The sequence below is a fragment of the Helcococcus sp. KG196 genome, assembly GCF_046035495.1.
In the GTDB taxonomy this organism is placed as follows: Bacteria; Bacillota; Clostridia; order Tissierellales; family Peptoniphilaceae; genus Helcococcus; species Helcococcus ovis.
In genome coordinates this window covers 55,647-113,317 of sequence record NZ_JBFNFI010000003.1, presented here as the reverse complement: position 1 = coordinate 113,317, position 57,671 = coordinate 55,647, and the positions used below count along the sequence as shown (strand labels likewise).

Below are 57,671 nucleotides of genomic sequence, written 5' to 3'. Positions count from 1 at the left end.
CACTAAAAACAATATCTACAATGCCAATTTGGCAGTATCTAACAAAGACATTTATAGTGATGATAATGCAAGGATTTTTAATATCATCAATAGCAACATTATTTTCAATATATACAAAGAGTAAAAATCTACTAATCGCAATGACTTCGGGATTTATATTAACAGGTGTGATTTTAACAAATTTATTAAATGTAAATATCGTAAAATTATATAGTCCATTTAGCTATTTATTTGCAAATAAAGTGGCAGATAATTCGGTCATGATAAGAAATGTAATAATCGGTGGGAATTTTGTGACAAGTATTATGGTATTAACTGTATGGAGCATAATATTTATGATAATTGGAAGCATGATAGTTAATAAAAGGAAACAAAAAATTTAATAAAATTAATTTATTAAAATAGTATATATTAAAGCTAAAAAGAAAAATTTTTAAAAATGACATCGATGTCATTGAAAAGTTAAAATAATTATATTAATATATAGTTGTAAGTTATAATTTACAAAAATATATATTTAGGAGAGAAAAATGAAAAAAATAGTAGCTTTTGTATTTGCATGTGGTTTAGTGTTTTCAAGCTTTAATGGAGCATATGCGGATGATTTTAAAAATAGTGAAATTATGCCGACAGGCATGGTAAAAACTTTTATAGTTTATGAAGATATTTTACCAGCTAAAACAAATCCAATGTATGTTTTTAAAAGAATTCAAGAAAATGGTTTTTATTATGAAGGATATATAAAAAGAGGCAAAAAAGTAGATAAAACAGAGAGTACTTTACATTATTATTCCGGAGTACTATATTTAGTTTCAAATCCTTATGACATAGGAGCATATTCTATTTACATGAATGAATAATAATAAAATGCTAGTCTTTTTGACTAGCTTTTTATTAATAAGAGGTTGATATGATAAAATTGGAAATTAAAAAATTACATAAATCAAAGTTAATATTATTTACTATTTTATTCGCTATTATTATGTCATTTTATGTAAATTATAGATCTAATAATATTTTAGAATTAAGTCATGAATATAAAGTATCAAAAGTTCCAGGAGATACTATTTTAATTGCTAATGCAAGAAAAAATGATTTTCATTTTCTAAAAAATTTAGAATATATAACTAGACTAAATGAAATTATAGATAATAATCATTACTCTAAATATTCAGAGCTTAATCATTTTATGTCAAATATAGATAAAAAGACATTTAAGGAAAAATATGATATAAGTAAAAAATTTTATGAATTAGATTACAATTTATTAACAGAGGTATTAAAATTTTATAAGGATTATAAATTAGAGTTAAAAGATAAACTAGAAAAAAAAGATGTTAATTATGCTGTTTTGGAAATGGAATATCTAAAAAAAAATGATATTCCTAGAAATAATAGTTTTTTAGAACATTTATCAACAAATTATGCAAGAAGAATCATATATAATAGTAAGATAATATTTGGTATACCATTTTTAGTATTTGCGATACTAATATTTTATGGGATTTTAAGCAAGGAAATGGAAGATGGTACGATTAATCTATTGAAAACTCAACCTATAGATTATAGAAAATTAGTTATTTCAAAATTAATTTCAATGAATTTAATTTCCATAATATATTTGTCATCCTTTTTTATATTTTTTGCATTAATATGTTTTGTTCAAGGAATTAATTTAGGTGGATTTAGAGAAATATATAGAGTATTTCATGAAGGGTTAAATCCAAAATATATTTTAGCTTATAATCTTATGCCATTAATTTTATTATTATTTTTTACAATTATGAATTTGATGTATTCAATAATATTATTTGCAAATTCAATATTTAGAAGTAAGCAAGTATCATTGGCTCTGTTAGTTACTTTATTTGGATTGAGTTTCACGTTTACAGAAAATATTGAAGGTTTAAAAACGGTATTTAATCCTATATATGTAATGGATTATATTAGAACAATTAATGGAAAAATTTTTTCGACGATATCAATATCGGGACAATATGAATATAAAGAATTGTATAGTAGTAACTTTTATTTTTTAGGTATATTTATTTTATTCACAACAATATTAATTTTAGCAACAATTTATATACTTAGATATAATTTTAAGTTTAATAAGGTTCAAGATAAAATTTATATTAATAAATATAGTGTATTTAGATTTGAAGTAAGGAAAATAACTAATAATCAAAGTTTTTTAATTTATTTATTAGCAACATTAATTTTAATATTTTCTTTACACTTTTTTGAGAAAAACAAAGCTATAAATATTAAAAATTATAAAATAGGAGAAAATGGAGAGATAAAAGAAATAATAGAAGAAGTTAAATTAGAAAAGAATAGAATAGAGGCTAGAGGTGAAAGTATAAAAAATATTAATTTGAGTGATATAAACTCTTCATTTTATGCTTTAGCAAAAACGCAAGAAAATCATATAAATAATATGATAGCAGGATATAAAAAAGGAGATTCTAGCTTATTTTATAATTCTCAAAAGTGGCTTGATATATTTAACTCAACTCACTATAATACTATGTTTATTTCTAAACAAGATTCACTACCATTTAATACTTTTGAAAATGAAGTATTAAGTGATGTGTCTATAAAAGATAAAGTAATACCTATAACAAAAAGAGATTTTAAATTTTCAGAATATCAAATTTTTAATTCTAATTTGATAGAAAAACAAGTTAGAAATCAAGAAAGATATGGAACAAATTCAGGTGTATATACCATATACAGAATGTTAAAATATCAAGATTTAGATATAATATTTTTAGGGATTGTAATGTTTATGATACTTCATGGGTATGTATCGGAAAAAGAAAATGGAAGTCAGCTAAATATGATATATACACAACCCTTAAATAGATTTAAATATAATATTACAAAAGTTTTTTCACAAACATATGTATTAGCGATTTTCTGTTTTGTAGTATTTGCATTTGCAATATTAAATGGTGTAATTACAGAAAGCTTTGGAGAAATAAAACAACCTGTAATTCACTATTTAACATATTTTAAGAAATTTAATATCCCTGAAGAAAGATTAAATGCAATAAAAACATTTACGACTATGCCAATTTGGCAGTATCTAACAAAGACATTTATAGTGATGATAATGCAAGGATTTTTAATATCATCAATAGCAACATTATTTTCAATATACACAAAGAGTAAAAATTTACTAATTGCGATGACATCGGGATTTATATTAACAGGTGTGATTTTAACAAATTTATTAAATGTAAATATCGTAAAGTTATATAGTCCATTTAGCTATTTATTTGCAAATAAAGTGGCAGATAATTCGGTCATGATAAGAAATGTAATAATCGGTGGGAATTTTGTGACAAGTATGATGGTATTAACTGTATGGAGCATAATATTTATGATAATTGGAAGCATGATAGTCAATAAAAGGAAACAAAAAGTATAAAGTATGGTTGCTACAACTTATAAGTTTACAACTATTTATAAGTTGAAATCGAATTTAGACACTAGCTGTATACTTTACGGATAAAAACCTTATTTTTAACAATTTTGTTTGCTGTGCTTGTAAAATTTTACGGATAAAAATAGATGTTTGGTGGATTCTGTCTGCTTTTAGCTATTTATTTTTCATTATTACTTAAAATTTACGGACAAAAAGGTCTAACTTTAGATTTTTGTATGCTTATTTTAGCAAAATAGTAAAAATTTTACGGACAAAAAATAGAAAATTAAAAAATGAGTCTGCTTTTAATTATTAAGAAAATGTAACAATATTTGAACTGAAACTTTAATTTATTTCTTAGCTTGATTTTATCAAGATGTAACAACTAATAAGTAGAGAGAGTTTCGATTAGAAATTATACAACTAATATCTTGTACCATATTTAGAGAATATTGTTAGTTCGACATCTTTTGATTAGAAATTATACAACTAATATATTACAAATAGTTTGAGATGAAAATAAAACATGTGGTTTTAATTATAAAATTATTATGCGAGGAGGAATTATGTCAATCTTAAAATTAGAAAATGTAACAAAAAAATTTGGAAAGCAGGAAGTGCTTAAAGGAATTAACATGCATATTGAAAAACCCGGTATTTATGCTGTTATAGGACCGAATGGGGCAGGAAAATCTACTTTATTTAATGTTATTTCAAATTTATTAAAAGCAAATAGTGGTGAAATCGAAGTTGTTGGAAAGAAAAATACGAATTCAGATATATTTTTTGAAGTATCTTTTTTAAAAGATAATAGAGTTTTATATGACTATTTGACAGGATATGACCATTTAGCCTTTATTAAAACAGCACAAAAATTACCGAAAGAAAGAATAGATGAGGTTGTTGAGAAATTACAAATAGCCCATTATATGAATAAAAAAACCGGAGATTATTCATTAGGAATGAAACAACATTTACTAATTGCGATGGCAATGATGAATAAACCGAAACTTATGATACTTGATGAACCTTTGAATGGGCTGGATCCTACATCGGTAATTAAAGTAAGACATCTATTAAAAGAATTAGTAGAATCGGGAACAGCTATATTAATTTCATCACATACATTAAGTGAAATAGACTTATTGACAGATCAAATAATGTTCTTGAAAGATGGTCGAATAGTAGAAGAACAAATGGATTTAATAAAAGACAATATTTATGAGTTATCATTAACAAAAGAATCAGTAGAAAAACTTAAAGATTATCAAATTAAGGGATTAAATTATGAACTAAATCAAGATAAAATGATTGCGAATATTGGAATAAATAAAGTTTCATATCTAATAGAAAAATTAGAAGATGAGAATATAGAATTTACAGATATAACAAAGAAAAAAGTTGGTTCAGAAGAAAGATATATGAAGATGTTTCCTGAAGAAATGGAGAAAATTAGAAAATAGAAAATACCACTTAAGCATTTAGTTGGAGTATATATCCAATGAATAAGTGTCTTAAGTGGTTTTTATATTTTATTAATCCTTAAATTTCGTGAACTTTATCTCCAACATTTGAAATAATAAATTCTGCTTCTAAACCAGTATCTTCTTTATATCTTGGAGCAACATAAGCCTTAAATTCTTCAATTTTATCGGATTTAACAATGGCTATACCACAACCTCCAAATCCAGCTCCTGTCATTCTTGCACCAAGACAACCATCAAAATCATTTGAATGTTTAGTAATAGAATCCAAATGTGTTCCAGTAACTTCGTATAGTTCTCTTAATGAATCATTTGATGCTACTAATAGTTCTCCTAAAGTTTCTATATCTCCATTTTGTAATGCTTGCACAGCTTCAGCTACTCTTAAATTTTCCATGATAACATGTTCTGCTCTTTTTCTTACATCTTCATTTTCGATATTTTCAAGTAATTCTAAATTTTCTTCTGTAAGTTGGCATAAGTTATCTATTTCAGCATAATCTTGTAAAATTTCTAAAGCTTCCTCGCATTCTGCACGTCTTTCATTATACTTAGAATCTTTTAATTCTCTTCTTTTATTTGTATTTAATATTACAATTTTATTGTCTTTTAGTTTGAATGGAATATACTCAAAATCCAAAGTTTCGGTATCCAGTAAAACAGCATTATCTTTTTTTCCGTTTGCGATTATAAATTGATCCATTATTCCGGAGTTTACCCCTATAAATTTATTTTCCGTTTCTTGGCCGATTAATGCTAGCTCTACATTTGAGATTTTTCCTTTGTTGTAGAAAGTATTGAAGATTTCTCCAAAAAGAACTTCAAGTGAAGCTGATGATGAAAGACCGGAGCCATTAGGAATATTCCCGTAAACTAAAACATCCAGTCCTCCAATATCAAATCCTCTTTCCTTTATAAACTTTGCAACACCAAGAGGGAAATTCATCCATTCATTTTCTTCTTTATTTTCAATAGGAGAAAGTGAAACATGTCCTTCTTTAGAAAGATTTAAGCTTTTTAATCTTAAAATATTATCAGAATTTTTTCTGGCAATACCATATGTCCCTATTTCTATAGCGCAAGGGAAAACTTGTCCCCCGTTATAATCAATATGTTCTCCTATTATGTTGATTCTACTTGGGGAAAAGAATGTTTTAATTTCATTATCATTTTCACCAAATGCTTTTATAAATTTTGATTTTAATTCTTGTAAGTCCATTTTTATCCTCTTTTCTTAAATTTTTCAAAAGCTTCTCTTAGCTCGATAGCTGTATCTTCAACTCTTCTTGGATTTGTTTTTGCCCATACACAAGTTTCTGAGGATGCATTCCATTTAATTGAATTTGCTCCTCTTAATGGAGGGAAGAATTTTACATGGAAGTTGTAGAAGTTTTTGCATTCTTCTTCTAATTCACTATTTACAGGATTTTGATATATGCCCATCATGTAAGGAAATTCTCTGTTAAATAGTGTATCAAATGTTCCTAATAGATTTTTTAATATTTTAGCAAATTCTTCAGCTATTTCATCATTAAAATTTTCAAATGTATATATGTTATTTTTTTTAGGAACTATGTACACACCGTATGGATAATCTGTGAAGAATGGAAGAAATGCAACAAAATTATCATTTTCCATAATTATTCTTTCTTTTATTTTTAATTCTTCATCACGTATTTTTAATATTAATGATTCACCAGTTTTTTCAAAATATTTTCTTGAATTTTCAATTTCTTGTTTAATTCTTAATGGCATAAATCCATATCCGTAAATTTGTCCATGAGGATGACTTTGAGTAGTACCAACTTCTTTTCCTCTATTCTCAAATGTGAGTATATATTTTATATGCTCATCTTTTTTTATTTCTATAAATCTCTCTTTCCATAAATCAATCAATTCAATAATATGGCTAACTGGTAGTTGCCATAAAGATGCCTTGTGATCTGGTGAATATAGTATTACTTCAGCTTTTCCATAAGATTTAGCTGTTTTATAAAAATCCGTAGATATATCATCAGGAACTGGAGGCTCTTGCATCATTGAAGGCCAGTCGTTATCATATTTCATTACAGTATAATTTTCTTTTATTTGTTCAGAACCCGGACAAAATGCACAATAATCTTTTGGCATGTCAGGTCTATTTTGTCTATTTCCGTTTACAATTGTCCAATCGTTTAGTAAGGGATTGAATCTAAATTCCGCCATTTTTTACCTCGTTATTTTTTTATTTCATTTATATAATATCGAAAAATCTTTTTTCGTTCAACAATTTATGTGATATATATTAAAATACCGTTTTCATTTTTTACAAAACCGGAATATTTTATATAAAGTTTTTTCGAAAATTTTTAAATGAAATTTACAAATTAAAAACTTAGGGATATATTAAAAATGTAGATAAAAGAAAACATTTTCAATAGGAGGGGTTGAAATGAAGAAAATATATAAAAAGATATTGGCGACTGCATTATCAGTGGTATTTTTAGCATCGTTTGTGCCTCAAAAAGCATATGCTGCAGATTCTATACCTATGACAGGAGAGGCGAAAAGAAAAGCAAATCAACCAAAATTTTCAGGTTACAGAGTTTGGGATATAAGAGATTGGACGCCGAAAAATGATCCGGGGGCTCAACTTCTTAAAGCTAAAGTTCCTCTACAAAAAAGGAATGAACCGTTTAAGGCTACTCAAGCAAATCCAAAACTTGAATCAAAAGCTCAAATTATGTTGATGCAAGGAGATTATGGTAATACTTTTACTGATGGTATGATGTACAATAATACTTTTGGATATTATCCGCTAAGTTTTTGGCAATATACTGATTACTTTTCACCATGGCATGGAGCAACTACGGCTACAACTCCCGAAGATTTATATGATAGAAAATATGAATCAACAGCAGATAGAGGATGGGAGAAAAGATATTTTGAATTTGGTGTATTAAATATACCTAATCCGGCATATACAAATGCAGCTCATAAAAATGGTGTTAAATCTATAGCGGTTATTTATTTCGACCAATATTATAGACAGGGTCAAACAATCAATGAATTATTTGTTCAAGATAAAGATGGAAAATTTCCTGTTGCTGAAAAATTAATAGAAATGGCAAATTTTTTCGGATATGATGGATATTTCTTTAATGCTGAAGAAAATGTTGAAGAAAGATTTGCAGATAGAAAAAAATTATTTCTAAAGAGATTACATGATGCAGGATTGTATACACAGTATTATGACACTAATAGTAGCATGAATGATTCTAAATATAGTTGGTTATTTTTTGATACAAATAATGACGGTAAACAAGAAAGAATCCAAGATTCAGTATTTGTAAATTATGATTGGACTGGAAATGTTGATAATCAAATTGAATATATAAAAAATAAGGGAATAGACCCGTTTAAAGACGTATTCTATGGGGTCGAAGCAAATAAAAACGGATTTAATGGAAAACATAATTCAGCAAAACAAATTGAAAAATTATATGAAAAAAATACAAAAAACCCTAAAGCAAGCATAGCCTTATTTACTCCATCTGATTTTTATCAAAGAGGATTACCTGATGATATGATTCAAGATACAGGTTATCAATGGATGATTGAAGAAAGAGCAAGAATGTATTTTTCAGGTGCCAAAGTAAATCCTAGAGAAACAGGAATGTTTGAAGGATATAAAAGAGAAGATGTAATGCTTGATGATGCAAGTGGATGGGTTGGAGTAGCAGATTTTACAAGTGAAAAATCTGTAATAAAAGGTTCTAATTTTTATTCTTCCTTCAATATCGGTAAAGGTGTACAATACTTTGAAAATGGAAAAGTAAGTTTAGATGAAGAATGGTCAAATATAAATATTCAAGATATTCCACTAACTTGGCAATGGTGGGTTGATAGTGAAAAGGATAAAGCGAAATTAGGCGTAGATTTTGACTTTGGACAAAAAGAAGTTAGAAAAAATATATCTAAGGAAATAATAAAGTTACCATTTAAGCAAATAGGAGCTTATGAAGGTGGATCATCTTTAGTTACTTATGGAAAATTAGATGGTGAAAACACAATTAGATTATATAAAACGGATTTAGATATTAAAAGCACGTCAAAAATAGATATAACATTTAGAAAAACTTCAAATGATAATGTTAAAATGCAATTAGCATTGATATTCAAAGATAATCCTAATAAAATCGAGAAATTAGATGTGAAAAATTCTCAAAAATTGGCTGAATGGATTACTTCTAGTGTAGAATTGTCAAATTATTCTGGAAAACAGTTAGCTATGATTGGATTGATATTTAAGGGGCAATCTGAAAATTATCAAATGAATATTGGGAAAATTTCAGTAAGTGATGGGTTAACAGCTTCAAGTAAACCTGAAGGATTTAAAATTCAAAAATTATTTTCAGATGATGAGATGATTGTTGAATGGAAAAAAGAAGATTTTAGTAATGTAGATAAATATGAAATAAGAGGAGTTTTACCCAATGGAGAAAAAGTATTTTTAGGTGGAATTTATGATGATGTATTTTATATTAAATCATTAAAAAATGCTAATAAATTTGAATTAGTTGCTGTTGGTAAAAATGGAGAAAAGAGTGAACCTTCAATAGTTGAATTTAATCCGGATTCAATCGCAAATAGATTAAATTATGAAACTGAGACTGTTGAAGTAACGACCAAAAAAGACCATCCGGTAAAGGGTAGTATTGTACAATCTAAACATGATGGAAAATTAGTATTAAATTGGGAAAATCCAAAAGCTGATTACAAAGAATTAGAATTAAAAGTTACTTTACCGGAAAATGATTCTAAAGCATTATTTACAAAGATTATTAAAAAAGGGGAAAGTAATACAGAGATAAAAATTCCATATAATAATGGAGAAAAATTTGAAGCTACAATCTATACTGTATTAAATGACGGAAGTAAAGCAGAATCCGTTACACTAACGGGTAAACTGAAAGATACTTATGTTCAAAGATATAATAAAGAATTATTTAATGAAAAAAATAAAACATTTTGGAGTCCTGAGCCAAATGATTGGTCTAAATTACATGTTAAATTAAATGGTGAAATTGTTAAGTTTAATAATAGATTTGGCTGGGAATCAGATTACGCTATTAGAGGTGCGACACTAATGAATGTTACATTTTCTGATGATAAAAATACTTCAGAAGATGAATTAGAAGATGAAATGCAAGATGAATCAGAAGAAGATATTTATGATGATTTTGTAGATTCTAATGAAACGTATGGGCTTGTTGAAGTAGTTTTAGAAGACTATGTTGGAAATAAATCATTACCAACTTATATAAGATTAGGAAAAAATAAAGCTGAAGATTTGATATCTAAGATTGAAAAATCAGAAGATATGATTAATAGTGATAAATATAAAGAAGATGGTAAAGATAAAGTTAAAGAAGCGGTTGAAAAAGCAAAAGCTTTATTAAAGAAAAAAGATGTTTCTAATGCTGAAATTAAAGATATGGAAAAAATGTTGGATGAAATTCAAAATACTCTAGTATTGAAGGAAGCAGAAAAAGAAACACCAAAGGAAACGCCTAAAGAAACGCCTAAAGAAACGCTTAAAGAAACGCAAAAAGAAACATCTAAAGAAAAATATGAAGATAAAAATAAATTTGTTCCTAAAGTAGTATATGGTAGTGGACAAATTATTCAAAAAGGTAAAGTCGATAAAATAGAATTTAAATCGGATGGACTGTTAAAAACTTTAGAAAAAGTTGAGGTTGACGGAAAAGAATTAAGTAAATCGGATTATATTTCTTTAGAGGGAAGTACTATTGTAGTTTTACCTGAAAGATATTTTGGTAAATTACAGGAAGGAAATCATATATTAACTATGAAATTTGGAGAAGGTGAAAAAAATAAAGCGGGAAATGTTAATTTTGATTTTACCATAAAAGATAATAAATTAAATCCTTTAACTGCAGATTATGGAGTAGGAATTTATATTTCATTACTAGGTATTTCAATTTTAGGAATATATTTATCGAAAAAGAAAATAATTAAATAAATTATAATATTCTCTTAAAAAATAGATAATAGATTTAGTTTAATAAATCATAAAAAACTATAATTAAATAAGCTGATTCCAAAAATTTAGAAATTACATCAGAGACAACTAGAAATATTTGTCTCTGTTTCTTTTTTCTTAAAATTTCCTCTACTGCTACTATCATCATATTCATTGAACGTGAAGTTTTTATCAGTTTTTTACACACGAAAAATAGAAAACCATTTCATTTTCCTGTTGAAATATTTTTTTTTATGTTGTATAACTATCATAAAGAAAAAATATTATAGAGGTAGCAATGAAAAAGAAAATGTTGATGGCTATTACTGGTTCAATATCAGCAAGTAGTGCCCATGATTATTTGATATACTTGAAACAATTTTTTGAAGTAACAGTAATAATGACAGAAAACGCAAAAAAAATGATAAACAAAAACGTTTTAAGCTATTATGCTGATAATATATATGATACTTTATTTTATGAAAAAGAAATCCCTCATATTTTATTATCTTCAAAAGCAGATTTTTTTATTGTTTTGCCAGCGTCTGCGAATATAATAAGTAAAGTTTGTTGTGGAATCGCAGATGATTTAGTTACCTCAACAATTTTAGCATATAAAAAAGAAATTATGTTTTTTCCAAATATGAATAAAAATATGTGGTTAAATCCAATTTTACAAGAAAATGTAACTAAATTAGAAAAATTTGGTCATATATTTCTATTGTTTTTATATGTTTATATCGATATTAGAAGAAATGAAAGATATTACTATTGATGAGATAGTTAGAGGAGATATATATGAAAAAAATTTATAGATTACTATTATTAGTTTTAATTTTAAATATTGCAGATAGTATTTTCTATATGAGTATGTTGTGGTATATTAATAACAATTTTAAGGATAGTTATTTTCTTGGCTTGTTTTTTTCAATAACATTAATTCCAGATATTTTTATATTTTTTCTAGGACCAATAATAGATAAATTCAGTACAAAGAAATTACTATATATATCTATTTTTACACAAATTTCTTGTTTATTATTTTTTATTTTATTTAATCAATATTTGTCAATAGGTATATTATTATTCATAATTTTTATTTCTACAACAGCTAGCACTTTTAGTTATGTAATTCAAGGGACTTTAATCCCTAAAATTGTTGATAAAAATGAAATATTGTTTGCAAATTCTATATTTGAATTTTCTAGTAAAGTTCTAGATTCTTTTTTGAATTCTATAATATCAATAATTATTGCTAGTTTTGGCATTTTTATTTTATTTAGATATGATGTATTGATATTTATATTATCGTTACTGGTATTATCAGGTGTTAAACTTAAATTTCAAACAAAAGTTGATAATACTGAAGATAAATATAATTTTAAGAAATATAAATTAGAATTAAAGGAAGGTTTAACTTTTGTTAATAATAATAGTTTATTAAGAGATGTTACATTAATTTTCTTAATTATAAATTTTTTTAATGCTATACAGGCTGTTGCATATCCTATATATTCAAAAATATATTTTAATGGTGAAGTTTACTATGGTTTACTTCTAAGTGTTAAAGGTATTAGTGGGATAATTGGTAGTATAGTATCAAGTTATGTTATAAGAAAAATTAGTAAATCAAATTTATTGGGATTTCTTTTATTATTAAATGGAGTAGTATGGTTTGTAGCGATTTTTACAAGAAATATATATCTAAATCTTGCACTATTTTTTATTGGATATTTCGCAATGTCCATTTACAATATAGGGTTTAGTAGTATATTTCGTATTGTTCCACCGGAAGAATTGTTAGGAAGAGTTAATTCAACCGTAGATTCCTTAATAGCTGTAGCTATGCCTTTAGGAAGTTATATTGCTGGAATTATTATTACTGATAATATTGTGTATGTAATGACGATATTACCGTTATCTATGTTTGTTGGTGGAATTTATTTTATTAAGCATCAAAAATTAAATGAATTTTATTTATAGAGTAAATTATGAAATATTCTTAAAAAATAAGGTAATATTACATTTTCTTATCTCATATTTTTTTAATCGCATGGTGGTTGAATTCAAAATCGACAATCAATAATTTTTAGACTATATTTATGGGATGAAAAAAATGTAAATATAATTAAAGAAAATTTTACAACTCTAGATTATATTCATTCTACCCATTTTGTACATATTTATTAATTATGATAATATGTGATATAATATTTTAAAAAAGTTAAATGGAGAATTTAATGAAAAGAGCTAAAAAAATTATTTTAACATTAGTGCAAATTATATTAGTTGCGGTTATTATATATAGTGTATATGAAATAGGAATATATTATTATCAAAATTATAGATCTACAAAAAAATTAAATGAAGTATCTGAACAAGTTACAAAAATTGAAAAAGATATAGAGGTTAATAACAAAGGAAAAGAACTTTCAAAAAAAGAAAAAGATAAACTTGCGAAAAAAATTATTGCTGATTTAAAAAAAAGAAATAAGGATATCAAAGCATTTATAAAAGCTAAGGACTTTAAGGTTAATTTTCCTGCTACTTATTTATTTGAAAATAATGAGACATATCTTTTTAGTGATTTAGATGGTAATTGGTCAAGACCCGGAACGTTGATGGTCAACGGATACAATAATCCTGATTTTTCTGATATGAATACAACTATTTTTGGACATAATTTGAGAACTAATCCTGAAATGTATGCTCCGATGTTTAAGCTTTTATTAACATTAGAAAATAAAGATATTGTTAATTCTAAAGATGAATTTATAATAGAAGTATATACAGAGCAAGGTTATCATGAATATAAGATATTTACAGCTTATTACTCAGATGTAAATGATTATTATATTCAAGCGAATAGAAATAAAGATGAATGGGTAGAATACTTAAATAAAGTAAAAAATAAATCAATTAACAAGTTTAAATATGAACCGAAATTTACGGAAAATTCTAAGATTTTAACATTATCAACATGTGATAATGAAACATTAGAAGGTAGATTTGTGGTACATGCTGTGGAAGTGGAGTAAGATGAAATATATTATAGAAAAAAAAGAAGATTATTTATTAATTAAAGGGCTTAAGGACTTCAATTTAACTCATATTTTTGAATGTGGACAAGCATTTAGATGGGAAAAAACGCAAGATCAATCCTATATTGTTATAGCATTTGGAAAAGTTATAGAATTAAAACATGATGTAAATGGAGATTTAATTGTTTTTAATTCTTCGGAAAATGATTTTATAAATATTTGGCATAATTATTTTGATTTGAATAGAGATTATTCTAAATTGAAAAATGATTTAAAACTCACAAGAGCATATTCTAAAAATGATAGTCTTAAAGATGCCATGAATTTTGGATATGGTATTAGAATTTTAAATCAGGAAAAATTTGAAACGATAATTTCGTTTATAATTTCAGCTAACAATCAAATTCCTAGGATAAAAAATTCAATAAGATTATTATCGGAAAATTACGGAGAATTTATCGAAGAATATAAAGGTAATAAATATTATTCATTTCCAAAAGCTGAAGTTTTAGCAAAAGCTGACCCTGAAGAAGTTAAAGAAATATGCAGGGTTGGATTTAGAAATACAAGGATAGTTGATTGCTCTGAAATGTATATAGGTACTCCGGAAATTTTTGATGAAAATTTAGATGACCTCACATTGGGCAATAATCTATTGACAGTTCCGGGTATAGGACCGAAAGTTAGAGATTGTATATTATTATTTGGATATGCAAGAGGTGAAACATTTCCTGTCGACGTTTGGGTAAAAAGATTAATGGAAACTTTGTATATTGGAAATACTCTACCTAATAGTAAAATTTTAGAAGAAGGTACAAATTATTTTGGAAAACTTAGAGGATATGCTCAGCAATATTTGTTTTATTACGCAAGAGAAAATAAAATTGGAAAGTAGTATTATTTTCCTTTTTTTGTGATATAATTTTATTAGCAAATAAAATGATTGAGTGATAAGGAGGAAATATGAAAATTAAACCTATAGGAAACAGATTGGTATTAAAATCATTAAAAAAACAAGAGAAAACTATATCAGGCATAATTATTCCTGAAAGCTCTAAAGAAACACCAGTTTTTGCAGAGGTTATAGAGATATCAAAAGATTTAGAAAATTTAAATGATATTAAATTAGGGGACAGGGTTTTATACACAAAATATAAAGCAACTATTGTAAAAGAAAAAGAAGAAGAATACATAGTAATTGATAAAGAAGATATATTAGCTATTATTGAAGAATAGGAGATTTTTATGAGTAGAGAAATTAAATATGGCCTTGATTCAAGAAAGGCTTTGGAGGCCGGAATAAACAAATTAGCAGATGCTGTAAAAGTAACTGTAGGACCTAAGGGGAGAAATGTAGTTATAGATAGGGGATATGGAGCACCACTTATTACAAATGATGGAGTTACTATAGCGAAAGAAATAGATTTAAAAGATAAATTTGAAAATATGGGAGCTCAGTTGTTAAAAGAGGTTTCTATAAAAACTAATGATGTTGCAGGAGACGGTACAACAACAGCTACTATACTTGCTCAAGCTATAGTTAGAGAAGGGCTTAAAAATATTGCAGCTGGGGCAAATCCTATAATATTACAAAAAGGTATAAAGAAAGCAACACAATTAGTGGTTGAAAAAATAAAGTCATTTTCTATACCTGTTGATTCGACAAATTCTATAGCACAAGTAGGCTCTATATCTTCAGCTGATAAGAAGATTGGTGAATTAATTGCAGAGGCAATGGAAAAAATTGGAAAAAATGGAGTAATTACTGTAGAAGAGTCTAAAACAATGGAAACTAATTTACAAATAGTAGAAGGAATGCAATTTGATAAGGGATTTTTATCGTCATATATGGTATCAAATGCTGATAAAAAAATTGCTGAGTTAGATAATCCTTATATCTTAATTACTGATAAAAAAATAGGAAATATACAAGAAATTTTACCTATACTTGAACAAATTGTTGAAGTTTCAAAACCATTATTAATTATTGCGGAAGATATTGAAGGAGAGGCTTTGACAACATTAATTTTAAATAAAATTAGGGGAACATTTAATGTTGTAGCTGTAAAAGCACCAAGCTTTGGAGAAAACAGAATAAAAATATTAGAAGATATCGCAATATTAACCGGAACTAAGGTATTTAAATCAGAGTTAGATGATGATTTGAAATTAGTAAAACTAGACGAGCTTGGAAGTGCTAAAAAAGTTAATGTTGATAAGGACTCAACTACAATTGTAGATGGATTAGGCTCAAAAGAAGAATTAGAAAATAGAATAAATTCTATAAAAAATGACATTTTAAATTCTGACTCTGATTTTGATATAGAAAGATATAAATCCAGACTTGCAAAATTGTCGGGAGGGGTAGCATTGATTCAAGTTGGTGCTATTACTGAAGTTGAAATGAAAGAGAAAAAACTTAGAATTGAAGATGCCCTTGCAGCTACAAAAGCAGCAGTTGAAGAAGGTATTGTTCCTGGAGGAGGTACTGTACTTTTAGATTCTATAAAATATTTAGATGAATATATTTCTACAATAGAAGGTGATGAAAAAACAGGAGCAATTATTATTTCTAAAGCTTTAGAATATCCGGCAAAACAGATTGCTGAAAATGCAGGAGTTGAAGGATCGGTTATAGTTGATAAAGTAAAAAATTTAGATGCGGGAATAGGATATGATGCCTTAAATAATAAATATGTAAATATGATTGAAGAGGGTATAGTTGATCCTACTAAGGTAACAAGATCTGCATTGGAAAATGCATCATCTATTGGGTCTATGATATTAACAACTGAAGCCGCAATTACTGAAAGTTTTGATGAAAAGGAATTAAATCAAACATCACCAAATATGAATGGATTAAATTTTTAATCTCATAAAATAAGAAGTTAATCTTTTCGTTTTTTGAAAAGGTTAACTTTTTATTTGTGTAAAATGTTACATTTATGTTATAATTCATTTAACATATAAAAAGGGGTGGTATTACAGTGAAATTACTTTTAGTTTACTCAGATCAGGAATTTATAGATAATTTTATTTACAGTTTTAAATCTGAAGAATATGAAATTTTTTCAGCAAATACAATTAAGGAGGCATTATTTTCTATACAAAAGAATGAATATGATCTTGTAATCATGGATATGGTTTTTAAAGATGGAACCGGATTGGATTTGAAGAGAAAAATGAATGAAATTATTAATATACCAACTATAGTTGTGTCTAATAATAAAGAGCCTAATGAAATAGTTTTAGCTTTAGAATATGGATGTGATGACTATATTATCAAGCCGTTTTACTTACTTGAATTGAAAGCAAGGATTAGATCTGTACTTAGAAGAAGTAGGGCTAATAAAACTGAAACAATAAAAATTGTGAAAGAGGCTGACAACTCTATGGCTAAAGATAAGTTTAAGTTTAATATATTAGGTAGAAAAGTTACAGTGGATGATTTAGAGTTGGATTTGACAGGAAAAGAATTTGATTTACTATTTATTCTTGTTTCAAATAAAGGAAAAGTATTTTCTAGAAAAGAATTAGCTGCTTCTTTATGGAAAGATATAGAAGAATCAAATATTAGAACAGTTGATGTTCATATTAGAAGACTTAGAGAAAAATTAGAATCAACACAAACTGATAGATATATTCAAACTAAATGGGGAGAAGGATATTTTTACAGTGATGAAATGGATTCATAGGAGGAATTATGGAAAAATTAAGATGGGATTTGGAATCAATTTATTCAAACGATGATTTAGCAAGAGATGAAATAAAAAATATTGAAAAATTATTGGAAGAAGTTAAATCATTGAAAGAAGAACCTAAAAAAAATTTAGTAAAATTATTACAAAAGGATGTTGAAATTTCAAGATTATTATATAAACTGGCAGCATATTCACATATGAAAAAAGATGAGGATTCAAATGTATCTAATTTTCAAAAATTAGATAAGGAAGTTTCTAATTTAAACTCAAAAATTTCAACAGTATTCGCATTTTTAACCCCTCTTTTATTGTCTTTAGATAAACAAGAAATAGAAGAATTGAAGAATAAAGAAGAGTTAAAAGCCTATGATGTATATTTAAATAAAATTTTTAGATATAAAGCTCATACATTATCAGATAAAGAAGAATTGATAATGAGCTCATTAAGTTCAACATTAAGAACATCAGCAAATTTGTATTATTTTTTAACTAATACTGATATGAAATTTCCATATTTAGAAAAATTTGATAAGCAACTTACAAATATAAATTTTGTAAATACTCAAATGGATGAAAATAGAGAATTGAGAAAAGAATCATTTAAGAAGTTTTATGATACATATAATCAATACGGAAACACAATAGCTCAATCCTATTATTCACATATTGATGGATTGGGTAAAATTTCAAAATTAAGAAAATATAACTCCATAAGAGAAATGTTTTTGTATAGAGATGATGTAAGTACTCAAGTTTATGATGCTTTGGTTGAATCAATACATACTAATTTACCATATTTACACAAATATTATGAAATTAAGAAAAGAGCATTAGGGTTGGATGAACAACATATGTATGATGTATATATGCCGATGACAAGTAAATTTGAAAAGAAATATACTTTTGAGGAAGCTAAAGAATTAGTTATAGAATCAGTTAAACCAATGGGGGAAGAATACGTAAATAACTATAAAAAAGCTTTTGAAGAAAATTGGATTGATGTTGAACCAAGACCTGGAAAGAGAAATGGAGCGTATTCATCAGGTTCCTATGATACAAAACCATTTATACTATTGAATTTTGATGGCACATTAAGTAGTGTATTTACATTAGCACATGAAATGGGACATTCATTACACAGTTATTATGATAGATCCACAAATGACTTCTTACATTCAGGGTATACAATTTTCGTTGCAGAAGTAGCATCAACATTTAATGAAGCATTATTATTAGATTTATTAATGAAAAAAGCTGAAAGTGAAGAAGAATTATTATACTTAACAGATTTTTATGTAAATAACTATAAGTCAACAGTATTTAGACAAACTATGTTTGCTGAATTTGAAAGAGATGTTCATCATAAGATTGAAAATGGCGAAGTATTGACAAAAGATGATTTTTCAAATATTTACTTTGAATTAAATAAGAAATATTTTGGAGATTCAATGGTATCAGATGAAGAAATAGCTTATGAATGGATGAGAATACCTCACTTTTATTCAAATTTTTATGTATATAAATATGCTATCGGATTTACAGCATCTTCAATTTTAGTAAGAAGAGTATTAGAAGGTGTTGAAAATGCCAGAGAAAATTATATTAAATTCTTAAAAGATGGGGATAATCATTTCCCAATTGAACAATTAAAGATTGCAGGAGTTGATATGTCAAATCCTGAAACAGTTAATAAATCTCTAGAAACATTTAGAGAATTAGTTGATAAATTAGATAAATTGATAAAGTAAAAAATTAAAGAATTACTAAAAATAATTAAAATTTAGTAATTAGACTTTTGGGGAAATATGAAAAATAAACTAAAAGTAACTCTATTGTGTACTAGTGATGTTCATGGATATTATATGCCCTGGGATTATTCTAAAGATGAATATTCTAAAAAGGGAGGATTATCAAGAGTTTCAACATACGTTAAATCTTTGAAAAAAGAAAATGAATATGTTGTATTGATGGACAATGGAGACTTAATTCAAGGTAATAGTGCTGAATATTTTATTAATCGAGAAAAATATCCGGGTATTGAAGTTATAAATAAAATGAAATATGAAATTTATAATATGGGAAATCATGAATTTAACTTTGGAATGGATCATTTAATTGATGTAGTTAGACAATTTAATGGAGTTTCAATGATGGGAAATCTCTATAGAAAGAAAAATACTATGAGATTTATGAATGGTGTATATTATAAAAATATTAAAGGTATCAGAATTGGATTTGTCAGTTTAAATACACCTTTAGTTAGAAAATTTGAAGCTAAACGTGGTAATTTAAAAAATTTTGACGTAATAGATGCAGATTTTGAGCTTGAAAGACTTCTGAAAGAAGTGGGAGAATGTGACGCTTTGATAGGGTTGTTCCATATGGGTGATTTTAATGAAAATGACATTGAAAATACCGGTATTATTGACTTATTAAATAATGTAAAAGGTGCGGAAAAAATTGATGCGATTTTTGGTGGGCATATGCATCAAATTATTAACAAAAAGATAAATAATACAATTTTTCTTGAACCAGGGTATCATGCTGAAGGTTTAAGCAGGTTGGATTTAACTTTTGATATAGATAGTAAAAAATTAGAAGATATAAGACCATCAATTATAAAAATTGATGATGAAATAGAATCTGATGAGGAAATTGAAGATATCTTAGCTCAATATCATAAAGAATTGAGAGAAAGAGCAAATGAGTTTATAGGGTATACTTCAGAGGATTTATCTGAAAATGATGATGTCAAAGGGATAGCTCAAACAAGAGTTGCTCAAACGAAAGTTACAGATTTCTTTTTGGACGTAATGCTTGATTATAGTGGTGCTGACGTAGTATCAATTCATTTAGATAACCCGTATCCAGTGATTCTAAAAGGAGAGATTAAGCGAAAAAATATAAATAATTCATATAGTTATTCCGGAGGGGAAATTTCTATATATAACATTTTGGGATCTGATTTAAAGAAATATATTGAATGGTCAGCAGGAGTATTCAATAAGTTTTACCCTGATGATATTAACATTTCTTTTAATCCTGAAAGAATTAAATTTAAGTATTCTACATTTGATATTTTTGGAAATATAAAATACGATATTGACTTAAATGAAGATGAAGGAAATAGGATAAAAAATCTAAGGAAAATGGATGATACAGAAATCTCAGATGATGAAATATTGAAGCTTGGTATAAATAAATACAGAATGGATTATTTAATATCATTAAATGGGCCTTTAAGCGGATTAAAGATGTCACCTATAAGAAGTTCAATTACAGATAAAAGCTTAAATGTAAGAGGGACAATAAGAAATCTTTCAGTTAGATATATTGGATTACTCCCAAATAAATTATATGTTCCTAAAAATATAAAAAGATGGAATGTTTTGTTAAATAATTCCAATGATGAATTAAGAAAGTTTGCTATAAATCTTATCAATGAGGGAAGTTTATTATTATATAAGCTAGAAAATGGAAAAACAGATTTTGCAAGGCCATTAAATTTAAATGAAAAATTAGAAAAATATCAAATAGAAAAATTGAAAGAAAAATACGATTTTAATGAAGATTTAATACTAAGAGAAATATTAAACGAAATAAAAAGAGGTAGTTATGAAGTTTAAGGATATAAAATATACAAGACCTGATTTTGAAAAAGTATTATCAGATTTAGATAAATACATGGAGGAAGCTAAGAATTCAAAAACAAGTGAAGAATATTTTGATGCATTAAAAAATATTGAAGATATTTCCTGTCAATTTTCGCAAGATTATACAATTGCGTATGTTAGAAATTCAATCGATACAAGAGACGAATTTTATGAAAAAGAAGTAGAGGCTTTTAATGAAGTTTTACCTAGATTTTCACAACTGGATAATAAATTAAAAAATATTAGATTAGATTCTCCATTTAGAAATGAATATGAAGAAAGATTTGGCAAAAATATTACAAAAAAAGATCAACTACAAAAGGATATATTTAAACCTGAAATTATGGAAGATAAAGTTAAAGAGTCAAAATTATCTGTTGAATACCAAAAATTAATGGGTACTGCAGAAATTGAATTTGATGGAAAAAAATTAAATTTATCAAAAATGGTTCCATACAAGCAATCAGAAGATAGAGAAGTTAGAAAGGCAGCATCAGAAGCTACATCAAAATGGTTTGATGAAAGGAAAGATCAGTTTGACAATATTTATGATCAACTAGTAAAAATCAGACATGAAATTGCTACAAAGTTAGGATTTAAATCATATCTTGACGTTGCATATAGAGAATTTGGTAGAACTGATTGGAATAGAGAAGACGCTAAAAATTACAGAGAACAAATTTTAAAATATATAGTTCCATTAACAAGAAAATTTTATGAAGAACAAAAAGAAAGAATCGGTGTAGATCAATTAAAATACTATGATTTGGGATTAGAATTCTTATCAGGAAATCCAACTCCAAAAGGAGATGAAGAAAAACTTGTAAAAGAAGCTCAAAAAATGTATAAAGAATTATCTTCAGAAACTGATGAATTTTTCAGTGCAATGATTGATAATGAAATGATGCATTTATCTTCTACTGATGGTAAAGCACCAGGTGGCTATATGACTTCATTAGATGTAATCGGATTACCATTTATATTTGCAAACTTTAATGGTACAGCACATGATGTTGATGTTTTAACTCATGAAGCAGGACATGCATTCCAAGGTTATGTAACAAGAAATGTACATCCTGTTGAAAACAGAGGTGCTTGCATGGAAATCATGGAAACACACTCAATGAGTATGGAATTCTTTACACATCCATGGATGGAAGCGTTTTTCGGTGAAGATACAGAAAAATATTACTACAACCACGTTGTTGGGGCGTTAAAATTCTTACCATACGGAGCATCAATTGATGAATTCCAAGAATGGGTATATGACAATCCTACAGTAACGCCGGAAGAAAGAAATGCCAAATTTAGAGAAATTGAAAAGAAATATTCTCCACATATTGATTATGCAGACAATCACTATATGGAATCTGGTAGAAGATGGCAAGCCCAAATGCATGTTTATCAATCACCATTCTACTATTTAGATTACACAATTGCTCAAATCAATGCGTTCCAATTTTTTGTTTTAGATATGGAAAACCACGAAGAAGCATGGAGTAAATATTTGGAATTGTGTAAGTTAGGAGGAAGTTTAGGTACAAAAGAAATTATTAAACATGTTGGACTAAAAAATCCATTTAAAGCAGAAACATTTGAATATATTGTTCCAAAGTTAGAAGCTTACTTAGAAAGCTTAGATAACAATAAAATTAAATAATATAATTTTTTAGATAAACTATTACTGTAAGATAATAATATTTTTGTAAAAGCATATAGCGATACATCAATAATTTGGAAAAGTTTAGCTGGCACATATTGGATTCCAGGTATTGGAAAAGTAGTAATAACAGTTGCGGGGGTTATTATAATAGGAGACGCTGCAATAAAAACAGGAACTTGGTTGTATAATCAAGTGGTTAATTATTTCAAAAATAATAATGTTGAGGAAGAAAGTATTTCGATGACCGCTGATGAAATAATTTCTAAATTTAGAAAAGATAGAATTAGAAGAGAATTCCCATCTGAGTTTTTATATAAAACAATTTAAGAAATAATGAATGCTGCATCTAGAGGAATGCAAACGCAAGAAAAGCTTTGAAGCTTCTAAGGGATGGCAGATTTAGGAAATGAGAATAAGTTATGAATATAACAGTTAAAGTATTGGTCGCTAATTATATAAATGAACAAATTTTATCATATATGGAAAAAATATATTATTGTAAAATTAATTTTGAAATTGGTATATTTGATGAGGTTAATAATGAATATATAAAGAAAATTACAGAAGGTAGTATAAAAGAATTAGAATATACGAATGAATTTGGAGAGATAGTAAAAGAAAAAATACTGTTTGTATTGGGTTATGATATATTATATAATGATTTAAATTTAGAAAATGGAACAGAATTATATCAACAATTTATACATTTTAATTTCGATATAGTGTTAAATCCAAATGAAATAGTAGAAAAATATTATGATTATTAATAGTTCTTTGAAAGGGGTTGTTGCAAAATAGCCTCTTTAAATTAAAATAATTTAATAAATGTATCAAAAAAGCCCTGAATTCTAACCGTTCAGGGCTTTTTGTGATAAAATAGTTTTATGACATACAATACTTTATCTGTGTTTAATTCTAACCTAAAGCATGGAGAAATTCAATTAAAAATGGATTTTAATCTAGATATTGTTGTTGAAAGTGATTTAAAGCTTTTGGTTTTGCGAAAATTAGTTGAGTAGATAGATTTAAGTTTCATAGTAGATGCATACTCCGTTAAAGGGAGAAAAACATTAGTTGATCCTATTACAATGTTTAAGATTCTAATCTACTGCTACTCAGAAGGAGTTAGAACTTCTAGAGAAATAGAGAAAATGTGTAAATATGACTTAAGAATTTTGTACCTTCTTGAAGGAAAAAAATCACCTGATCATTCGACAATAAATAGATTTAGAAATAAATTAGCACCTTTCGTTGAGAAAATACTTTATTTAAATAATCAGTATTTGTTAGAAAATGACTTTTTAGATGCTTCAAGCATATACATTGATGGTACTAAAATTGAAGCTAATTCCAATAAATATATTTTTGTTTGGAAAAAATCAGTCATAAAATTTAAGAGCCTTCATAAAGCCTTCAAACTATGAGATATAAAAAACTAGAAAATATAAATAAGATTTGAAATTTAGAGAAAGTTTAATCGATAACAAAGAGACAGACAGTTATGAAAGTAAAGATGGTGATTTGTTTGTAAGAATAAAAGATAAAAAAAGAGTAAAGAAAAGCGGCTATATTTCAACATCTAAAGTATATAAATGTTTTGATTGGAACAAAGATGGATTTAAGACAAAATCGCTATATTTTACAGAAATATTTGAGAAATACAGGTTAAATTATTTAGAAAACATAACTTCATTAGAAGGTATAAATGAGAGAATAAACAGGTCTATACAAGCTGAAGGTGAGTTTTCGAAATTAAAAGAAGCCTTGGGCTACAAAAGGTTTAATCATAAAGGATTAAAAAATGTAGTAACCGAGATAAGTATCATGGCAATAGCTATGAATCTAAACACCTTAACAAATAAAATATATGATAAAGATTATGGTCCAACAAGATATCAAATATCGGAAGAAAAAATAGCGTAAATTTAGAAAAAAAAATTAAGGATCATACCTTTATTTCTTGCGCTCATTTTTAGGGTGCAGTCTAAAAAATCAAAAATTTTTAATAATCTAAAATCTAAATCCAATCAAGTAATATCAATATCTACAGAAAAAAAAGAAAAAAGACCATTACATAATGATTTTTATATCATTATGAAACAGTCCCTTTCTATGTGTATGATGGGGATGGGTAGATACCCCGCGGGGTATCTACAATAATTTTATGAAATTTGTGGGCTTTTCAGGATTTTGGAGGTTTTCGGGGTATTGTAAGCTTTATGGGTAGGGAGAGGTTACTGTGGGCTATGTAGATTTTATAGATTCTATATTGGGGTTGGCACCATTTTGGCACCAAATTTTGAAATTTTAATTTTAGTACCATTTTTGCCAGTCGATTTTGGCACCAAATCTTATATTTTTAATTTTAGTACCAATTATTTTTGGCGATTTTGGCACCAAATCTTATATTTTTAATTTTAGTACCAATTATTTTTGGCGATTTTGGTACCAAATTGGGAAAAATCGAATTTAGTACCATTTTCACTCAAAAATTTTGGCACAAAATTGGAAAATATTTAATTTAGTACCATTTCAGGCCAGGATTTTGGAGTCTATGATTATGCCCCTTCAAATATAATAAAATCAACAAAGCATTCCTCCAAACTTGAAGGATTCTATAACTATACTCCTCTCAAAAAAAGGAGAAGATAACTGCTCCTCCTAATTTCATTAATCAATCTTAACCAAGTATTTAACTTTTGTCTTCACTTCACCATCATAACCAGTGAAGCTATCTTCAAATGTTTGATCGAATTTAATTAACTCATCTTTAATTTTAACTATTTTGTCTATTTTATCTAATCCTTCACTTGCTTTTTTATCAAGTTCGTTGATTCCCTTATCCATGTATTCATTCATGCCTTCAGAAAGTTCTTGATTTGCTTTGTTTAATTCTGAGCTTGCATTTGTAAGTTCAGGCATTTTGCTATTGATTTGGTTTAATCCTTCATCTAATTGACCTGTAGCTTGGACTAATTTTTGACTTCCTTGATTGTATAATTGATTTACACCTTGTTCAAACATATCAAGTCCTGTGTTTAGTTCAAATGAACCATTTTGTAATTTTTCAATACCACCATTTAGTTTTTCGTAATTATCTCTAAGCATTATTGAGCCTTGATTTAATTGATTTGTAGCATTTGATAATTGCTTAACTTTAGGCAAATATTGATTTACTTTATTTGTTATTTCTTTAGATTTATCATTTAATTGTTTATTGCCTTGATTTAACTTATTCGCAACATTTGCGATGTTCTTGTATGCTTTAAGTAATTCGGATTGACCATTATTTATTTGGCTAAGTCCGGCATCTATTTTATCAGAAGAAGTTTTTATGCCAGTCACTCCTGAAGTGTATGCATTTAGTGAAGTGTTGAATTTATCATGTGAAATGGCAAACTCATCTGTCTTTGTATTTAATGCATTTATGCCTTCTGTTGCTCTTGTCACACCTTGATTTAATTCTGTAGCTCCGTTATTAATCGCTTCAGCACTTTGTTTCAATGTGTCAACTGTTTCGGATAATTTAGTAGCAGAATTATTTAATACATTCGCGCTATTACTTTCTTGTTGGAATGTTTTATTTAGAAGAGCTAGTGCTTTTGCCATTTCTGGATTATTTTTTATCTCTTCATTTGCATTTAGACTTTGTAGCAATGATGCAACTTCACCTAAATTATTTTTAATTTCTCCGCTATTGTCTTCAAATTGAGGAGAAAGACAATTTGCAAGTTTTTGTGTAGCTTGATTTAAATTATTTGCTCCTTCTTTTATATTTTTTATTGAGTTACTTAATTGACCTATATTGTCTGAAATTTTGTGACTTGCTTCATTTAGTGCATTGGAAGATTCACTTAATTTTTGACCATTTTCATTTAATTGAGCAATGCCTTCATTAAATTTATGGTAATTTCCAGTCAATTCAGTAGTCTTAGTGTTTAATGTATTAAACTTATCGTTGGCTAAATTTAACCCATTATTTAAGTCGCTTGAACCATTGCTTAATGCATCGGTTGCATCAGTTAATTGATTAATATTTTTAAGATCATCAACCTTTGAAGTCATGCCATTTATTTGTTTTGTGTATTCATTGAAATTTGAGTTATATTTTTCAAAACCTTGTCTATATGCAGATGAACCATTCTTAAGTTCTTTTGCACCATTTAGCATGGAGTTTGAACCTTGATGTAGTTTTTTGCTTGCATCAAGTGTTTTTAAGATGTTGTTGTTTACTTCATTCATACCAGCGTTGATTTTACTTGAACCTGAAGTTAATTGAGATACGCCATCTGATAATTGTTTTACGCCAGAATGGAATTTCTCTTGTCCTTCAGATATCTTTTTACTTACATCTAATAATTTGTCTCCATTAGTTTTTAACTCTTTTAAGGAATCTTTTAAACTATCTAAATCATCAGCTTTTTTCAACTTTTCACTATTTAAATCTAAATTTGTAAAACCAATCATAATTGCTTGAGGTTTGAAATTTTTAACATCCATTTCGATTGTTAACTCATCAACCAATTTGTCTTTAATATCATTGATTTCTTCGATATCTAATTTATCTAAATCATTTTGAAATGTTTCTTTCATACCAGGTGCCATTACTGTATTTAGCACAATCCTTGAACCATCTTTGGTTACTTCGCCAATATTGTGTTCAAAATTATTTACAGAAGAATTATCAGCAATAAATGCGATATCTGCTAAATATGGTCTAAAGATTTTTCTATTTTCTCCATCGATTTTTACATCTTTATATTCTTTATTTTTAAGTTGAATGGTTAATGTCAAATGTCCATTCACATTATCCAAACTAGTATAATCTACAGTCTTTCCATCTAATTTTGCATTCAAATTTATATCGATTGGAAGTTCTCTTTTAGATTTTCCTTGATAATATAAATCTTTATTATCAGTCTTCCAATTAATTTTATTTGACACTCTATCGATTATATCAGAACTTTTCAAATTTTTTACATTTTCCAGATTTGTCTTTTCTGAAAAATTAATCTCTTTATCACTAGTTTGCCATACACTCACAGTCTTTTCTTCTTTGATTTGTCCATTTTCAAAAACTGAAAATACAAATTCATTTCTTTTATCTTCATCACCCTTGGCAAAAAGCACATGTGATGACATTAGAGAAAACGCCAAAATCAAAGCAACAACTCTTTTTAATTTATTATTTTTCATTCTTTACTCCTTTATTGATTTACACTTTCTGGTTTCTTATTTAGCCCTCTTGTAGTTTTTATGATTAATGGTGTTGCGAAATAGATGATTGAAGGTAGGATGAATAGTATTACTAACATACTGAAGAATGCTCCTCTCGCCATCATATGTCCGAACACGCTCACAATTTCCATTTTTGAATAAAGTCCAACACCAGCGGTCGCCACGATAAATGATAGGGCACTAGTGATGATTGAGCTAGATGTTTCCCTTATTGTGGTTTCAATAGCTGTCAATCTATCAGCACCATTCCTAATTTCTTCCATCCATCTAGTTGTCATCAAGATTGAATAGTCGATGGTTGAGCCCAACTGTATTGTTCCAATTATGATTGAAGCCACAAATGGAATGGTTTGATTAACATAAAATGGAACTGCCATATTCATTTGAATGGCTAACTCAATAGCTAAAATTAAAAGTATTGGCAATGAAATAGACTTTAATGTGATCGCTATAATCACAAACACCACAGATATGGATAATATATTTACATTCTTAAAATCTTTATCCGCAATTGTTGTTAGATCATCTGTTAATTCAGCCTCTCCAGTGATATACGCGTTTTTATCATAATTGACAACAATATTTTTCAATTGGTTAATTTGATCGTGTACCTCATCAGAAGCCACTTTATATTTTGACTGAATCATTACCAATTGATAACCATTCCTCTCAAAATTATCTATCAATTTATCCGGCAATATTTCATCCGGAATCATCGCACCCTTTATTTGAGACTTGGACAGAACACTATTGATGCCGTCAACATCCTTTATCTTTTCACTCATTTCCTTTACTTCTTGATCACTCACTTTATCACTCATTACAATGAAATGTGTAGATTGCATATCATAATCATCTTTCAACTTATTTAATGCAACCACTGATTGTAGATCTCTAGGTAGTGATCTATCCAGATTGTAGTAAACATCATAATTCAATGAGCCATACACAGATGGAATCAACAAAACTATTGCCAATATCAAAAATGCCACATGATGTTTAGCTATAAATTTGGCTGTTTTATTAAATTGAGGTAACAACACCTTGTGTTGGTATTTATGAATCAATTTATCAAATGTCAAAATAAATGAAGGAAGTACCGTAATACAAGTCAATAGCCCAAATATTACACCTTTAACCATTACAAGCCCGATATCCTTACCAAGTGTAAGCCTCATAACTATAAGGGCCAAAAATCCTGCAATTGTAGTCAATGAGCTACCGCCCAAAGCATTTATTGTCTTTTCAATAGCTATAGCCATAGCCTCTCTATGATCGGAATATCTCCTTCTTTCTTCTTCATATCTGTGATATAAGAAAATTGAATAGTCCATTGTCACCGCCAACTGTAACACTGCCGCAATGGATTTTGTCAAATATGAAATATTTCCAAATACAAAATTTGTTCCCATATTATACAGCACCGCATAACCTATATTCACAAGGAAAAATATCGGTATGAATGTAGATTTTGTTAAAAATGACAAAACAATCAAACTTAGCACTACCGCTATTCCCGTATATACCGGAGTTTCTTTATCTGTCAAATCCTTGGTATCTTTTACAGTAGGGGATATCCCACTCAAATACCCATCATCTCCAACAATCTCCCTAATACTTTGAACCGCTTCCTGCGTTTCAATAGATGCCGCTGAATAATCAAACTTCACAAACACTAATGTAGAATTTTCGCTATAAAAAGCATTTTCCAAATCTTTAGGCAAAAATTCATTTGGCACCATATTAGGCACTAAACTTGATCTAGAAATTACATCATTTACACCCTTCACCTCTGCAATCTTTTCTTTAATCTCGCCCACTTCAAACTCAGTCTTATCCTCCAAAATCAACATCGAAGTAGCCGCACTATTAAACTTCTTATCTAAAATATCTTGTCCCTTAGTAGATCCAATATCCTGTGGCAAATAACTCAAAATATCATAATTAATATCACTTGCCATAAATCCCAATACCGCCGGCACCAGCAATATAGTGGAAATGATAAGGATCATTTTACTATGTTTAGACACAAACTTTCCTATTTTCATCCTCTAACTCCTTTCTTATTATAAAATACTGACTATTAGTCATTTATTTTATATATTAATATTATATACATTTATGACTAAAAGTCAATAGTTTAAATCATTGGAAAAATTAGGTGAGATAATAAGTTTGTTTATAATGGGAAATTTGGAATGGTTATATGTCGAAATTTTTTAAATATACTACAACAGCACTTGTATAAATTTCTCAAAGTGTTATATTAAATATAAAGCAATAACATTCAATATGTGAGGATAACGTGGAAAATAAAGAAAATAGTAGACGAGAAAAAAATAAATACCTTAAAATTAAAAAACTTTTATCATCAGCATTTCAGCTATTCATTGAGAATGGATTTGACAACACATCAATAGACGAAATTACAAAAAACTCAAAAGTTGCAAAAGGTACATTCTACCTATATTTCAAGGACAAAATCGACATTAGAAATAAATTAATCATAGAAAAATCCAGCGAAGTCGTTGAAATGGCATACAAACACATTCAAGCTCAAAACTACGAAAATCGAGAAGACAAAATCATCGCCTTCTGCGACTACATTATCAACTACCTATCAAATGATAAAGCATTACTAAGCTTAATTCATAAAAACATTTCAACCTCATTATATAAAGAAGTGTTAGAAAAAAACGACTCCGACAACATCATCGTCAAAGTCCTAAATGAATTACAAAAAGAATTCGAAGAAACATTCACAAGTGAAGAATTTCTAATCAATCTATTCATCATACTCGAAATGCTCGGCGCGGTGCTATATTCAAGCATCATCCATGAAGAACCCGTCGAAATTGAAATAATCAAGCCATACCTGTATAGAAATATCAGGAAAATAATTAGAAAAGAATAGTGGAGGATACTTTTTAAGATAGAAGAGGAAGATACCCCGCAAGGGTATCTACTGTAGAGGTTGTGGATGCTGTGTGTTTTGTGGGGCTTTGGGATTCTTCGTGCTTTGTGGGTTTTGCAGATCTGTGCGGATTATAGTCTCTGTAATAGTTTTGTGCCTGTATAATGGCTTAGTGTCTGTTTCGGCACCGTTTTGGTACCAAATCCGGAATTTTCAATTTTAGTACCATTTTTGCCAGTCGATTTTGGCACCAAATTTAGAAAAATCGAATTTAGTACCATTTTGGAGAAAACTCCTTGAAAGTACTACTATGACTATAGATGTTAGAATAGAATTTAATGCCTAAGCAGAATAATGTTACGAAATTACAGTGAATCATTCAAAATAATTTTAGAATTACTAGGCAAATTCATATTTTAAAAATAACCAAGTAAAACATTCCGCCTACACTTCCATTCCTAAAAAATTTTCTAACAATATATCCAAATTCCGAATAACTCCACATATTCACATTTCCATTTCCCTGCTAAGTGATATAATATTATCAAACAGTATTAAAGTATGTCACGAAACATTTATTCGAGGAGGAATTTATGGATAAACAGTTGATTGTGTATTTTAGTGCGAGTGGGACAACAAGGGATGTTGAGAAGAGAATTGAATTCATTTGTAGAGGATAAGAAGGTTACAGAGGAAATGCTTTTAAATGAATCTACAGAAGAGATGATAAGTCGTTTTCTTGAAAGTGTGTAAGGATAAGGTGGAATAGTGTTTTGTCCTTATATACAATCCGAGATTTTAATTGATTCTGAGGTAGAAATGAATATTGAAAGAACAAGAAAATTTTATAAAGAATTAGACACTAAAGAATTATGCCATTGCAACTATTGTCTTAATTAGTTTGAAGAAATAGAAATAAAATATCCCTATCAGGGTTATATAACTAGAAAAATATAGTTATATATTATTGTAATATCCCCTTAAGGGTGATATAAATTCTCTTAATTTAGATAAGAAGATAGATATTGTTATTACTGGTTCAAACGCTAAATTGCTTTCATCTGAGCTTGCTACATATCTAGCTGGAAGGTATGTTTCTATAGTGGTTTACCCGTTTTCATTAAAGGAATCCATCTTGAAGGATGTTGATTTAACATTACAAAACTATATGACTTATGGCGGTTTTCCAGGAGTAGTAGGCATCGAAAACAATCATTCAAAAAGTACGATTCTAAACGACCTATTAGATTCCGTTTTATTAAAAGATGTAATGCTAAGAAACAAAATAAATAACAGTCATCTTTTGAGAGCTTTAGCAAGTTTTATATTTCAAAATTCAGGGTTGATGTTTTCAATTAGAAAAATTTCTAATACAATAAAATCTGAGTTAGGGATTAATTCGAAAGAGGAAACTATATCAATTTACTTAGAATACTTAAAAGAAGTATATTTAATTTATGAATTAGAAAGATATGATTTAAAGGGTAGAAAAGTTTTTTCAAGAAATAATAAATTTTATGGAGTTGACCCAGGATTAAGAACATCATTGGCATCTGGAAAAAATAAAGACTATGGACATATTTTAGAAAATCTCGTATTTTTAGAATTACTACGTAGAGATTATAGAATTTATACAGGTGAAATAGATGATTACGAAATTGACTTTATCTGTGAAAAAAATGAGGAAATAATTTATATACAAGTAAGTATGAGTTTGATAGATGAAAAAACAAGAGAAAGAGAATTTAGGCCTCTTCAGATGATTGAAGATAATTATCCTAAGATTATTTTAAGTTTAGATACTCTTGATTTTTCAGAATCAGGTATAAAAAATATTAATGTAGAACAATTTTTAAAAGGTGAAATAGAGCTATAAAATGTATGAATGTATTTATTATATAAAGTTTCTGATTCAACAGTAAAAATACATCCTAAATGTTAGAAGACAATTCGCTCTTCTAACATTTTTTATGCTATAATTTATACATGTAAACAATTTTTTATAAATATTTAGCTGAAACATAATTGGATTTATGAGCTAGTTAAAATGTTATGAAAGAAAAATGTTCCACAAAGTAAAGTTAATAAAGATAATTGAGAAATTTTTGAGGTTAGTATTATGAAATATATTTATTCTGTGACAAATACAGAGGAGCTAAAGGTTTATAATAATTTTATTAAGATAAATTCTGATAAAATAGAAAAATTTTTAGATTACATTAGTAAAAACTTTTTGGTCTATGAGTATCCAAAATATTTGGTCTTATGCAATTTAGAGGTTGCCACACGTGTACATAGCGGTCTTCCTATACCGGCTTATACAAATGAAAGAAGAGTAATCTTTACGCCTGAAATAGAAGTTTGGAAAAAAATCTATATAAATCAACTTGATATCTATAACTCTACAGAACAGACAAAAATAATTGAATCTTATTACGATAGAATGAGTGATAACAACCTACTTCAAATAATTGGTCATGAGCTAGTACATCATAGTGAACTCTTTGTAGATGATTTTAATGATGAACTTGAATCAGGAATTTGGTTTGAAGAAGGAATGTGTGAATAATATTAGTAAAAAATTTTTCTTATCTGATCAAGAGTATAAATTAGAGAAGCAAATTAACCAGTCGCTAGTTGAAATGTTTGAAGAGAAAAATACATGGAAATCTTTAGAATCATTCGGTTATGAAACATTTGATAATAGCTATGCAGCTATTTTTTATAACTATTGTAGAAGCTTTCTTGCAATAGAAAAACTAGTAAATCAGTATGGAGGTATAGAAAAAGTTTTTGAAAAATATAAAGAATGGGATTTTAGTGGTAGACAAAAAACATTGGTTGAGTGGTTTAATATTGAAAAAAGAATATGATATATATATAAAAAATATATTCTGTTTTATCAACAAAACTTTAATTTTTAAAGTATAAAAATAATATGTATTGATATTGTCTAAGATATAATAAACTAGTCAGGTTCTCTTATTTTGAGCATCGGGAGACATTTAAATGAAACGGGGACGGTAATTTTTTTTGGACAAGAGATTAACATTTTGACATATAACATCAACATAAAGGAGGAATTTATATGTCTAAAATAAAAAAAGAAACTATTGAAGTAAAAGGATTTTCAATCCAAATCTATACAGAAGACTTTAAAAACGAGTATATAAGTCTTACAGATATAGCAAAGTATAGAAATAGTGATGATCCACGATTTGTCATTCAAAACTGGATGAGAAATAGAAATACATTGGAGTTTATAGGGGTGTGGGAAGTTCTTAACAACGAAAATTTTAACCGTGTGCAATTCGACACGTTTAGAAATGAATCAGGACTTAATAGATTTACGATGACTCCACAAAAATAGATAAATTCTACCAATGCTATTGGAATAATAGCTAAGGCAGGGAGATATAGTGGCACTTATGCACATCCCGATATAGCTATGGAATTTGCTTCATGGATTTCAGCAGAATTCAAGTTATATTTAATTCAAGACTATAAGCGACTTAAATCAGATGAAAATTCAAGATTATCTCTTGGCTGGAATTTAAATCGAGAAATATCAAAGATTAACTATAAAATTCATACAGACGCCATCAGAGAACATCTTTTAAACGATCTTACTAAAGAACAGTTATTATACAAATATGCAAGTGAGGCAGATATCATAAATGTAGCTTTGTTTAACAAAAGAGCAAAACAATGGCACAAAGAAAATCCTGAATTAAAGGGGAATATGAGAGACTATGCAAGTCTAAACGAGTTGTTAGTGCTGGCGAATATGGAAAGCTATAATGCCATTCTCATAAGTAAGGGAATTGAGCAACAAGAAAGAATGATAGAGCTTAGAAAAATGGCTAGAACTCAATTGATGTCACTTGAAAAACTCAATAACAATAGCATCAAAGGATTAGATGGAGACAAGTAGTAATTTGACTTAAAAAAAGAGATATGATAGGAAAGAAATACATGCAAAATAAGATAAATAAGAAGTAGGTTTATAATATAGATATTATCTAATTCACAGTTATAGTAGTCTTATTATGGCAATAGTGAAGTGTAACGATGTATACTGGGTTTCGGATGGAATTAAAAATAAAAAATTATTTTTTTTCATTCAACTTTATTAATTAATTTATAAAATAGGAAGGAGAACTCCAAATGGAAGGTTTTGATATAAAAGACCATCCCAAAATAGAAATAGTTGTAGGGGAACAGAGAATTGAAGTTGATTGCTTTATTTCAAAAGAAGATATTGATTTTTTTTATAACAACAAAAATTTAGAATCCTCGGAGATTATTAGGGAGATTATAGGTAATCATAGTGACATACAATATAAACCATATATTGGAAAAATTTCATATAATGAATTAGTTAGATTTATAAATACTTATATTGAATGCAATGAAAAACTTAAACTATATTATTTGAATAGTAATTCAGAGAATCAATTTGATAGATTTGTAGAAGCGTTTCAGCAATATATTAATAAGTTTAATGAGAAAATGGTGAAAGCATTAAAGCCTAATTTTGAGTCTGTCAGTAAGTTGGCTTTTCCTAAAATAGAAATACCAAAAATAGAAGCCTTTTCTAAAATAAATGTATTATCAGAGCCAATTTTAAGGTTAAATAGAATTTTTCAAGATTTTTATAAATCTTCAGTTTTTGAAACAATGAGATATATGTCCGAAACTATTATAAAATCAATATCTGATTATAGTGAAAATTTTAAAAGAATCAGTAATGCTCTTGCAGAGTTAGTAAAGAGTATAAAGATTCCGTCGATTTCAAACGAACAAAAAGAAGCATTACAAGAAAGTTATAAGGTTTGGGGTCAATATGGTTGGACAGTTCCACCTTACGCAACATTGAATGTATTTAACAAAAAGCCTCAGTCAATAGAAGAAGCTAATGAGTACATGAGGCAATATATAAATAAATCATCAATGATGAAACTTTTTATAGAATTACGCAAATTAAATAATATTAGAAAAGATGATTTAGAAGAAGCTATTGAAAATTTTGAAAATAGAAAATATAAGTCTTGTGTAATGATAATTTTCGCACTTATAGATGGAAAAATAATTCGTTATCAAAATAAAGAAAAAAATAGAAAAGTTGGCCTTCGAGGAGCACAAAAAATTTATGATGAAATGGAGTTGAAACTTGTGAATAGAAATGCGTTTTTTTCATTACTAAATCTTATAAATATTAATAGTGCTCTAACGGTTACATTCGCAAATGGAGACAACTTTAAGAAACAACCATGCGTAATTAATCGAAACTTTGTTTCTCATGGAATGCTTCATTGCAAGGTAAGAAGAAGAGACGCAGCTCAGTTATTTTTACTTTTATATAATTTGATAGAGTTTTTTGACTAATTTACGAGTGTTTATTATATGACTTATAAAAATTAGTAGCGAATTCATTGAATAACTTAAGGTAATTCATATAAGTGTCATATTGTAATGCTGACAATGTAGACTATGTCTTAATTTATTTGTAGATAAATAATTTTTTTAAACTTATAAAAGTTATTAATAAATAAAATTTAGATTACAATCTAATATATTTAATCGCTTTTTTTAGGGACAGATAATAATTTAATTATTACAGTATATTTAGTAAAAATTATAGCATTAGTTTTTTTATAAAAATAATAAAAATTTTTTCTAATAAACATATGACATTTAAAAACTAATATAAACTATATAAAAATGAACGATATATAGGTATTAATATAAAAATTACATAAAAAATATTTGCAGACTATAAAAGGTTAACATTTTTGTGATTAATCAATATTAAAATAATTAGATAAAACTTTTGGATATATAAAAGCGAAATTGTTAAAAAATATTTAGTTGTTTCTAATGGATGAAATCGATAAGGATTAAATAATGTAAATGATACTAATTTTTAAGCTATTATTTTGGTTTGTTTTAAGGTTTAATAAAAAAATGTTAGAAGACAATTCGCTCTTCTAACATTTTTTATGCTATAATTTATACATGAAAACATTTTTTAATAAATATTTAGAAGAGGGTAATTCAATAGTTTAAGAATTACTATTAAGGAGTAAGTATGTCACAAAAATCATTATATCAATCACTGTGGAATGCAGCGGATGTTTTGCGTTCAAAGATGGATGCAAATGAATACAAAAACTATTTATTGGGAATTATTTTTTATAAATACTTATCAGATAAATTGCTATATAGGGTGAGTGTGTTGCTTGAACAAGAGACACATGATTTGGCGGAAGCGCAAAAGATTTATGAAGAAGCGTTGAATGATGAAGAGATTAAACAGGATCTTTTGGATGAATTGAAGGATCAATATTCTTATGTGATTAAGCCGGAATACACTTTTACCCAACTTATGCAAACTGTTGAAGATAAGGTGTTTCAACTGGAAGATTTGCAAGATGGATTTAATGATATTGAAAAGGCGGATGCGCTTTTTGAAAATCTTTTTGAAGATATAGATTTGTATTCTAAGAAACTTGGTTCGACTCCTAATAAGCAAAACCAGACTATTTCTCAAATTATGAAAGAGCTGAAAGATTTGAACTTTTCTGAATATTCTGGTGATGTGTTGGGAGATGCCTACGAATATCTAATTGGTCAATTCGCTTCTGAGTCAGGTAAAAAGGCGGGCGAGTTCTATACTCCTCATCAAGTTTCTGATTTGATGGCTAGAATAGTGATTCAAGGTAAAGAGGATAAAAAGGGATTTACGGTTTATGACCCTACAATGGGTTCTGGTTCGCTACTTTTGAACATTGGTAAGCATTCCCACGAAACGGGCACGGTAAGGTATTTTGGACAAGAGATTAACACTTCGACATATAACCTTGCTCGAATGAATATGATTCTGCACGGGGTTGCGCCTAGCAATCAATCGCTGAATAATGGTGATACGCTTGAATATGACTGGCCGGTTGAAGAGCCGACAGATTTTGACGCGGTTGTTATGAATCCACCATATTCTGCGAAATGGTCTGCTGCCCAAGGATTTTTAGATGACCCTAGATTTTCTTCTTTTGGTGTGATTCCAACGGCTTCAAGGGCAGACTATACATTTTTACTTCACGGATTTTATCATTTGAAAGCTGAAGGAGTAATGGCGATTGTTTTGCCTCACGGCGTGCTATTTAGAGGTGCGAGAGAGGAGCAAATCAGAAAAATTCTTCTTGAGAATGGTAATATCGACACAGTTATCGGACTTCCTGAAAAGATATTTTTCAATACGGGCATCCCGACAACTGTAATCATTTTGAAGAAAAATAGGACAAATAGGGATGTGTTATTTATCGACGCTTCAAGAGAATTTGAAAAAAAGTCTAATCGAAATGAGCTGACCGAAGAAAATATCACTAAGATTTTGAATGCCTACAAAAACAGGGAAAACATTGATAAATACGCCTATCTTGCTTCGTTTGAGGAAATCAAAGAAAATGAATTTAATCTAAACATTCCAAGATATGTGGACACTTTTGAGCCCGAACCAATCGTGCCACTAAACGAAATTTCCAAAAATCTAACCGAAACAAAGATGAAGTTAGAGGCTTCAGAAAAAGCGCTTTTAGGAATGCTTCACGAACTTCACGGCACAAACGAAGAGGCCGACAAAGAGTTGAAGGAATTTATCCAAGTGCTAGAAAGGTTTGGTGAATAGAATGGCTAAAAAGAAGAGAATACCAGAGATTAGATTTGATGGATTTGAGGAGGAATGGGAAGAGAAGAGGTTGGGGGAGATTGCTGAAATTAATCCAAAATCAATTCTTCCAAATGACTTTAAATATGTGGATTTAGAATCTGTTGAAGGTTCAACCCTTGTTAATAGTAGAGTTGAACATATTAATACGGCTCCTTCAAGAGCACAAAGATTAGCAGAATATGGGGACATATTTTATCAGACTGTAAGGCCATACCAAAAAAATAATTTTTTATTTGATATTAAAGATAATAATTATAACTATGTTTTTTCAACTGGATATGCACAATTAAGGACCGTATATTCGGTAAATAATGATTTTCTATTTCAATCAATTCAACTTGAAAAATTTGTAAACGAGGTTATGTTAAGATGTACAGGAACAAGTTATCCTGCTATAAATTCAACAGAGTTATCAAAAATAAAATTAGATATTCCAAAAGATAAAGAAGAGAGTAAACAAATAGGATATATATTAAATACAATTAGTAATATAATAAATACTATCAATGAAAGAGTAGAAAAATTAAAAAACTACAAACAATCAATGCTTCAAAAAATGTTCCCGAAACAAGGAGAAAAAGTTCCTGAAATTAGGTTTGAAGGTTTTGAAGGAGAATGGGAAGAGAAAAAGTTAAGCGAAGTTTCACAAATTAAGAAAGGAAAGCAACTTAATAAAGAAAAAATTGCAGAAAATGGAAAATATTATCACCTAAATGGAGGTATATTACCATCAAATAGGACTAATTTATGGAATTCTAATAAAAATACTATTTCTATAAGTGAAGGTGGAGAGAACTGTGGTTACGTAAAATGGAATAATCAAAAATTTTTTAGCGGGGGACATAATTATACACTGATTCATTTAACTGTAAAATCATATTTTTTATTATCTTTTTTAAAATCCATAGAAAAGTCAATAATGAGATTGAGAGTAGGAAGTGGACTACCAAATATCCAAATTAGAGATTTAGAAAATATTATTATCTCTATACCTTCAGATTTAGAACAAGAAAAGATTTCTAAAATCTTTTTTGAGATAGACAACCAAATCTCTTTACAACAACAAAAACTTGATGCTTACAAGAAACTAAAGAAAACATTATTAGATAAAATGTTTATATAGGTAACAAAAATGAAAAATTTAAATATTTACGTTTATACTCAAGCTTGTATTGGATTACAAAATGAAAATTATATTCAAAAATTTCATAGGTTTATTACCGGAAGTGATACTAGATATTCTAGAAATGAAATTGAATGCTTGGATAAATTAATTCAAAACATTATAGAAATAGAAGATAATATAGAGATTTTTGAAAATTTTTTTTACGGGTATTCAATTCCAAATATTTCAAAGGAATTTGATTTAATTAAATTTGATGATCAGTCTATAATCAATATAGAAATAAAAAGAAAACAAAAAGTTGAAAAAATTAAGAATCAACTTATACAAAATAGATACTATTTAAGGTTTTTAAACAAAAATACTTTTTTATTTACTTTTCTAAAAGAAGAAGATAAATTATTCAAATTAGAAAATGATGAATTGATAGAAACGGATTTTTGTGAACTCATAAAAGTCTTAAATAATATAAAAAATTTAAACCTAGACATTGACAATTTATTTATACCAACAAATTATTTAATATCACCTTTTAATGACACAAAAAGATTTATTAATAAGGAATATTTTTTAACAGACGAACAAAATGAAAAAAAACATAATATTATGAAATGGATACAAGAAAATAAAAAACTAATTTGTATACAAGGCAAGGCTGGGTCTGGGAAAAGTCTTTTAATTTACGATATATCATTGGATTTAATTTCAAATAATAAAAATGTTGTTTTAGTTCATTGTGGAATACTCAATAAAGGACATAAAAAATTAAATGAAAATAATTTTAATATTATTTCTGTAAAAAATATATATGATATAGATTTTAGTAAAATTGATTATATAATATTTGATGAAACTCAAAGAATTGCTATAAACCAGTTTGAATATGTTATTAATAAAATTAAAGAAACAGAATGTGTAGGTGTTTTTAGTTATGATCCTAGACAAACTCTAAGTATAGACGAGTCAAAAAGTAAAACTATACAGATATTAAACTCCATAAAAAATGTAGTAAAATTGAAAGGAAGAATTAGATCAAATAAAGATATTTATAATTTTATAAATTGTCTTTTTGATAAGTCTAAATTTTATAGAAGTAATTTTAATGATATAACTATTTATTATTTTAATGAATACTATGAAGCAATAAACTACTTAAAAAAAATGGTAGAAAAAGGGTGGATGTATCCTGAATTTTCAACATCAAATTATTATGAGAATATACTCGATAAATATAAAATTAATGGTATGAATAGTTCTCATAAAGTAATAGGTCAAGAATTTGATAAAGTAGTAGTAATTATTGATGAAAATTTTTATTACAATTCAGAAAATAAGCTAAGATCTAAAGTTATAACAAACGTGAAATATGATGCTATGATGATGTTATATCAAAATGTAACAAGAGTAAAAAATAAATTATCAATTGTTGTTATAAATAATAAAGAAGTATTAGAAAGATTAACAAAACTAATAAATAACTAATATATTAAATGTGTAAGTTATAAGAAAATTATATTTTAGTTAGTGAAGGAGCCCATTATGTACTAAGATCCATTCCCACAATACATCGAACAATCAGAGCCGGACAAGAAGCGAAAGTCGATTGTCTGGAAGACTGCCATGGGGCTGCAGGCGGTGGATGGGTTAAAGACTTCTGATTATCTTGTTGAAAATGCGGTGAAGAATATTGATGGTGAGATTAGCATTCAGGATGTGCAGGATTTGATGAAGTCATATTATGAGGAAAAGCCTGATAGAGGGCAGGCGCGTACTCGTGAGGCGGATAGCGTTTCGGTGAAGATTACAAAGTTAATATATGAAAACTCATTTAGCTTGTCGCCGGGAGAAGTGATTTCCATTCATAAGGAGCTCTTTGAGAACTTTGGGTTTTGAGGTCGAAAATACGATATTTGCTGAAAATGCATGGTATTTTAGAAATGCATTGGTCAGGCCAAATTACACAAACATTCCTAAGAAGACAAATAGGACGAATGTGTATTTGGTGAGATTTTTAAGGAATTTATTATTAAACGAGGAAAATGTTTTGTCAAATAGAGAGCTTCATATTGATTTTGGAGAGGGCGAAACGGGTAGTGTGAGAGAAATGTTTGACAGGGAATTTGAGTTTTATAAGGACATAAAAGAATACTATATTAATCAATTTAAAATGTTTTAACGAGGACAGCGATGGGATTTACAACAGAACAAGAATTAGAGGACAAATTAATTGAACGATTGACCATGGGCAAATCTCAGTGGACATATCGAAAAGATTTGAACACCGAAGAAAAGCTTTGGGATAATTTAAAAAACATTCTAGAGAGAAATAACACAGACAAATTGAACGATGTTATGTTGTCTGAAACTGAGTTTAGACAGGTTAAGAGTCAGTTGGACTTTAGCAGTTTCTATGAAGCGGCTAAATTTTTGACGGGTGAAAATGGAATTGCCAAAGTGGAAGTAAGAAGAGATAACGCAAAACTAGGCACTATCAGACTTCATTTGCTTAATTCAAATGATATTGCGGGTGGGACTTCAGTCTATGAAGTTATCAATCAATTTGAATCTAACAAAAGACATGAGATGGACAGGAATAGAAGATTTGATGTGACTTTGTTGGTTAATGGTTTGCCACTTATCCATGTGGAATTGAAAAATAAAGCCCATCCATATATGGATGGATTTAGACAGGTGAAAAAATATATCGAAGAGGATAAATTTACGGGTATATTTTCTGCCATTCAGATGTTTGTTATATCAAACGGAGTGGATACGAGATATATTGCTTCATCCAAGAATGGCTTAAATGAGAAGTTTTTGAGCGTTTGGGTCGATGAGAATAATAATAAGGTGTCTAATCTGTACGAATTTGCAGATGCAGTACTTAGAGTGCCTGAAGCTCATTTAATGATTTCGGACTATTCCGTATTGGACAAGCAGTCAAAGTCAATCATCCTTTTACGTCCGTATCAAATTCATGCGATTAATGCAGTTAAAAGTGCTATAAAAAGAGGCGAATCTGGATATATCTGGCATACGACCGGCTCAGGTAAGACCTTGACCTCATATAAAGTGGCGAAGAATCTGTTAAAAATACCTTCACTTGATAAAGCAATATTTATCGTTGATAGGGTGGATTTAGATCAACAGACGACATCTTCATTTCTAAATTATTCTGAAAATGATTTAGTTACAATTGATGAAACAGATGATACTTTCGATTTAGAAAATAAGTTAGTTTCAAGTGACAGGACAGTTATCATCACAACCATTCAAAAGTTAAATACATTAATCAGAAAGATTAATAATAGGGAATCAAATAAAAAATATGAAAAGATAAAAGAGCTTAAGTTGGCATTTGTTGTGGATGAATGTCATAGAGCGGTATCCCCAGAAAAGCAAAGAGAGATAAAGAGATTTTTCCGCTCTTCTCTTTGGTATGGTTTTACAGGTACGCCAATTTTTGTAGAAAATGCGAAGGCAGAAAAAGGCGATCTTGCAAGGACGACCGAGGCTCAGTATGGTAAGGTTTTACATACATATACTGTTAAGGAAGCCATTGAAAATGGGGCGGTGCTTGGTTTTCAAATGGAATACAAAAACACTATCGACTATGATGATTTCAGATTTAAGATGAAAGAAAATGGGATCGATCTGTATAATTTGACGGATGAAGAGCTTGAAGCGGAATTTACAAATGACATTTTTGATAATGATACGCATAAATTGCAAGTAATAAACAGTATTATAAATAGATCTGATAATAAACTGGGGTTAAATAAAGGACCGGGGCAGGCATATTGTGCCATTCTCACTACAAGTTCTATAAAAGAGGCTCAACGATATTTTGAGCTTTTCCAAGATGTTAAGAATGGAAAATCCTCTGTAAAGATTTCTGAAAGAGTAAAGAGTCAAATTGTTGATTTTCCAAAGGTTGCAATAACTTATTCCATTTCTGAAAATGAGGAGAGGTCAATTTCTGATCAAAAGAAAATGAAGGAATCTCTGCAAATTTACAATGAAATGTTTGATACAACATTTAATCTGGAAACGGAGAGGGCATACAATAGGGATTTAAATAATAGGCTACAAAGGAAAATGGCTAAATACAAGTCAAGGTCTGAGCAACTGGACATTGTGATTGTAGTTGACAGGCTTTTGACTGGGTTTGATGCTCCTTGTCTTTCAACCCTATTTATTGATAGAAACCCAATGCCACCGCATAATTTGATTCAGGCATTTTCAAGGACGAATAGAATATTTGATAGTCAAAAAATCTATGGTCAAGTCGTCACATTTAGAATGCCGAATAAATTTAGACAAGCTGTTGAAGATGCGATTGTGCTTTATTCTAATGGTGGGGAAGATTATGTACAAGCGCCAAGTTTTGATGAGGCAAAGAAATCACTAAGAGAAACATATTTTGCACTAATGGAAATTGCGCCAATTTTAACAGATGTTTCACGTATTTTTGGAAACAAAGAAGTAATGATAAGATTTGCGAGAGCATTTCAAAAATATGATAAGGCATTTTCTGCGATTAAGGTGTATAGCGAATATTATGAAACAGACCCTATGGAAATTGTGGGTGTGATTTCAGATGAAGAATTTGAAAATTATTCAGGAAATTATCATAATATCATTGAAGAGCTTAAACGTATGAATGCTAGTGATGATAATGGTGATGATGTCGTGCCAATTGATGTTGAATATCAGATACAGACCATTCAGACTGAACAAATCGACTATAACTATATTGTAATGTTGCTTCAATCTCTAGTGCCTACAGCAGAAGAAATCAAGGCGAACAAATTTGAAGAAGTTGAAGAACATATTAACAAATATAGACAAAATAAAGAAGGTGTTGCAGAAATTATGAGCCAAATCCTTGAAGAATTGAAAGATGAAAATCTGAGATACAAATACAAGGATAAAAATATGGCAGCCATAATTAATCAAGAAATAGAAAAACACATTTTTACTGCTATTTCAGAATATGCGAACAAATACCAAGTTCGTGAAGAAGATCTAGAATATTATGTCAACAACTACAATCCTTCAAAGGACTACAAAACTCAAATTGGTGCTAATGAATTAATGAAGAATGCAGATTTCAACAAATACAAAGAGACTGCAGAAAATCCAGTTTCTAAACTAAAATACAATAGAATTATCAGGGAAGAAACTGGAGAATTCGTAGAAACGGAAATAAGCCCATATATGAGAGAGTTTTAATTGTGTTATGTTTGAAAATATTTTATGATATCTGTAGAACTACAATTAAAACATAAGGAGAGCATATTAAAATTTACCACCTGAATTTCTTTTCCTTGTAATAGAAATGCACAATGTAGGTTTATTACCTGAAGAAATCAGTGATAAATTAAATAGAATAGATTTTGAATGGTAATTATAAAATAGCGTTGTAAAAAAAGTAAAATTTAATAGGACTAGTAGAAATGGTTCATCGATATCTGTTATGAATATAGATTCAACAGATTTAGATGAGCCATTTTTTGTTTCATGTAATGAATGCTTGGATTATTTAAGTTTCATCACTATTAGAAGGAATATTTTAATTTTAATAATAAGATAAGAAAACGTTGGTATAAATAAAAAATTAATTTATAATATAGTTATAAAAATACAATTGAGGAGGTGTTTAATGAAGAAAAAAGCTTTAAGTATATTATTAACTTTATTAATAATATTAAGTAATTCCTATGTTGCAAGTGCTAAAGAATCGAAGATAACTGCATTAGACTATAGCAGTACTGATAAATATGTTACGGATTTTGCAGAAAAAGTCTTCAAATACTTTATGTTTGATGATGAAAAAATATTTGACTTTGAACTTACTGATACATTAAAGTCATATTTAATTAATAAGAAGAAAGTGTTAAACTATAACTCTTCATTATATAATTTGAAGAAGAATGAAAAGACAATAAAAACTGAGCTAATAGAAGTTAATGAACTAAATGGAAAAGCTGTATATACAGTTAATATTAAAAGTGACTATTTATATGCCGATGGTCAAGTTGATATGAGTACAATAACAACAAATATTATTATAAAGATTGATAACAATGTAAACGCATTTATTGTAGATAATGTATTTGATGAAATATGTGGATTTGATATACAAATTTGGACAAATGAATCTGATGAACTTGAAAATATTTCAAAAGATATGCCTATGATGATGAAAAGTAGTAATCTTAAAGAAGAAAATGTAACTCCTATTGTATTAGAGGAACAAGCTGAATAACTTATAAATAAAATAAACGAGATTTATAAAGAAGAGAACAAGATGGTGGATAAAAAAGATTTAGAGTCGGAAAAATCTGATCTTGAGATTCGGTATAAAAGGAATATAAAATCATGAAAAAATTATTTTATATAATTTCTATAATTGCATTGTTAGCCATTAGTGGATGCAAGGTCTCAGGTATAGCTTTGAAGTCTCCAAGTTATTCTGCTTTTGAATTATGGGGTGAACATCCGCCTTATGTATATGAAAAAAAAGATTACGCGGTTATTACCACTCCAGATTCGTTTTTTATATATGATAAATCACAAAAGAAAATTACAAAAGCGTATGGAGTTGATGTTGACAAGAGCTTTTTACCAGTTTTTTTTCTAGTATAGTTCTAGATTATGAAAAAGATATATTATTAATAAGTGCTGAAAAGAATTTCACAAACTTTACTGAATATCACTATATTTATGATATAAAAACCTGCTAACAAAAGTCAAGCCTACTCCGAAATTAATTTCAGAGTAGGCTTGTAATATTTAGTATTGAATTTAAGCATAGCAAATAAGCCGGTTGATATCGGCTTGTTTTAACTATTCTATTCCTAACTCTAAGCTACTTTTAACGCCTCCTTTTCTTGTTTTGATGCCATAACTTTTGCATAGTAGATTCTTAAGAACTTATTTAAGCCTGCAAATTTACATACTTTTTTTGCTTTTCCATCTTTTTCTTTTTTTAGCATATATAGATATATTTCATTTTCTGGATTTTTAACACTCATCATACATTTCATAGATTGGTATCCTATTTTTCTAAGTATTGCATTACCTCTTTTGGTTATTTTTCTCTGATCTGCTTTGAAATTCCCCGATTCATATGGTGGTGAGTCTATTCCTACAAAGGATATTAGGCATTTTTTATTTTTAAATTTTGATAAGTCTCCAAATTCTGCTGTTATTTGTACTGCTAATTTGTCTGATATTCCTGAGAATTTTTTGGCTTCTTGATATTCTTCTAGAGGCTCGGCAATTTCTATCATTTGTGATAAAATATTATATAGAATTTGATTTATATGTTTGATCAATTCTATCCCTTCTTGTAGGTTCATCTTTATGTATGAGCTATTGGAAGGTTGAGTTGAGATACTTTCCTCTGCAAGCTTGTAAATGGATTTAGCTTTATCAGCATTAGGATGGTATCTCTTTTCTTTTGCCCAGTTCTTAAAGTCTTCTATGAATTTTTCTTCTGTTTTTTCTAAAACTAGGTCTTTGTGCCACCATGTTTCTAAGAAATCTAATAGTTTGTCTTTTGAGAAGTCTTTAGATCCATGAGATATTAATTTTTTTATTCCCGGAAATGTTTGACTGATTGTTTGGTCTATGAAGTTCATTTGATTGATTCTTAGGTCCATGTAATGCTGATAAGATCTGTTTAATTCTTTTAGAGTTCTAAAATTTTCTGTATCTACTTTGTGTTCTTGTAATTCTTTCCAATACATCAACCCATATTCTGCTATTTGTGTGGCATCTATATTATCATTTTTTGCTTTTCTGAAGTTTAACACTCGGCAGAACTGTTTCATTTTTAATGGATTAATTACTGCTACAAAGTATCCTTGTTTTTTTAATTCATAAAGAATTGGCAAATGATATTTTCCTGTTGCTTCCATGACTATTTTGATTTCTTGATTTAAATCTTTTAGTTTATTTAAGAATCCTTCTACTTCTGGTTTGTTAAGATTTACATCAAAGGGCTTCCAAATAATTTTGCTACCTTGTTCTAAGGCACAGGCTGTAAATTTTTCTTTTGCTATATCTATTCCTATAGATATCATTTTCTTACCTTCTTTCTTTTAAATTTGTAGTTCCTACCTGCACCATTACACTCATTTTAGCTCGTGACACGGACGTTTTGCCCAACCTGCTTAACCGAATATGAATAATGAAGAGGTAGATGACAGTTTTTATTGCGGATGTTTTAACCCTAAAAGACGATCGTCATACTACTTCTTCATTATACAAAAATAGTGCAAGATAGAAATCACTTTCTTTCTTACACTATTTATGGTACTAAAAAGATGAGTTTAAAAAGATAAAAGGCGAAGGTAAAATTTCTAAAATAACTGATTCCGAAAAACATGTAGAATTTGATGTAGGCATTATGTCATCAGATTTAAATACGATATATTTTATTAGTGACGATAATGAAAAAATTTATCCTTTCAAAGAAAATTTTAGTAAGGAAAGTTTTGAGATAAAATAATATTTAATAATTTCTGCGCTTGAATAGGAAATTTGAATTAAGATAAAGAAGGGGCTGTTGCAAAATAGCCTCTTTAAATTAAAATAATTTAATAAATGTAACGAAAAAGCTCTGAATTCTAACCATTCAGGGCTTTTTGTGATAAAATAGTTTTATGACATACAATACTTTATCTGTGTTTAATTCTAGCCTAAAGCATGTAGAAATTCAATTAAAAATAGATTTAGAAATAAATTAGCACATTTCGTTGAGAAAATACTTTATTTAAATAATCAGTATTTGTTAGAAAATGACTTTTTAGATGCTTCAAGCATATACATTGATGGTACTAAAATTGAAGCTAATTCCAATAAATATATTTTTGTTTGGAAAAAATCAATCATAAAATTTAAGAATAACTTACTTGAAAAGATAGCTAAATATTTGAAAATTAGTGATTTTTCAGATGAAAAGTTAATAATAAAAGCATTAAAAGAGGAAAAACAAAAACTTAGGGACATTATCAAATTTTTGTAGATAAACTTTATTCTAACTTCGATAAATATATGGACAAAATAGTCTGTGATGCAGGATATGAGAGTGAAGAAAATTATGTGTATTTGGATTCGAAAAATTTAAGAGCTTTCATAAAGCCTTCAAACTATGAGATATAAAAAACTAGAAAATATAAAGAAGATTTGAAATTTAGAGAAAGTTTAATCGATAACAAAGAGACAGACAGTTATGAAAGTAAAGATGGTGATTTGTTTGTAAGAATAAAAGATAAAAAAAGAGTAAAGAAAAGCGGCTATATTTCAACATCTAAAGTATATAAATGTTTTGATTGGAACAAAGATGGATTTAAGACAAAATCGCTATATTTTACAGAAATATTTGAGAAATACAGGTTAAATTATTTAGAAAACATAACTTCATTAGAAGGTATAAATTATAGTAACCGAGATAAATTTAATGGCGATAGCTATGAATCTAAATCCAATCAAGTAATATCAATATCTACATAAAAAAAGAAAAAGAGCCATTGAATAATGATTTTTATGTCATTATGCAACAGCCCCTTTTAAAGAACCCATCTTTATAAGATTTCTTGAAATAGTTGAATGATGAAAAATAAAAATTCTGGAGTTGTCAAACATATGTGATGTGATTTTGTATTTAAATTGTAACAATTAATTTTACAAATTTTTATTTAAATTAATCCAAAATGTTTTAATGCCTTGAAAATTCCTTCGTTATTATTGTCATCAGTAACATGGAAAGCTGCATTTTTAACTTCTTCTTTACCATTTCCCATAGCAACTCCGTATTTAGCATATTCGACCATTTCCTTGTCATTTGAACTGTCACCGAAAGATAATAAAGTTTCACTTTTGATACCTAATTTTTCGAGAGCATTTGCTTTGCTTACTCCTAAACTCATGTATTCTAGAAAGAATGGTGACGTTTGAGCTACATAAAGTTTATCTTTAAATTTTTCAGTTATCTCTGCTTTTGCATCATCAAGGTATTTTGGCTCCATTATTGTAAGGATTTTATTTATATTGAAATCTACAAAATTTTTTAATGATTTTACTTCTTGAAGTAAAAATCCACCATTTCTTGCTTCCCATTCAATAACATTTATCCTTCCTTTACCTAAATTTCCGGTATCAACAACAGCATTGTAAACATCTTCAACATACATATATTCATCCCTATTAATCATTGGATATATTTTTTTATTTTCTACATAATCTAAAACTTCATAAACAAGTTCTTTAGATAAAGGTGTTTCATAAATTAATTTATTATTTGCTACATCATAAGCTATTGCACCATTGTTGGAAATTATAATTCCATTATTTTTATCTAATTCAAGCTCCTTAGCATATTTTAGCATTGCAAGCACGGGTCTACCGGATGCTAATATAATTTTCACCCCTTCATTGTGTAATTTGATTAAAGCTTTTTTAGTTTTGGGTTGAATATTATGTTCATTATCTAGTAATGTACCATCAAGGTCTAAAGCTATAGTTTTAATATTTAATTTATTCATTTTTCCTCCAAAAAGTTTTCATATATCAATTATACATTAAATTGTCGGTTTATCTTCAAATTATTTAAATTTTAAGTTATAATTATTTGGTATAGAAAGGTTAGGTAAATATGAAATTAGGTATAGTAGGATTGCCAAATGTTGGCAAATCAACACTTTTTAATGCTATTACAAAAGCAGGAGCGGAATCAGCTAATTATCCATTTACAACTATTGAACCAAATGTAGGGGTTGTAGACGTTCCGGATTATAGATTAGAAAAATTATCGGAATTAAATAATTCAAAGAAAATCGTATCTGCATATATAGAATTTTATGATATAGCCGGGCTTGTTAGAGGTGCTAGCAAGGGAGAAGGTTTAGGTAATAAGTTTTTAGCGAATATTAGAGAATCAGAAGCTATCGTTGAAGTTTTAAGATGCTTTGAAGATCCTAATGTAATTCATGTAGATGGTGAAGTAAATCCGTTGAAGGATATTGAAACAATTAATTTAGAACTTATTTTTTCTGATATGGATATGCTTGAAAATATTATGAATAGATTAAATAAATTGGCTAAATCTGATAAGGAAAAAAAAGCTGAATTAGAGTTGATACAAAGAGTATATAAAACTTTAGAAGAAGGAAAAAGTGCTAGAGTTTTAGATTTGACACAAGAAGAACAAAAAATATTAAAAGGATATAATTTATTATCAACAAAGCCTATAATATATGTTGCAAATGTATCTGAAGAAGAAGTTGCTGATGATGGACAATCAAATCCATATGTGCAACAAGTTAGAGAATTTGCAAAGACAGAAGAGGCCAAAGTTGTAGTAATCTCAGCTAAAATTGAAGCTGAAATTTCGACACTGGAAGATGAAGAAAAGAAGGATTACTTAGAAATGATTGGACTAGAAAAACCTGGTTTAGAAAAACTTATTATTGCAAGTTATGATTTATTGGGATTAATTTCATTTATAACCACCGGGGAAATTGAAACTAGAGCTTGGACAATAAAAAAGGGTACAAAAGCTGTTGATGCTGCTGGTAAAATTCATTCGGATATATCTAGAGGATTTATTAGAGCGGAGATAATTTCCTTTGATGAACTTATGAATTATGATGGTTCAATGACTAAAGCTAAAGAAGCTGGTAAGGTTAGACTAGAGGGTAAGGATTATATTATGCAAGATGGTGATATTACTCACTTTAGACATAATGTTTAGGAGTTGTTAATGAAAAATAATTTAGAAAATTTATTAGAAAATGAAAATTATAACTTAGTGGAAGCAAGGAAGGCAAATAGAAAAATAATTTTTTCGTATTTGATATATTTTTTAAGTATTAATATTTTAGCTTCTTTAACGGGGTTTATACAGGATATAGGGATTAGACAAATAACAATAGTTGGTTTAGGCATAATCCCAATATATTTCTTTGTTGGCAAAAAATCTTTGGAGAATTTAAGAAGTCAAAAACAAAAATATTTCGGTATAAAAGATTTATTTTTCTTTGTAGGTTTATCTTATGCTATAACTTTAATATTTAGTATTTTTACTAATTTTGTTGTAAGTAAGCTTAATATACCTTCTCCAAATGTTACTAAAATAATTCAAAATAATTTAAATATAACATTATTTATTTATGCTGTAATTTTTGGACCGGCAATTGAAGAATTGCAGTTTAGGGGATTTTATTTGAATATAACTAGAAAATATGGAAAAATAGCAAGCATACTCTTGGTGTCTATATTATTTTCATTTTCTCATTTAAACATAATTCAAGGGTTAGGGACATTTGGATTAGCACTAGTGTTTACATATGTTGCATATTTTTATTCATTTAGAGATGCATTAATATTACACATAATAAATAATTTAATTGTTGCAATTGTAGGATTTTTATCATCAAATTACGGTTTACAATCAATGCAAATTGTTGCTTTATCTATTATATTGATTATTTTAGGATTTAGTGCTATAGTGCAGTTATTTACAGAAAAAAGAAGAAATGAATTTAAAAACAATCTAAAAATAGATAAAGCTGAGAAAAAATATTTAAAAAATTTATTTACAGATTATGTATTTATAGTTTATTTTATTTTTATATTAGCATTTTCCGTTTATGCTGGATATATCGCTCAAAATGCACGATAATATTTTACACTTGACATATATAAATAATTTATTTATAATATCAATTAATATATTAAAAATAAAAGAAAGAGTAAAAAGTTTTGAAGCTACAGAGAGCTGTTGTTTGGTGTGAAACAGTGTGGATTACTTTTGAAAATCATCTTTTTTATTGAAAATCTGAAATTATTATAAAATTAAGATTTTTCGTAGTGGTTTACGTTACAAATACCTGACATTGTTAGATGTTATAAGTGCTTCACTATGTGAAGAAAAAAGGTGGTACCGCGATTATTTCGTCCTTTGCTGGAAATAGCAAAGGATTTTTTATTTTAAATATAAAAATTTTTAGGAGAAGATTATGAAGAAAAGTTTATCAAAAAATCAATTTTTAAGCGTTAGTATAATGCTCTTTGGTTTATTTTTTGGGGCGGGAAATTTAATATTTCCTCCAATGCTAGGACATCAAGCAGGAAATTTAACTTTTATTAGTTTATTATTTTTTGCTATAACTGCTGTTGTATTTCCAATTTTAGCTGTAATAGCCGTAGCAAAGACATCGGGTTTAACAAATTTAGCAAATAGAGTCGGACCGGTGTTTTCATTGGTATTTACATCATTGATTTATTTATCAATAGGACCTGGACTAGGGATACCAAGAGCAGGTAGTTTACCATTTGAAATGGCAGTACAACAGTATTTACCGGAGGGAGTTAATATATTTTCTTTAAGGCTTTTATATACATTATTTTTCTTTTTATCAGCATTTTTAATTTCATTAAATCCAAGTAAGTTGGTAAATAGAGTTGGAAAAGTGCTGACACCTACTTTATTAGTGCTTATTTTATTTATGTTTATCGGTGTAATAATATCAGGAATAAATATGCCGACTAAACCAGCTGATGCCTATATATCAAATGCACCGGTAAAAGGATTTTTAGAAGGATATAATACAATGGATGCAATTGCAGGACTTAATTTTGGTTTAGTGATTGCTTTAGCTATAAAATCATTTAATGTAAAAGATGATAAAAATATTATGAGATATACTGTAAAAGCTGGATTTTTAGCGGGAACTGTTTTATTTATAATATATGCAATGCTTTCATATATCGGAATGGTTACAGGGCAAATAACATCCGGAGTGGAAAATGGAGCTCAAGTATTAGTTATAACAGTAAATAAAGTATTTGGTAATTTTGGAGGAATATTATTAGTTTCTATATTTACATTGGCTTGTTTGACAACATGTGTTGGATTAATAACAAGTGGTAGTGGATATTTTGCGAAACTGACAAATAATAAAATTAGTTATAAAAAATGGACTTTATTATTTTCAGCATTTTCATTTGTTGTAGCTAATTTTGGATTAAATAAAATATTAGCTGTATCTGTTCCTGTATTAGTATCAATTTATCCGATATCTTTGACACTTATAATTTTAACATTATTTCATGATAAATTAGGATTTAGTAAATTGGCATACAAAGCAACAATTTATGTTGTGTCATTAATATCCGTAGTTGAAGGTTTATTAGTAGCTAAGATTGAAATACCAATTTTAACAAATTTTGTAAAACAATTACCTTTATTTAAGCAAAGTCTAGGATGGTTAATTCCGGGATTAATAGTTTTAGTTTTGGCAATATTTGTTTCCGGAGCTTTAAAATTAGAAAAATTTAAATAATATTTTGACTGGAATGTTGAAAATGCTCAATTATTCTAGTCATTTTTTTTATACTAATGTATAATAGAATATATAGTATTAAAAAAGGAGTAAAAATTATGAGTATTTATGATAGAGTTGATAATCTTAGAGATTTAATGATGGATAGAGATATTGAAGCATATATTGTACCAACATCTGATCCTCATCAATCAGAATATTTATCAGATTATTACAAGACAAGAGAATATATTTCTGGATTTACCGGTTCAGCAGGCACAGCGGTAATAACAAGAGATAAAGCTGGATTGTGGACTGATGGTAGATATTTCGTACAAGCTGAAAATGAATTAAAGAATTCTCCATTTAAATTATATAGAATGGGAGAGGATATAGATTATTTGACATTTATAAATGAAGAAGTATCTCAATTTGGAAAAGTTGCAGTTGATGGGAGATGTTTATCATTAGCTCAATACGATGAAATTAATGATAAATTAGGAGATAGACTACTTATTACAGATGTAGATTTTATCTCAAATATATGGGAAAATAGACCTCAATTATCAAAATCGGAAGCTTGGATTTTTGATGAAAAATATACTGGAAAGTCAGTTTCTGAAAAATTAAAAGAATTTAGAAAAAGATTAAGAGAAAAAGATTGTGATTATGGATTTATAGGTGCTTTAGAAGATATAGCATATTTATTTAACCTAAGAGGCGATGATATATATGCTACACCGGTATTTTTCTCGTATGCATTAATCGGTCACGAAAATGCAATATTGTTTATTGATGAAAATAAAATAGATTTAGAAGTTAAAGAATATTTGAAAGCTAATAATATTGACATATATAGATATGATGCTATTTTTAATGTGTTAAATGGAATAAGAGGTTCCAATTCAATTTATTTAGACCCTAATAGAACAAATGTAAAAGTTTATCAAAGTATTAATAAGAATGTCAGAATAAAACGAGGCATAAATTTAACTACATTGATGAAGATGATTAAAAATGAAATTGAAATTGAAAATGAAAAGAAAGCATTTCATAAAGATGCTATAGCATTGACTAAATTCTTTAATTGGGTTGAAACAGGTGTGAAATCAGGAGCAATTGACGAAGTATTTGCAGCTAAAAAGTTACTAAGTTTTAGAGAACAACAGGAAAACTTTATTGAACCGAGTTTTACAACTATTTCTGCTTATGGAGCAAATGCTGCAATGCCGCATTATGACCCTGAAAAGGTAATACCTGCAACACTACAAACAAAAGGTTTATATTTAGTAGATAGTGGAGCTCAATATTTAGAAGGGACAACAGATATTACTAGAACTATTGCTCTTGGGGAACTTACATATGATGAAAAATTACATTACACATTAACATTAAAAGGATTTATTGCAGGATTATCAGCTAAATTTAAAAACAACTCTACAGGATATTTTTTAGATTCAATTGTAAGAAATCCTATATATAGATATGGATTAGATTTTAATCATGGTACAGGTCATGGGGTAGGATTCGTTTTAGGAGTTCATGAAGGGCCTATGAGCATTTCAAAAAAAGATAATGGTGTAGTTTTACAAAAAGGTATGATATTTTCTATTGAACCGGGACTATATATTGAGGGGGCACATGGTATAAGAATAGAAAATATTGTGTATGTTGAAGATGCTCAAGAGCCAAATATGCTAGAAATTAAAACATTATTATATTTGCCAATTGATACAAGACCGGTATTAAAAGAATTATTGGAAGCTTGGGAATTAGATTGGTTAAATAGCTATAATGAAGAATGTTACAATAGATTATCTAAAGAATTAGATGGTGATGATTTAATTTATTTAAGAAAGATTACAAGAGAATTATAATGAATGATTTAAGATATGATTTATCAAGGTTGCCGGATTTGCCTGGAGTTTATCTGATGAAAGATAAGGATGACAATATAATATACGTGGGTAAAGCTAAAAATTTAAAAAAACGTGTTAGATCATATTTTAATGGAGAAAAAAATAAATCAATGAAAGTACTTAAAATGGTTGAGAAAATTGACCATTTTGAGTATATCATTGTTGAAAATGAAGTTGAGGCACTTGTATTAGAGTCTAATTTCATTAAAGAACATAGACCACATTATAATATTTTATTAAGAGATGATAAACAATACCCATATATAATGCTTACAAATGAGACTTTTCCAAGGATAGAAAAAGTTCGACAGGTAAAAAATGATAAAAATGAATATTTTGGGCCATATCCAAATGCTTATGCTGTAAATGATGTAATAAGACTTTTGCAAAATACGTTTAAGTTGAGAGTTGATAAAATTGAACAAAATTATAATAGTATTAAGAGACCTTCCCTAAAGCAATTTTTATATAAATACAATGATCCTAATCATGACTATAAAGACCAAAAACAATATATGAAAAATGTGGATAAGGTAAGAGAGTTCTTAAAAGGAAATGTAAAAGAATTTATTAAAGAATTAGAAGAAAAGATGTTATCATACTCTAAAAACCTAGAATTTGAAAGAGCCAAGGAATACAGAGATCATATAATAAATATTGAAAGTCTAATGGAAAGACAAAAAGTTACAAGTGTAAGTGCCCAAAATATGGATATAGTATCTTTATCTAGGGCACGAAATTATGTAACTATCCAAGTATTTTTTATGAGAAATGGTAAAATTGTTGATAGAGAGCATTTTATCATTGAAAATGAATTTGATAATAATGATGCTGAAATTTTGTCATCATTTATGAAACAATTTTATTTTGATATGACATATATTCCTAAAGAGATAATTTTATTGGAATTACCTGAGGATTATGAGGTAATAGAAGAAGTTCTTACAAAAAAAAGAGGTTCAAAAGTCAATTTAAGAGTTCCAATGCGTGGAGAAAAAGTAAGTTATTTAGATATGGCAACAAAAAATGCAAAAAAAATGATGTTAGAATATCTAAAGAAAATGGATAATAGAGAAAAAAATAAAAATTTAGGACTAAAGAGGCTTGAAGAATTTTTAGGTATATTTCCTATTGATAGGATTGAGGCATATGATATATCGAATATATCCGGTGTAGATTCTGTAGGTTCAATGGTTGTTTATCAAGAAGGAAAAAAATCTAAAAAAGACTATAGAAAATTTAAAATTAAAACTGTTGAAGGACCGGATGACTATGGTTCAATGCGGGAAGTACTTACCAGAAGATTAAAAAGACTTATAAGTGATGATACTAATATCGGATTTTCTAAAAAACCTGATCTTATAATAATGGATGGGGGTAAAGGTCAGGTAAATGTTGCATTACAAGTTATA

General features: G+C 27.9%; 45 protein-coding genes, 2 pseudogenes and 1 other annotated feature (2 of these 48 cut by a window edge). Of the genes and pseudogenes, 41 read left to right on the top strand and 6 right to left on the bottom strand.

The genetic code is table 11. From position 1 onward, the window contains the following. The 4 genes from ABGF45_RS02565 to ABGF45_RS02550 all read left to right on the top strand — a co-directional run. Positions 1-383 carry the end of an ABC transporter permease subunit gene (locus tag ABGF45_RS02565; RefSeq protein ID WP_134743922.1) on the top strand. Its footprint begins 2,119 nt before the window's first position, so only the last 383 of its 2,502 coding nucleotides appear in the window; the start codon falls outside the window, past its left edge; its stop codon occupies positions 381-383. A gap of 147 nt (positions 384-530) precedes the next feature. Next, positions 531-860, top strand: coding sequence for a hypothetical protein (locus tag ABGF45_RS02560; RefSeq protein WP_134711742.1), 330 nt, complete (start codon positions 531-533; stop codon positions 858-860). A 50-nt stretch (positions 861-910) separates the two neighbouring features. Continuing rightward, positions 911-3,436, top strand: coding sequence for an ABC transporter permease subunit (locus ABGF45_RS02555; protein ID WP_134743920.1), 2,526 nt, complete (start codon positions 911-913; stop codon positions 3,434-3,436). Positions 3,437-3,999: 563 nt separating this feature from the next. Further along, positions 4,000-4,896, top strand: a complete 897-nt coding sequence (locus tag ABGF45_RS02550; protein WP_134712026.1) for an ABC transporter ATP-binding protein — start codon at positions 4,000-4,002, stop codon at positions 4,894-4,896. Positions 4,897-4,975: 79 nt separating this feature from the next. On the opposite strand, the gene ABGF45_RS02545 is transcribed toward ABGF45_RS02550, so the two are convergent. Both ABGF45_RS02545 and galT read right to left on the bottom strand, forming a co-directional pair. After that, positions 4,976-6,136 (bottom strand): galactokinase, encoded by a 1,161-nt coding sequence (locus tag ABGF45_RS02545; RefSeq protein ID WP_408112576.1) that lies wholly within the window; start codon positions 6,134-6,136, stop codon positions 4,976-4,978. Between the two features lie 2 nt (positions 6,137-6,138). Next, positions 6,139-7,122 carry a galactose-1-phosphate uridylyltransferase gene (gene galT / locus ABGF45_RS02540; protein WP_134712024.1) on the bottom strand — a complete coding sequence of 328 codons (984 nt, stop codon included), beginning with the start codon at positions 7,120-7,122 and terminating at the stop codon, positions 6,139-6,141. Between the two features lie 226 nt (positions 7,123-7,348). Here galT and ABGF45_RS02535 point away from each other — a divergent pair, with 226 nt between their 5' ends. The 15 genes from ABGF45_RS02535 (at position 7,349) to ABGF45_RS02465 (ending at position 24,923) form a co-directional block, all read left to right on the top strand. Then, entirely contained in the window at positions 7,349-10,942 is a 3,594-nt protein-coding gene (locus ABGF45_RS02535; protein WP_134743916.1) for an endo-beta-N-acetylglucosaminidase, read from the top strand. 298 nt (positions 10,943-11,240) lie between these two features. Beyond that, the gene (locus ABGF45_RS02530; protein WP_134743915.1) at positions 11,241-11,717 is read left to right on the top strand and encodes a flavoprotein; all 477 of its coding nucleotides are present in this window, start codon (positions 11,241-11,243) and stop codon (positions 11,715-11,717) included. 23 nt (positions 11,718-11,740) lie between these two features. Further along, positions 11,741-12,925, top strand: a complete 1,185-nt coding sequence (locus ABGF45_RS02525) for an MFS transporter (RefSeq protein WP_134743913.1) — start codon at positions 11,741-11,743, stop codon at positions 12,923-12,925. Between the two features lie 257 nt (positions 12,926-13,182). Continuing rightward, the gene (locus tag ABGF45_RS02520) at positions 13,183-13,980 is read left to right on the top strand and encodes a class B sortase (RefSeq protein ID WP_167554070.1); all 798 of its coding nucleotides are present in this window, start codon (positions 13,183-13,185) and stop codon (positions 13,978-13,980) included. A gap of 1 nt (position 13,981) precedes the next feature. After that, entirely contained in the window at positions 13,982-14,878 is an 897-nt protein-coding gene (locus ABGF45_RS02515; protein ID WP_134712019.1) for a DNA-3-methyladenine glycosylase, read from the top strand. Positions 14,879-14,946: 68 nt separating this feature from the next. Beyond that, positions 14,947-15,219, top strand: coding sequence for a co-chaperone GroES (locus ABGF45_RS02510; RefSeq protein WP_134712018.1), 273 nt, complete (start codon positions 14,947-14,949; stop codon positions 15,217-15,219). A 9-nt stretch (positions 15,220-15,228) separates the two neighbouring features. Next, entirely contained in the window at positions 15,229-16,854 is a 1,626-nt protein-coding gene (groL, locus tag ABGF45_RS02505; RefSeq protein ID WP_134712017.1) for a chaperonin GroEL, read from the top strand. A gap of 116 nt (positions 16,855-16,970) precedes the next feature. Further along, on the top strand, positions 16,971-17,678 hold the full coding sequence (locus tag ABGF45_RS02500) for a response regulator transcription factor (RefSeq protein ID WP_245151220.1): 708 nt from the start codon (positions 16,971-16,973) through the stop codon (positions 17,676-17,678). 8 nt (positions 17,679-17,686) lie between these two features. Then, positions 17,687-19,432, top strand: a complete 1,746-nt coding sequence (pepF, locus tag ABGF45_RS02495) for an oligoendopeptidase F (RefSeq protein ID WP_134712015.1) — start codon at positions 17,687-17,689, stop codon at positions 19,430-19,432. A 57-nt stretch (positions 19,433-19,489) separates the two neighbouring features. Further along, the gene (locus ABGF45_RS02490; RefSeq protein ID WP_408112577.1) at positions 19,490-21,310 is read left to right on the top strand and encodes a 5'-nucleotidase C-terminal domain-containing protein; all 1,821 of its coding nucleotides are present in this window, start codon (positions 19,490-19,492) and stop codon (positions 21,308-21,310) included. After that, on the top strand, positions 21,300-22,997 hold the full coding sequence (locus tag ABGF45_RS02485; protein WP_134768815.1) for a M3 family oligoendopeptidase: 1,698 nt from the start codon (positions 21,300-21,302) through the stop codon (positions 22,995-22,997). Before ABGF45_RS02490 ends, ABGF45_RS02485 begins: the two co-directional genes overlap by 11 nt. 183 nt (positions 22,998-23,180) lie before the next feature. After that, entirely contained in the window at positions 23,181-23,327 is a 147-nt protein-coding gene (locus tag ABGF45_RS02480) for a hypothetical protein (RefSeq protein ID WP_167554069.1), read from the top strand. Between the two features lie 92 nt (positions 23,328-23,419). Then, positions 23,420-23,767, top strand: a complete 348-nt coding sequence (locus ABGF45_RS02475) for a hypothetical protein (RefSeq protein WP_134712012.1) — start codon at positions 23,420-23,422, stop codon at positions 23,765-23,767. 321 nt (positions 23,768-24,088) lie between these two features. Then, positions 24,089-24,424 (top strand): transposase, encoded by a 336-nt coding sequence (locus ABGF45_RS02470; protein ID WP_209021579.1) that lies wholly within the window; start codon positions 24,089-24,091, stop codon positions 24,422-24,424. A 31-nt stretch (positions 24,425-24,455) separates the two neighbouring features. Continuing rightward, the gene (locus ABGF45_RS02465) at positions 24,456-24,923 is read left to right on the top strand and encodes a transposase (protein WP_209021578.1); all 468 of its coding nucleotides are present in this window, start codon (positions 24,456-24,458) and stop codon (positions 24,921-24,923) included. 747 nt (positions 24,924-25,670) lie between these two features. Here ABGF45_RS02465 and ABGF45_RS02460 read toward each other — a convergent pair. Beyond that, the gene (locus tag ABGF45_RS02460) at positions 25,671-28,196 is read right to left on the bottom strand and encodes a hypothetical protein (RefSeq protein ID WP_134743908.1); all 2,526 of its coding nucleotides are present in this window, start codon (positions 28,194-28,196) and stop codon (positions 25,671-25,673) included. Between the two features lie 11 nt (positions 28,197-28,207). Beyond that, the gene (locus tag ABGF45_RS02455) at positions 28,208-30,286 is read right to left on the bottom strand and encodes an RND family transporter (RefSeq protein ID WP_134743907.1); all 2,079 of its coding nucleotides are present in this window, start codon (positions 30,284-30,286) and stop codon (positions 28,208-28,210) included. Between the two features lie 257 nt (positions 30,287-30,543). Here ABGF45_RS02455 and ABGF45_RS02450 point away from each other — a divergent pair, with 257 nt between their 5' ends. The 15 genes and pseudogenes from ABGF45_RS02450 (at position 30,544) to ABGF45_RS02380 (ending at position 46,655) form a co-directional block, all read left to right on the top strand. Beyond that, on the top strand, positions 30,544-31,152 hold the full coding sequence (locus ABGF45_RS02450) for a TetR/AcrR family transcriptional regulator (RefSeq protein ID WP_167620354.1): 609 nt from the start codon (positions 30,544-30,546) through the stop codon (positions 31,150-31,152). Positions 31,153-32,143: 991 nt separating this feature from the next. After that, a pseudogene (locus ABGF45_RS02445) lies at positions 32,144-32,269 on the top strand (AAA family ATPase); the annotation flags it as partial. A gap of 18 nt (positions 32,270-32,287) precedes the next feature. Next, complete coding sequence (locus ABGF45_RS02440) at positions 32,288-33,028, top strand: ATP-binding protein (RefSeq protein WP_209021577.1); 741 nt, start codon at positions 32,288-32,290, stop codon at positions 33,026-33,028. A 243-nt stretch (positions 33,029-33,271) separates the two neighbouring features. Continuing rightward, entirely contained in the window at positions 33,272-33,721 is a 450-nt protein-coding gene (locus tag ABGF45_RS02435) for a hypothetical protein (protein ID WP_209021576.1), read from the top strand. Next, the gene (locus tag ABGF45_RS02430) at positions 33,714-34,025 is read left to right on the top strand and encodes a hypothetical protein (RefSeq protein WP_209021575.1); all 312 of its coding nucleotides are present in this window, start codon (positions 33,714-33,716) and stop codon (positions 34,023-34,025) included. Before ABGF45_RS02435 ends, ABGF45_RS02430 begins: the two co-directional genes overlap by 8 nt. A gap of 215 nt (positions 34,026-34,240) precedes the next feature. After that, positions 34,241-35,086: pseudogene (locus ABGF45_RS02425) on the top strand (KilA-N domain-containing protein). Between the two features lie 233 nt (positions 35,087-35,319). Next, the gene (locus tag ABGF45_RS02420) at positions 35,320-36,540 is read left to right on the top strand and encodes a hypothetical protein (RefSeq protein WP_134743905.1); all 1,221 of its coding nucleotides are present in this window, start codon (positions 35,320-35,322) and stop codon (positions 36,538-36,540) included. A gap of 703 nt (positions 36,541-37,243) precedes the next feature. Continuing rightward, positions 37,244-38,839, top strand: coding sequence for a type I restriction-modification system subunit M (locus ABGF45_RS02415; protein ID WP_408111949.1), 1,596 nt, complete (start codon positions 37,244-37,246; stop codon positions 38,837-38,839). Position 38,840: 1 nt separating this feature from the next. After that, positions 38,841-40,004 carry a restriction endonuclease subunit S gene (locus tag ABGF45_RS02410; protein WP_408111950.1) on the top strand — a complete coding sequence of 388 codons (1,164 nt, stop codon included), beginning with the start codon at positions 38,841-38,843 and terminating at the stop codon, positions 40,002-40,004. Between the two features lie 9 nt (positions 40,005-40,013). Next, positions 40,014-41,486: a DNA/RNA helicase domain-containing protein gene (locus ABGF45_RS02405; RefSeq protein ID WP_134744174.1), complete on the top strand. Its 1,473-nt coding sequence runs from the start codon at positions 40,014-40,016 to the stop codon at positions 41,484-41,486. Between the two features lie 138 nt (positions 41,487-41,624). Beyond that, positions 41,625-41,897, top strand: coding sequence for an antitoxin VbhA family protein (locus ABGF45_RS02400; RefSeq protein WP_408106054.1), 273 nt, complete (start codon positions 41,625-41,627; stop codon positions 41,895-41,897). Beyond that, positions 41,878-42,180 carry a hypothetical protein gene (locus ABGF45_RS02395; protein WP_408111951.1) on the top strand — a complete coding sequence of 101 codons (303 nt, stop codon included), beginning with the start codon at positions 41,878-41,880 and terminating at the stop codon, positions 42,178-42,180. The genes ABGF45_RS02400 and ABGF45_RS02395 overlap by 20 nt, the downstream gene beginning before the upstream one ends. Positions 42,181-42,191: 11 nt before the next feature. After that, entirely contained in the window at positions 42,192-45,239 is a 3,048-nt protein-coding gene (locus ABGF45_RS02390) for a type I restriction endonuclease subunit R (protein WP_134744175.1), read from the top strand. 430 nt (positions 45,240-45,669) lie between these two features. Continuing rightward, on the top strand, positions 45,670-46,275 hold the full coding sequence (locus ABGF45_RS02385; protein WP_134744176.1) for a hypothetical protein: 606 nt from the start codon (positions 45,670-45,672) through the stop codon (positions 46,273-46,275). A 113-nt stretch (positions 46,276-46,388) separates the two neighbouring features. After that, entirely contained in the window at positions 46,389-46,655 is a 267-nt protein-coding gene (locus tag ABGF45_RS02380) for a hypothetical protein (protein ID WP_245151511.1), read from the top strand. Between the two features lie 218 nt (positions 46,656-46,873). Here ABGF45_RS02380 and ABGF45_RS02375 read toward each other — a convergent pair whose 3' ends face one another. Continuing rightward, a complete protein-coding gene (locus tag ABGF45_RS02375) occupies positions 46,874-48,097 on the bottom strand; it encodes an IS110 family transposase (RefSeq protein ID WP_004823452.1) in 1,224 nt (407 codons plus the stop codon). A 707-nt stretch (positions 48,098-48,804) separates the two neighbouring features. On the opposite strand from ABGF45_RS02375, the gene ABGF45_RS02370 reads away from it, so the two are divergent. Beyond that, entirely contained in the window at positions 48,805-49,041 is a 237-nt protein-coding gene (locus tag ABGF45_RS02370; protein ID WP_134743836.1) for a hypothetical protein, read from the top strand. 161 nt (positions 49,042-49,202) lie between these two features. Next, entirely contained in the window at positions 49,203-49,529 is a 327-nt protein-coding gene (locus ABGF45_RS02365; RefSeq protein ID WP_134712010.1) for a hypothetical protein, read from the top strand. Positions 49,530-49,714: 185 nt separating this feature from the next. Here ABGF45_RS02365 and ABGF45_RS02360 read toward each other — a convergent pair whose 3' ends face one another. After that, positions 49,715-50,560 carry a Cof-type HAD-IIB family hydrolase gene (locus ABGF45_RS02360; RefSeq protein WP_134743837.1) on the bottom strand — a complete coding sequence of 282 codons (846 nt, stop codon included), beginning with the start codon at positions 50,558-50,560 and terminating at the stop codon, positions 49,715-49,717. A gap of 110 nt (positions 50,561-50,670) precedes the next feature. Here ABGF45_RS02360 and ychF point away from each other — a divergent pair, with 110 nt between their 5' ends. From ychF to uvrC, 5 genes are all read left to right on the top strand, one after another. Next, positions 50,671-51,768 (top strand): redox-regulated ATPase YchF, encoded by a 1,098-nt coding sequence (ychF, locus tag ABGF45_RS02355; RefSeq protein ID WP_134711563.1) that lies wholly within the window; start codon positions 50,671-50,673, stop codon positions 51,766-51,768. A 9-nt stretch (positions 51,769-51,777) separates the two neighbouring features. After that, entirely contained in the window at positions 51,778-52,698 is a 921-nt protein-coding gene (locus ABGF45_RS02350; protein WP_134743838.1) for a CPBP family intramembrane glutamic endopeptidase, read from the top strand. A gap of 52 nt (positions 52,699-52,750) precedes the next feature. Continuing rightward, positions 52,751-52,981: a binding site (T-box leader), on the top strand. Positions 52,982-53,035: 54 nt separating this feature from the next. Further along, complete coding sequence (gene brnQ / locus ABGF45_RS02345) at positions 53,036-54,361, top strand: branched-chain amino acid transport system II carrier protein (RefSeq protein WP_134743839.1); 1,326 nt, start codon at positions 53,036-53,038, stop codon at positions 54,359-54,361. A 98-nt stretch (positions 54,362-54,459) separates the two neighbouring features. Continuing rightward, positions 54,460-56,217: an aminopeptidase P family protein gene (locus ABGF45_RS02340; RefSeq protein WP_134743840.1), complete on the top strand. Its 1,758-nt coding sequence runs from the start codon at positions 54,460-54,462 to the stop codon at positions 56,215-56,217. Continuing rightward, on the top strand, positions 56,217-57,671 hold the 5' portion of the coding sequence (uvrC, locus tag ABGF45_RS02335) for an excinuclease ABC subunit UvrC (RefSeq protein ID WP_134743841.1). It continues 378 nt past the right edge of the window; the window shows 1,455 of its 1,833 coding nt (coding positions 1-1,455); it begins with the start codon at positions 56,217-56,219; the stop codon falls past the right edge of the window. Before ABGF45_RS02340 ends, uvrC begins: the two co-directional genes overlap by 1 nt.

What these genes read in the sequence shown, in the direction of transcription:
- ABGF45_RS02560 (WP_134711742.1), top strand. Translation starts at nt 531, where the DNA reads ATGAAAAAAATAGTAGCTTTTGTATTTGCATGTGGTTTAGTGTTTTCA.
- ABGF45_RS02555 (WP_134743920.1), top strand. Translation starts at nt 911, where the DNA reads ATGATAAAATTGGAAATTAAAAAATTACATAAATCAAAGTTAATATTA.
- ABGF45_RS02550 (WP_134712026.1), top strand. Translation starts at nt 4,000, where the DNA reads ATGTCAATCTTAAAATTAGAAAATGTAACAAAAAAATTTGGAAAGCAG.
- ABGF45_RS02545 (WP_408112576.1), bottom strand. Translation starts at nt 6,136, where the DNA reads ATGGACTTACAAGAATTAAAATCAAAATTTATAAAAGCATTTGGTGAA.
- galT (WP_134712024.1), bottom strand. Translation starts at nt 7,122, where the DNA reads ATGGCGGAATTTAGATTCAATCCCTTACTAAACGATTGGACAATTGTA.
- ABGF45_RS02535 (WP_134743916.1), top strand. Translation starts at nt 7,349, where the DNA reads ATGAAGAAAATATATAAAAAGATATTGGCGACTGCATTATCAGTGGTA.
- ABGF45_RS02530 (WP_134743915.1), top strand. Translation starts at nt 11,241, where the DNA reads ATGAAAAAGAAAATGTTGATGGCTATTACTGGTTCAATATCAGCAAGT.
- ABGF45_RS02525 (WP_134743913.1), top strand. Translation starts at nt 11,741, where the DNA reads ATGAAAAAAATTTATAGATTACTATTATTAGTTTTAATTTTAAATATT.
- ABGF45_RS02520 (WP_167554070.1), top strand. Translation starts at nt 13,183, where the DNA reads ATGAAAAGAGCTAAAAAAATTATTTTAACATTAGTGCAAATTATATTA.
- ABGF45_RS02515 (WP_134712019.1), top strand. Translation starts at nt 13,982, where the DNA reads ATGAAATATATTATAGAAAAAAAAGAAGATTATTTATTAATTAAAGGG.
- ABGF45_RS02510 (WP_134712018.1), top strand. Translation starts at nt 14,947, where the DNA reads ATGAAAATTAAACCTATAGGAAACAGATTGGTATTAAAATCATTAAAA.
- groL (WP_134712017.1), top strand. Translation starts at nt 15,229, where the DNA reads ATGAGTAGAGAAATTAAATATGGCCTTGATTCAAGAAAGGCTTTGGAG.
- pepF (WP_134712015.1), top strand. Translation starts at nt 17,687, where the DNA reads ATGGAAAAATTAAGATGGGATTTGGAATCAATTTATTCAAACGATGAT.
- ABGF45_RS02490 (WP_408112577.1), top strand. Translation starts at nt 19,490, where the DNA reads ATGAAAAATAAACTAAAAGTAACTCTATTGTGTACTAGTGATGTTCAT.
- ABGF45_RS02485 (WP_134768815.1), top strand. Translation starts at nt 21,300, where the DNA reads ATGAAGTTTAAGGATATAAAATATACAAGACCTGATTTTGAAAAAGTA.
- ABGF45_RS02475 (WP_134712012.1), top strand. Translation starts at nt 23,420, where the DNA reads ATGAATATAACAGTTAAAGTATTGGTCGCTAATTATATAAATGAACAA.
- ABGF45_RS02470 (WP_209021579.1), top strand. Translation starts at nt 24,089, where the DNA reads ATGTTTAAGATTCTAATCTACTGCTACTCAGAAGGAGTTAGAACTTCT.
- ABGF45_RS02460 (WP_134743908.1), bottom strand. Translation starts at nt 28,196, where the DNA reads ATGAAAAATAATAAATTAAAAAGAGTTGTTGCTTTGATTTTGGCGTTT.
- ABGF45_RS02455 (WP_134743907.1), bottom strand. Translation starts at nt 30,286, where the DNA reads ATGAAAATAGGAAAGTTTGTGTCTAAACATAGTAAAATGATCCTTATC.
- ABGF45_RS02435 (WP_209021576.1), top strand. Translation starts at nt 33,272, where the DNA reads ATGAAATATATTTATTCTGTGACAAATACAGAGGAGCTAAAGGTTTAT.
- ABGF45_RS02420 (WP_134743905.1), top strand. Translation starts at nt 35,320, where the DNA reads ATGGAAGGTTTTGATATAAAAGACCATCCCAAAATAGAAATAGTTGTA.
- ABGF45_RS02415 (WP_408111949.1), top strand. Translation starts at nt 37,244, where the DNA reads ATGTCACAAAAATCATTATATCAATCACTGTGGAATGCAGCGGATGTT.
- ABGF45_RS02410 (WP_408111950.1), top strand. Translation starts at nt 38,841, where the DNA reads ATGGCTAAAAAGAAGAGAATACCAGAGATTAGATTTGATGGATTTGAG.
- ABGF45_RS02405 (WP_134744174.1), top strand. Translation starts at nt 40,014, where the DNA reads ATGAAAAATTTAAATATTTACGTTTATACTCAAGCTTGTATTGGATTA.
- ABGF45_RS02400 (WP_408106054.1), top strand. Translation starts at nt 41,625, where the DNA reads ATGGGGCTGCAGGCGGTGGATGGGTTAAAGACTTCTGATTATCTTGTT.
- ABGF45_RS02390 (WP_134744175.1), top strand. Translation starts at nt 42,192, where the DNA reads ATGGGATTTACAACAGAACAAGAATTAGAGGACAAATTAATTGAACGA.
- ABGF45_RS02385 (WP_134744176.1), top strand. Translation starts at nt 45,670, where the DNA reads ATGAAGAAAAAAGCTTTAAGTATATTATTAACTTTATTAATAATATTA.
- ABGF45_RS02380 (WP_245151511.1), top strand. Translation starts at nt 46,389, where the DNA reads ATGAAAAAATTATTTTATATAATTTCTATAATTGCATTGTTAGCCATT.
- ABGF45_RS02375 (WP_004823452.1), bottom strand. Translation starts at nt 48,097, where the DNA reads ATGATATCTATAGGAATAGATATAGCAAAAGAAAAATTTACAGCCTGT.
- ABGF45_RS02360 (WP_134743837.1), bottom strand. Translation starts at nt 50,560, where the DNA reads ATGAATAAATTAAATATTAAAACTATAGCTTTAGACCTTGATGGTACA.
- ychF (WP_134711563.1), top strand. Translation starts at nt 50,671, where the DNA reads ATGAAATTAGGTATAGTAGGATTGCCAAATGTTGGCAAATCAACACTT.
- ABGF45_RS02350 (WP_134743838.1), top strand. Translation starts at nt 51,778, where the DNA reads ATGAAAAATAATTTAGAAAATTTATTAGAAAATGAAAATTATAACTTA.
- brnQ (WP_134743839.1), top strand. Translation starts at nt 53,036, where the DNA reads ATGAAGAAAAGTTTATCAAAAAATCAATTTTTAAGCGTTAGTATAATG.
- ABGF45_RS02340 (WP_134743840.1), top strand. Translation starts at nt 54,460, where the DNA reads ATGAGTATTTATGATAGAGTTGATAATCTTAGAGATTTAATGATGGAT.